Genomic DNA, 55,841 nt, shown 5'->3' with positions numbered 1-55,841 from the left:
GCAGCGACTCCTGCGGGGACAGTGCCTGTTCCTGGATCTCGCGGAATGCTCCGGAGTATTCCGCAAGGTCTTCTTTCCGTTCCAGGGAGAGGCTACTCGCCAAGTGGTCGATAACAACCACATCCAGATCGGCAATGGCCGGAAAGGAGAAGATAACGAAAGCACCGGTGAGACCCGTGTGCGCTCCCGACGCAAAGGGGAGCACCTGTAACCGGACGTGCGGCAATTCCATTGCCCGGCGCACATGCCGAATCTGCTCCTTCATGACGCGTCCGCCGCCCACCTGCCTGCGCAGCACCGCCTCGTCCAGCACCGCGCTCAGTACCAACGGGTCCTGCGAACGCAGTACTTCCTGTCGCGCCAGCCGGACCTCCACCAAGGTGTCGATCTTCTTCGCCGACAGCTTGGGCAGCATGGCCCGTGTCACCTCGCGCGCGTAGTCCGGCGTCTGGAGCAGTCCCGGCACCACCGAGGTCTCCAGCGTGCGTGCCGAGCAGGCCTGCGACTCCAGCGAGATGAAGTCCCGGTACTGACTGGGCAGCAGTCCCCGGTACGCGTGCCACCACTGCGTTCCCGACTCGCCCGCCGTGCGCGCCAACGCTTCGAGCAGCAGCCGCAGTTGGGGGTCCTGGAGGTCGTACACCTCCAGCAGTCGGGTCACGTCCTCGGGCTTGACGCCACTGCGGCCCGTCTCGATCCGGCTCACCTTCGACTGGTGCCAGCCGACCAGACGCGCGGCCTCCGGGCTGGTGAGACCCGCCCTGTCGCGCAGTCTGCGCAGTTCCTCTCCCAGCTTGCGGCGGCGTACCGCGGGACCGTGGCGCATTCCCGACTCCTTCCGGTGTTGCATCCCATCCCCGCCGGAAGTCAGTGTGCGGTCACATGCGGTCCTGCGTCGCAGAGTTCACTACTTTGAGTGGCAGATATATGTATGTCTGGGGGGAACGCCCCCCGCGCGCGCACCATGAGTGACACTCTGGCGCGGAACACGTCAGGGGCCGCCCCGCACAGATCCGCGTACGACTGAGAGTCCGGCCCCGGTGGGAAAGGGACAGCGTCGCCATGGCAGACCACCAGGAAGTATCCGTCACCCTGCCGAGCGATCCCGCCTCGGTGTCCACGGCCCGGAAATACGTCGCCGAAGTCCTCGTCGAATGGGGCCTGTCGGCGGATTCCGACACCGCCGACACCGTACGGCTGATCGTCTCGGAACTGGCGACCAACGCCGTGCAGCACACCTTCGGCCAGTCGCCCACCTTCACGGTCGACGTCTCGCTGGAGCGGGACGAGCGACTGCGCATCGGGGTCACCGACAGCCATCCGCGCTGGCCCCAACGGCTGCCCGCCGCCGTCCAGCAGGACAACGGCCGCGGCATGGTCATCATCCGCTCGCTCGTCGCCGAGTGCGGCGGGCGGCTCTCGGTCACCCCCACCGCCGAGGGCGGCAAGACCGTGTGGATCGCACTGCCGTGGACCGTGCCCGTGCAGAGGTGACGGCGCCCACGTGTGGACCGAGTGCCGGACGGACGGCGGCGCGTCGGGGATGGTGCCCCCGACGCGCCGCCGTGCGCGCTGAGTTGACGATGCGTCAGTGGCGTCGTCGGCCGGCGGTCACTTCACCCGGCCGTACCAGACGCTCTTCGACCAGATCCGCTCCAGCCGCACCACCGTGCCGCTCCGGGGCGAGTGCCAGATCTTGTTCGACCCCGCGTAGATGCCGACGTGGTAGACGCTGCGCCCCCGGTGGAAGAAGACGAGGTCGCCGCGCTGGCGTTGGGACGCGGAGATGTGCCGGGTCTTGTTGTACTGCGACTGCGCCGTGCGCGGCAGGGTCTTCCCGGCCCGCTTGAAGGAGTACAGCGTCAGCCCGGAACAGTCGAACCTGGTGGGGCCGGTGGCGCCGAACTTGTAGGGGGCGCCGCGCTTGGAGGCGGCGATGTTGAGGGCCTTCGTCGCGAGCGTCGCGGCCTCGGCCTCCGCGGCCGCCCCGGGAACCACCAGCCCGGCGCCCACCACCGCGAGGGTGAGGACGGAGGCGGTGGACGCCCGGGCGAGCAGCGACGGGCCGGACCGCGCGGGACGGGGGGCGTTCGTCGGGGGCCGGGAGGCGGGCGCGGTGTTCGCCGCCGGACGTCCCGTGGGCGGGCCGCTGAGTGCCCGGCGGTCCTCCGGCTGGCTGTTGTGTGCCGGGCCGGGTGCCCAGAGGTCCCTCTCCGGTCCGTCCTTCGCCGGACGGTGTGTCCCCGGGCCGTTCTTCGCCGGGTCGTCGTTCCCCACAGCGTGGCAGTTGACGTGCGCAGGCATGCGCAACCCTTCGTCGACCAGACGTCCCGGCCGGCACCCGTGCTCGTGCGGTGCCCGCCAGGACCGCCCCGCCACGACGGCGGGGGCTTGTCGTCCCACGGATCTTGACCCGGTCGACGTCCGGTTTCCGAGCGGAAGCAGGGGTTTGTGAGGCTCCTCACCACTCGGCCGTTCGGGTGGACAAGCGCCGCACCGATCTTGCGCGTCGGGACCCGAGGAGGCCCGCACCAGCACCGGAGTGGTTCATTCCGCCCGGGGGTCGACCACATGGCGCAACTCGATCAGTACCGCCCGGGTAGACGCGAATGGGCCGAACGGGGGAGGCGCCCTGGTCGCTGCGCGCTCCCTCCCGCACGCCCGCCGGTGATCAACTCGCGTGCTCCGGCGGCACGGTGAGCCGTTTCGCCCGCCGTTCCCCGTCCAGGACGCGCAGCGCCCGCCCCAGTGTCCCCGGGTGCAGTCCGCTCTCTCCCCTGTCATGCATGAGGGTGAGTGCCTCGCGCAGTGCGGCGGCCCGCCCGACGAGGGCCTGTGCGGCGCGCAGCGCGCCGTAAGTGTCGGTCGAGCGGGCCGGGTTGATGCGGCCGAGCAGGTCCACGACCTCCAGATAGGCGTCCACCACCTCGCACTCGGCGCGGGTCAGTGCGGGCAGCGGCGGCAGTTCGGGCGGCAGCATGCCCCGCTCACCGCTCGGTGGAGGTCATCGCAGCCCGGCGGCTCGCGATGATCCGGTCGACCAGTCCGTACTCCTGCGCCGCCGTCGCGTCGAGCACCTTCGTGCGGTCGAAGTCCGCCTCGACCTGCTCGGCGGTACGTCCCGTGTGCCGGGCCAGCATCCCGGCGGTCATCGCCCGCAGCCGTACCAGCTCCGCCGCGTGGATCTCCAGGTCGGAGGGCTGTCCCTGGGCGGGCTCGTCCAGTGCGGGCTGGCTGAGGGTGATCCGCGCCCCGGGCAGGGCGCACCGCTTGCCGGGCGTGCCCGCCGCGAGCAGCACGGCCGCGGCGTCCAGCGCCTGCCCCAGGCAGATCGTCTCGACGTCGCAGGTCACGAACTGGATCGTGTCGTAGATCGCCGACATCGCGGTGTACGAGCCGCCGGGGGAGTTGATGTAGAGCGAGATGTCCCGGTCCGGGGCGTCGTGCTCCAGGTACATGAACTGGGCGGCGATGTCGTTGGCCGCGGCGTCGTCAACGGGCGTGCCCAGGAAGACGATCCGCTCGCCGAGCATCTTCGAGTACGGGTCGAGGGTCTGCGTCCCCGTGCTGGTGCGCTCGGTGAAGGACGGCAGGACGTACCGGGCGGACGGCCGGGCCGGGTGCGCAGGGGTCAGGGCGAAACGGTTCATGGCGCGCTCTCTTTCGGCTGAAGTGCGGCGTGCGCCTGTCTCTGTAAAAAATGTACAGGACGTACGTTCAGTACGATGGGGAGCATGACCTACGAGATTCCGGTGACGCAAGCCCGGGCCGAGCTCGCCGACCTGATCAACCGCGTCGTGTACGGCGGGGAGCGGGTGGTCGTGACGCGCCACGGGAAGCCGCTCGTCGCGCTCGTATCCGCCGCTGACCTGGAGCGACTGGAGGCGGAGCCGGAGCCCGTGGTCGAGGAGCAGGTGATCAGCTCGGTCTCGGCGTTCGGCACCTCGCTGTCCGCTCCCGGCGAACGCCACCGCTTCGGCATCGCGGCCGAACACCGGGGCGAGGAGCCGCGCTGACCGGAAGGCCCCGGTTGATCATGCGCTGGCAAAGCATCAGTTAACGCGTTGGAAAAACTCGGGCTCTAACGTGCAATTCCTGGCCGGGTGGCCGGGATTGAAGCCTCAACAGAGTGTTGAAGTCGGATATGGTCCCGCTGCGCCGAGGCGGGTGCCCTGTGCAACTTTCTGGTCCCTCCGCCCCGTTCATGCGCAGGGTGTTTGACAACCAGGAGGTGGGAAGCGTGCAGCTGTCCCCGCACGAGCAGGAGCGCCTGCTCATCCATGTGGCCGCCGACGTGGCCGAGAAGCGCCGGGTGCGCGGGGTGAAGCTCAATCACCCCGAGGCCGTCGCCCTCATCACCTCGCACATCCTCGAAGGTGCCCGCGACGGCCACACCGTCGCCCAGCTGATGTCCTCCGGACGCAAGGTGCTGCACCGCGACGAGGTCATGGACGGCATCCCCGAGATGATCCACGACGTCCAGGTCGAGGCCACCTTCCCGGACGGCACCAAGCTGGTCACCGTGCACGAGCCGATCCAGTGACCCCCGCACCGAAGCCGGTCGTCCCCGGCGAGATCCTCTACGGCGACGGGCCCGTCCTCTTCAACGAGGGCCGCCCCGTCACCCGCCTCACCGTCCTCAACGCGGCCGACCGGCCCGTGCAGGTCGGCTCCCACTACCACTTCGCCGAGGCCAACCCGGGCCTCGACTTCGACCGCGCCGCCGCCCGCGGCCGGCGGCTGAACATCGCCGCCGGGACGGCCGTGCGCTTCGAGCCCGGCGTCCCCGTCGACGTGGAACTCGTACCCCTGGGCGGACGGCGCGTCGTCGCCGGGCTGCGTGGGGAGATCGGCGGTGCCCTCGATGTCTGACCGTACGCACGCAGGGTCCGACCGTACGCATTCGGGCTCGACCCACCCGGGGATCTCCCGGGCGGTCTACGCCGACCTGTTCGGCCCCACCACCGGCGACCGCATCCGCCTCGCCGACACCGACCTGCTCGTCGAGATCGAGGAGGACCGCTCCGGCGGGCCCGGACTCGCGGGCGACGAGGCGGTGTTCGGCGGCGGCAAGGTCATCCGCGAGTCGATGGGCCAGGCCCGCACCACCCGCGCCGAGGGCGCGCCCGACACCGTCATCACCGGTGTCGTCATCCTCGACCACTGGGGCATCGTCAAGGCCGACGTCGGCATCCGCGACGGCCGCATCACCGGCATCGGCAAGGCCGGAAACCCCGACACCATGGACGGCGTCCACCCCGACCTGGTCATCGGCCCCGAGACCGAGATCATCGCGGGCAACGGCCGCATCGTCACCGCGGGGGCCATCGACGCCCACGTCCACTTCATCTCGCCGACCGTCGTCGACCAGGCCCTCACCTCCGGCATCACCACCCTCGTCGGCGGCGGCACCGGACCCGCCGAGGGCTCCAAGGCGACCACGGTCACGCCCGGCAGCTGGCACCTGGCCCGGATGTTCGCCGCGCTGGAGCACTACCCCGTCAACATCGGCCTGCTCGGCAAGGGCAACACGATGTCCCGCGAGGCCATGCACGCCCAACTCCGCGGCGGCGCACTCGGCTTCAAGATCCACGAGGACTGGGGCGCGACCCCCGCCGTCATCGACGCCTGCCTCTCCGTCTGCGACGAGACCGGCGCCCAGCTCGCCATCCACACCGACACGTTGAACGAGGCCGGGTTCGTCGGCGACACCCTCGCCGCCATCGCGGGCCGCACCATCCACGCCTACCACACGGAGGGCGCGGGCGGCGGCCACGCACCCGACATCATCACCGTCGTCTCCGAACCGCACGTCCTGCCCAGCTCCACCAACCCCACCCGCCCGCACACCCTCAACACGCTCGACGAACACCTCGACATGCTGATGGTCTGCCACCACCTCAACCCGGCGGTCCCCGAGGACCTGGCCTTCGCCGAGTCCCGCATCCGCCCCTCCACCATCGCGGCGGAGGACATCCTCCACGACCTCGGCGCGATCTCGATCATCTCCTCCGACTCCCAGGCCATGGGCCGCGTCGGCGAGGTGATCCTGCGCACCTGGCAGACCGCCCACGTCATGAAGAAGCGCCGCGGCGCCCTCCCCGGCGACGGACGCGCGGACAACCACCGGGCCCGCCGCTACGTCGCCAAGTACACGATCAACCCCGCCGTCGCGCAGGGTCTCGGCCACGAGATCGGCTCCGTCGAGTCCGGCAAGCTCGCGGACCTGGTCCTGTGGGAGCCCGCCTTCTTCGGCGTGAAGCCCCTCCTGGTCATCAAGGGCGGCCAGATCGCGTACGCGCAGATGGGCGACGCCAACGCCTCCATCCCCACCCCGCAGCCGATCCTGCCCCGCCCGATGTACGGGGCGGTCGGGCTGGCCCCCGCCGCCAACTCCTTCAACTTCGTGGCCGAGGCGGCGATCGAGGACAACATCGCCGAACGGCTCGGCGAGCGCTACGGCATCCGCAAGGCCTTCGCGCCGATCACCAGCACGCGCGGTGTCACCAAGGCGGACATGCGGGAGAACGACGCGATGCCCCGGGTGGAGGTCGACGCGGACACCTTCACGGTGACCATCGACGGCGACCCGGTCGAACCCGCCCCGGCCGCCGAACTGCCCATGGCCCAGCGCTACTTCCTCTTCTGAGAGCTCGAACCATGGACTACGACTCGCTTGCCGAGGCAGGTACGTCACGGGGCCGGACCGCGGCGCCCGACCCCGTCGGGGCGGGTGCCCCGGATGCTGCCGGACCCACCTCCCCCGCGGTGTCCGGCACCCCGGATGCTGCGGGGGTCCGCGAGGCGTCGGCGGCGGGGCCTTCTCCGGTACGCCCCGGAGGCAGGCGCCCGCTGCCGAGCAAGCCGCCGTCGGGGCGGCCGGGGGGTGCCGTACGTCTGGTGCCCCTGGCGGACCGGCTGGCTGCGGTCGCACGACCGACTGCCGGGGGCGCCCGGTCCCGGGGTGCGGGTACGAACCCGACGTCGTCGACCGCTACGGGCGTCGGCCCGCACCCAGAAGCAGCGAAGCTCGGCATACCGGCCGCGCCGGTCGGCGCGACACCCGCGACAGGGTTCGACCAGGGTGCCCCCGGGGCTGCCCGGCCCGAGACCGGGGCGCGGTCGGCGGCGGCCACCACGGGCGGTGCCGCACCGTCCGCGACGGCGGGCAATGCTGCCCCGAGGTCACCCGCCGCACCCGGGACACGGCCCCCGGCCTGCCTTGCTGGACCGTCGGCCGCCCCTGCCGGTCCGCCCGGTGTGACTGCTGACCTTGCCGGGTTGTTGCCCGGGACGGCGGGCGGCGCTGTCGCGGTGCCGCCTGCCACAGGCGAGGTCGGCTCCCGGGCCGACCGTCCTGGTTCGCCCGGTGTGGCCGACGGCCCTGTTGGGCTGTCGGCCGCGACGGCCGGCGGTGCCGGCCCGGAGGCTTCTGCCGCAGGGGAGGTCCGGCCCCCGGCCGACCGTGTCGGGTCGCCCGCGGGCCACGGAGAGGTGCCCGGCGCGACCGATCACCGGGCCGGGACGCCCGGCGCCACCCTCGAACCCCCGGTGCCGCGCCGTTCCGCCGGTTCGCGTGCCGCCCTGCTCGTCCTCGCCGACGGGCGGTTCCCCGCCGGGGGGCACGCGCACTCCGGGGGAGCGGAGGCTGCCGTCAAGGCGGGGCGGATCAGGGACCACCGGGACCTCGCCGCGTTCTGCCGGGGGCGGCTGCACACCGCGGGACTGACCGCCGCCGCGCTCGCCGCAGCGGCCGCGCACGGACTCGACCCCCTGGAACTCGACGCTGCCGCCGACGCCCGCACGCCCTCGCCCGCCCTGCGGGCCACCGCCCGCAAGCTGGGGCGGCAGATGATGCGTGCCGCGCGGACCACCTGGCCGTCCCCGGAGCTCGACGCGCTCGCCGCCGCCCGGCCGCGCGGGGCCCACCAGCCCGTCGTGCTCGGGCTCGCCGCCCGGGCCGCCGGGCTCGGCCCCGAGGACGCCGCGCACTGTGCCGTGTACGAGTGCGTCAGCGGGCCCGCGACCGCGGTCGTACGGCTGCTGAGCCTCGACCCGTTCCAGGCCACCGGCGTCCTCGCCCGGCTCGCGCCCGAGATGGACCAGGTCGCCGAGCGCGCGGCCCACGCCGCCCGCCGGGGCATCGACGCCCTGCCCGCCGCCTCCGCCCCGCTCCTCGACATCACGGCGGAGGCCCACGCGGCCTGGCCCGTACGCCTCTTCGCCTCCTAGACCCACACCCGCACTCCAAGGAGCCCGCACCATGCACCTCGACCACGGTCCCCACGCCACCGCCGTCAGCGCCGACGCCCACCGCCCCGACGGCACCCGCCGCGCCCTGCGCATCGGACTCGGCGGGCCGGTCGGCTCCGGCAAGACCGCCACCGTCGCAGCCCTCTGCCGCGAACTGCGCGACACCCTCTCCCTCGCCGTCGTGACCAACGACATCTACACCCGCGAGGACGCCGAATTCCTGCTCCGCCAGGCCGTGTTGCCGCCCGAGCGCATCCAGGCCGTGGAGACCGGCGCCTGCCCGCACACCGCCATCCGCGACGACATCTCCGCGAACCTGGAAGCGGTGGAGGACCTGGAGGAAGCGGTCGGGCCGCTCGACCTGATCCTCGTCGAGTCCGGCGGCGACAACCTCACCGCCACCTTCTCCAAGGGCCTCGTCGACGCCCAGATCTTCGTCATCGACGTCGCGGGCGGCGACGACATCCCCCGCAAGGGCGGCCCCGGCGTCACCACCGCCGACCTCCTCGTCATCAACAAGACGGACCTCGCCCCTTATGTCGGCTCCGACCTGGAGCGCATGGCCCGCGACGCGAAGGAGCAGCGCGGCGAACTCCCGGTCGCCTTCACCTCGTTGACCACCGGTGACAAGGTCAAGCCGGTCGCCGACTGGGTGCGCGCCCAGCTCGCCGCCTGGACCGCGCCCGCCGCAGCAGCAGCCACCTCCGTATGAGCATCACCGCCACCGCGCGCATCGTCGCCGCCCCGGGCGGCACGCTTCCCGTCCTGGACGGCGACGGGCCGCTCGCCCTGCGTCGTACGAGATCGGCGTACGGACCCGAGCACAGCCGGGTCACCGTCGTCGGCGCGATGAGCGCACCGCTCGGCGGCGACCGGCTCGCGATCGAGGCCGAGGTGCGGGACGGCGCACGGCTGACCGTCGACGCGGCGGCCGCCACCGTCGCCCTGCCCGGCCGCATCCCCCGACAGGCGACGTACGACGTCCGCCTGACGGTGGGTCAGGACGCGGAGCTGAACTGGCTGCCCGAGCAGCTCATCTCCGCCCACGGCAGCGACCTGCGCATGACCACCACCGTCGACCTCGCCCCCACCGCCCGCCTCGTCCTGCGCGAGGAACAGGTCCTGGGCCGCCACGGCGAGGAGACCGGCACCCTCTTCACCCGCCTCACCGTGCGCCGCGCCGGACGCCCGCTCCTCGACCAGGAACTGGCGTACGGTCCGGGCGCGCCCGGCGGCTGGGACGGCGGCGCGGTGCTGGGCGGCCACCGGGCGGTGGGCCAGCTCCTGGTCGTACGAGAGGAGTCCGCACAGGGCGAACCGCGGCCCCGCCTGCTCGGCGAGACCGCGGTTCTTACCCCGCTGGGGGGCGGGGTGGTGCTGGTGACGGCGGTGGCCCGGGATGCCAGGGCGCTGCGCCTGATCCTCGACGCGGCGTTGGCCGAGGCGGTGGACGGGGGCGGGTCAGCCGCCAAGATGCCAGCTGAAGCCGCCGTTGCTGAGGGCGAGCAGGAGCACGACGTAGAGGATGATGTCGACGACGCCGAGAATGATGGCCGCCTTGGCCATGCCGCTGTTGCCGGGCCGCTTGAGCCCGATGGCGCCAAAGACGATGGCGAGCGGGCCGAGGATGTAGTTGAGCAAGAAGATGCCGACGATTCCGCAGACCAGACCGGCGACCGCCAGCCCGTTAGTTCCTGACCGTGTGCCGCTCATGCCGGTAGCCATCTGAACTCCCCTGTCGTGAAGGTGTGTTGAGGACATCCGGCTAACCCGTGATGACAGGTTCATGCATGAGACCACCCAAAGGATCTTGTGCGGAGATTTTCCCGGTACCGCTGAGCGGACTTCCGGTACCGGCTATTGGTTCGGTAAAGAAACACACGTACGGTCTGGTCCCGGTGTCCCTGCAACCGCAAGGATGCCGCCGGGGCCCAGTTCAGGGCCCCCGTAACTCTGAGGGGGAGGTCCCACGTGCGACGCACCGCCGTGCTCGGCTCAGCCGGCACCCTGCTCGCGGGCACACTCATAGCCGGGGCCATGGCGGCACCGGCCGCCAGCGCCGACGCAGGACAGCAGAACAAGGGCTCCAGCAGCCTCCAGGGCCGGGGAGGGGCCGAGGCGTACGGCGCGAAGGTGGCCGCCGACCGGGCCGCCCGACAGGGCATCGACTGGAAGGACTGCCCGGCCGACTGGGGCCTGGCCAAGCCCATCCAGTGCGGTACCGTCACCGTCCCGCTGGACTACAGCAAGCCGTACGGCAAGCAGATCACGCTGTCCGTCGACCGCATCGGCAACACCGGCTCCAAGCAGGACCGCCAGGGCTCCCTGGTGTACAACCCGGGCGGCCCCGGCGGTTCGGGCATGCGCTTCCCGACCCGGGTCACCGGCAAGAACGCGATCTGGGCGGGCGCGGCCAAGGCGTACGACTTCGTGGGCTTCGACCCGCGCGGCGTCGGCCACTCGACCCCGATCTCCTGCGTCGACCCGCAGGAGTACGTCAAGGCGCCGAAGGCCGACCCGGTGCCCGACAGCGAGGCCGACAAGCGCGCCCAGCGCAAGCTCGCCGCCGAGTACGCGGACGGCTGCGCCGAGAAGAGCGGCTGGATGCTGCCGCACATGACCACGCCGAACACCGCCCGCGACCTGGACGTCATCCGGGCCGCACTCGGTGACAAGAAGCTCAACTACGTGGGCGTCTCCTACGGCACCTACCTGGGCGCGGTCTACGGCACGCTCTTCCCGTCGCACGTGCGCCGCATGGTCGTCGACAGCGTCGTCGACCCCTCGCGCGACAACATCTGGTACGAGGCCAACCTGGGCCAGGACGTCGCCTTCCAGACCCGCTGGAACGACTGGCAGGACTGGGTCGCCAAGAACGATGCGACCTTCCACCTGGGCACCACCCGGGCGCAGATCGAGGCCCAGTGGCTGAAGCTGCGTGCGGACGCCAAGAAGAAGCCGCTCGGCGGAGTCGTCGGACCGGCCGAGCTGATCGCCTTCTTCCAGGGCGCCCCGTACTACGACTCCTCGTGGGTGCCGGTCGCCAAGGCGCTCAGCGCGTACGCCGCGGGCGACCCGAAGCCGGTCATCGAGGCGGCCTCGCCCGACCTGACCGACATCCAGGGCAACATCGCCACCGAGAACGGCAACGCGGTCTACACGGCCGTGGAGTGCGCCGACGCCAAGTGGCCCACCAGCTGGCAGAAGTGGGACCGGGACAACACCCGGCTGCACCAGAAGTACCCGTTCCTGACCTGGTCCAACGCCTGGATGAACCTGCCGTGCGCCACCTGGCACACCAAGCAGCAGACCCCGGTGCAGGTCAAGACCGGCCGCGGCCTGCCGCCGGTGCTGATCGTGCAGTCCACGCGTGACGCGGCCACCCCCTTCCAGGGCGCCGTCGAACTGCACAAGCGCTTCAAGGGCTCCAGCCTGATCATCGAGAAGGACGCCGGCTCGCACGGCGTCACCAACCTGGTCAACCCGTGCATCAACCCGCGGGTCGAGGGTTACCTCCTCACCGGCAAGGCCGGACCGAAGGAGTCGACGTGCGCCCCGCACGCGACCCCCAAGCCGTAACGACCCGTCAGGCACCCTGACCCGACGGTCCGTTACGCACAGCAGGGGCGGCCGGTGCTCTCCCACCGGCCGCCCCTGCCCCTTGCCCGGCCGCGTGCACTCAGCGCCGCAGGCGGGGGAACTTCCGTCCCTGCGCCGCCTGTTCGGCCTTCACGTCGGCCGCGTAGCGGTCCACGTACTCCTGCCCGGACAGCGCCAGGACCGCGTACATGATCTCGTCGGTGACGGCCCGCAGCGCGGTCTTCTCGTCCTCCATCCCGGCGTACCGGGAGAAGTCCAGCGGCTCCCCGAACCGGATCGTCACCCGCTTCACCTTGGGGATCTTCCGTCCCGGCGGCTGGATCTCGAAGGTCCCCACCATCGCGCACGGCACCACGGGAACCCCCGCCCGGACGGCCATCACGGCGACGCCGACCTTGCCCTTGTACAGCCGCCCGTCGTGCGAGCGCGTCCCCTCCGGATAGATGCCGAGCAGCTCGCCCTTCCCCAGCACCCCGAGGCCCTCGCGCACGGCCGCCTTCCCGGCCTCCTTGCCCGACCGGTCCACCGGGATCTGCCCCGCGCTGCGGAAGAACGCCGCGGTCAGCCGCCCCTTCACGCCGGGCCCGGTGAAGTACTCGGCCTTGGCGAGGAAGGTGATGCGCCGCTTCAGCACGGCGGGCATCAGGAAGTGGTCGGAGAACGACAGATGGTTCCCCGCGACGATCGCCGCCCCGTCCTCGGGAACGTGCTCCAGCCCTTCGATCCGCGGCCGGAAGAGGATCCTCAACAGCGGTCCGAGGACGACGTATTTGAGCACGTAGTAGAACACCGGGCGGCTCCCTGTTGGTACGGGTACGACATGTGCGGTCTGTGGCGTGGGTCACCTGGCGACCTGCGTCCATGGTGTGCGGCCGGAGCGGCCCGCGTCCATGGCGTTTGTCCAATTCGGTCAAGTAGTCGATTCCGGTTCAGGTGTTCCTTTGATGCGGGCGGCCAAGGTCCCCGGTCCTCCCTTCCGCCTCCGTCACCCGGCGACGAAGCTGCTCGCTGTGTCCCGGACGAGCCGAGAGGGGAATTGGATGACCGTCGCCAAGGAGCCGTTCCATCCGTCGCGGGCCCGGGGCGCGGCATGACCGGGGGCGGGCGGCCGACGGCCGATGCCCGGGCCCGTGCCGCCGGTTGGCGGCCGACCCCGGTCGTACCGGGCAGCACCGTGGACGAGGTGCCCGAAGCCTGGTTCAACCTCGTACCCAACCTTCCGGTCCCGTTGCCGCCCGCCCAGGACGGCACCGACGGCCAGCCGTCCCGGCTCGCGCTGCAACGGCGGATCCGGCTGGAAGCGGTGCAGCAGCAGGACGCGTCCACCGAGTCGTTCCTGCCCATTCCGCAGCGGGTCCGTGCGGAGCTCGCCGCGATCGGCCGCCCCACGCCGCTGCTGCGGGCCCGGGCCCTGGAGGAGCACCTCCGTACGCCCGCCCGGATCTACCTCAAGCGCGAGGACGTCCTGCCCACCGGCAGCTTCAAGCTCAACTCCGCGATCGCGCAGGCCTACTTCGCCGCACAGCAGGGCGTACGGACCCTGGTCACGGAGACCGGGGCCGGTCAGTGGGGTCACGCGGTGGCCTGGGCGGCCCGGCTGTTCGGACTGCACGCGGTGATCTTCTGGGCCGGGGTGTCGGCCCGGCAGAAGCCCGGCCGGAACACGGTCATCAAGCTGCTCGGCGGCGAGGTCTACCCCTCGCCCAGCGACCGGACGCAGGTCGGCAAGGCACTGCTGCGCGACGGCCGGCACCTGCTGGGCTCCCTCGGCACCGCCATCGGCGAGGCCATCAGCTACGCCCAGGACCACCCGGAGACGCGCTACATCTCGGGCAGCAACCTGCCGCACGTGCTGGCGCACCAGTCCGTCATCGGCCAGGAGGTGAAGACCCAGCTCGCCGCGCTCGGCCGGACGCCCGACGCCTTGATCGCCTGTGTCGGCGGCGGCAGCAACCTGGGCGGACTGATGGGCCCCTACCTGGCGGACAAGGCCGAGCGCGGCGACGGGCTGGCACTGATCGGGGCGGAATCCGCCGCCGCCCCACGGCTGACCCGCGGCGAGTGGCGCTACGACCACGCGGACCCCGAGTGCGTCACCCCGCTCACCAAGTCCTACACGCTGGGCCGGGACTACGAACTGCCCGAGACCCATGTCGGCGGGCTGCGCCAGCACAGCGGCTCGGCCGTGGTGGGCGTACTGCGCAGTCAGGGCCTGATCGACGCCGTCGCCTACGAGGAGGCGGAGGCGTTCGAGACGGGTGCCCTCATGCTGCGGCACGAGGGCGTGCTCATCGCCCCGGAGTCCTGCCACGCGGTGCGGGCCGCGGTCGACCGGGCGATCGAGGCCCGCAGGACCGGCCGCGCCGAGACCATCGTCGCCTGTGTGAGCGGCAGCGGCGCCCTTGACCTGGAGGGCTACATCGCGCACAGCACCGGCACCGGGGCCTGATCCGAGCAGCGGTCGGCACGGACCTCAGCCGCCTTTTGTCCACGAACCTTTTCTCCACGAAGGAGCGAAGTGGCCAGGGGAACCATCATCGAGCTGTCGAGCGGAGTGAGCCCCAGCTGTCCGTACTACCTGGGGGACTCCGTCGCCGATCAGCTGCCCGCGTATCTGCGCCGGCACACCTTCGACGAGATCTACCTCGTCACCAGTGACCGCCTGCACGCCCGGTTCGGCGGCGCCCTGGCCCGTGTCCTCGGCGACGCGAACATCGCCGTCAACGTACTGACCGTGCGGGAGGGGGAGGCCGCCAAGGGCTGGCAGCAGCTCACCGAGCTGTGCGAGCGGCTGGTCGCCGCCGGTGTCACCAAGGACTCCCTGGTGATGGCGGTCGGCGGCGGAATGATCAGCAACCTCGTGGGTCTCGCCGCGGGACTCACCTACCGGGGCGTCCGGTACGTCGAGGTCCCGACGACGATGCTCAACCTCACCGACGGCTCGCTCAGCAACAAACAGGCCGTCAACGGCTCTCTCGGCAAGAACCAGTTCGGGATGTACTACGCGCCGCTGTTCATCTGGGCGGACGTCGCCTACATCCGCCACGAGCCGGTCCGCCAGCACCGCAGCGCCATCACCGAGGCGATCAAGAACGGCCTGGTCAACGACGCGACCTGGTTCGAGCGGCTGGAGAAGCTGCTCACCCCGGACCTGGCCGCCGTCCAGGACGACCTGCTGGGCTTCTGCCACGACGTGGTGTCCAGCAAGCAGTCGATCCTCGCCCTCGACCCGGGGGAGCGGCACGCGGGCATCATGCTCGAATACGGCCACACCGTCGGACACGCGGTGGAATTCCTCAGCGCGGGACGGCTGTTGCACGGCGAGGCGGTCGGCATCGGCATGTGCGCCGCCGCCGGGGTCGCGGTCCGCCTGGGCCTGTGCGACCCCGAGGTGCTGCACCGCCAGGAACACATCCTGGCCGACCGGCTGGGCAGCGTCACGGGGCTGCCCCGGGAGCTGACGGCCGAACAGATCGTCGAGGTCATCCGCAACGACAACAAACGCCGCGCCGGCGCCACGATCCGGTTCGTCCTGGTCCCCAGGATCGGCACCGTGCGCTGCGTGGACGGGGACTACGAGACACCCGTCCCCGAACCACTGCTCAAGAGCGTCCTGACCGAGGCGTGATCCACCGACACCACAGGGGTGTGGCTGATGAACCAGCAGGGGTGTGCCTGATGACGACCGGACTGCATCGAACGCCCGAGGTGGAGGAGACCATCTACCGCCTCGACGGACCGCTGCGCTGGGCCCTCGGCGAGGTCCAGGAACTGCTCCGCCGGGCCAGGACCGCGCCCGGCGAGCACGTCCTGGACGTCGGGGCGGGCACGGGGTACGCGACGATCCCCGCCGCCCGCGCGGTCGGCCCGCGCGGGAGCGTCCACTGCCACGACGGCAGCGCACCCCTCCTCAAGGTGCTCGAAGAACGTGCCGCGAAGGAGGGCCTCGCCGCACGCGTGACCACGCACGTCGGCCCGCTGGCCCCGCTGGACGCGCCCAGCTCCAGCGCCGACCTGGTGCTGTGCACGTACGTCCTGCACGAACTGGCCGAGGACGCGGCCGAGGCGGTCAAGGAGATGCACCGGGTCCTCAAACCCGGTGGCCGCGTCGTCCTCGCGGACTACCGCAAGACCCCCGACCGCGCCCGCAACCGGGAGATCGAGGCCTGGTACGCCCGGCAGCCCGACGGGGCGGGCCCCGAGGAAGTGCACCTGCGCTTCTCCCTGGAGGAGCTGGAGGACCTGCTGCGCGGCGCGGGCTTCCAGCAGGTCGACCTGAGCACCTGGCACGACTTCCACACCCACGCCGTCGCCCACCGCTGACGACCCGATCCGTGAAGGAGCTCCCCGTGCCCCGCTTGAGCTACAACGCCAACGGTCTGCGCAACCTCACCGTGGAGGTGGCCGTCGAGGAAGTCGCCGAGGCCGGATACGACGGCATCGAACTGTCCCTGCACCCCGCGCACATCGACCCGTTCACCTTCACCGAGTCCGACGCCTCGGTCATCCGCAAGGCACTCGACCGCACCGGCATCGAGGCCTGCTGCCTGGCCGCGGGCGCGGACAACCTGCTCGGCGAGGAGAGGTTCGAGCCGTCGCTGATCCACCCCGACGCCGCGGGCCGGGCCCGCCGGATCGACCTCGTCAGGCGTTCCGTACGGATCGCCGACACCCTGGGCATCCACCTGATCAACTTCGCCACGGGCAAGCGCAAGCCCGAGGTGGACCCGGAGCAGGCCCGGCGCTGGCTCGTGGAAGGCATCACCGAGATCCTCGACACCACCGACAGCGACGTCGTCCTGTGCATGGAGCCCGAACCGGAGTTTTTCCTGGAGACCAACGCCGCCGTGGCCGGCCTCGCCCACGAGCTGAGCAGCCCCCGCTTCGCCCTCGCCCAGGACCTCGGGCACTGCCGCGTCGTGGAGGAGGACTACCTCACCTCCGTCGAACACCACCTGCCCCTCACCCCGGTCATCCAGGTCGAGGACATCAAGGGCCGCACGCACCACCACGAGATACCCGGCGACGGCGACATCGACTTCGTGGAGTTCTTCCGCATCCTGCGCCGCGGCGGCTACGAGGGACACGTCAGCGTGGAGCTGTACAACCACATCGAGGTCTACCGGCACGCCCTGCGCCGCAGCCACGAGGTGCTCACCGCGGCCGCCGAAGCCGCCGCCTCCTCCGCCTCCTCCGCCTCCGTCGACGGAAACTGACCCCCGTGCGAGAGCCCGGCGGGCCCGAGGCACCCGCAGCCCCGCTCCTGGCACCGCGTGGCGCACACGGCCCCGGCCTGGTCCCGCTCTTCGACCACCACATCCACAGCGACCTGCGCAACGCCGACGACTACGAACTGATGGCCGTCAGCGGCATCACCACCGCGCTCGTACCGTGTTCGAGCTCCCACGAACGCCGCACCTCGGGCGACGCGTTCGCCGCCCGCTTCGACCGGCTGATCGAGGTCGAGACCCGGCGCGCGGCGGCGTACGGCATCGACCTGTACGTGGGGCTGGCCGTCCACGCCGCCGACATGAGCGATCTGCGCAGCGCCCTGGAAGGCGTCGACGAGCTCCACAAACGGCTTGGCCACCCACGGGTGAAGGCACTGGGCGAGGTGTCGCTCCGTCATCGTACGACCGACGAAGTGACCGTACTGGAAAGGCAGTTGAGCCTCGCCGCGCAGACCGGCACGCCGGTGATGGTGGAGACCCCGCCACCGCTGGAGGCCTTCGGCGCGATGCTCTCGCCGCTCGCCCGCGCCATCGAGCGCTCGGGCGTCGACGTGGGGCGCGTCGCGGTGATGGACCTCGACGAGCACAAGCTCGGCCTGGTCCTCGACCACGGGGGCTTCGACGGGCTCGGCGGCTACGGCCTGGCGGTGTCGCCGGGGGCGGACGCCCTGTTCGCCGTGCGCCAGAAGGTCACCCACCGGGAGGTGATGAGCATCCTCGACAGCCGGGGGCCGGACCGTCTGATGCTCAACACCGGCTTCCACTTCGGGTCCGCCGATCCGCTCGGCCTCGGCAAGACCGTCCACCGCCTCCGGCTCGGAGGCGTTCCGGAACAGACCGTGAGGGCTCTCGCTCATGGAAACGCTGCTGAGTTCTTCGACATCCCGCACCGGCTCCGCTGACCGGGCGCAGCCCGCCGCGCCCACCCCCCTGCCCGAGCACGGCCGGGACCCCGCGGCCGTCCTCGCCGACCTGGCCGCCCTGCGCCGCGACGACCACGGCTACGAGGACGGCACGGTGTTCAACTCCATCTGCTCCGCGCCGCTGCCCGTGGCCCGGCAGGTCTTCGCCCAGGCACTCGAGACCAACATGGGCGACAACCGGATCTTCCCGTCGCTGCGGCGCGCCGAACAGGAGGTGACGGCCCTCCTCGGCGACCTCATGGGGCTCGCTGACGCCTCCGGGGTGGCCACCTCCGGCGGGACCGAGGCGAACCTCCTGGCGGTGCTCGCCGCCCTGCGCCGCGACGGCCCGCACACCCGGACGGGCCGTCCCCCGCGCGTCGTTCTGCCGGAGAGCGCCCACTTCTCCTTCGACAAGATCCTCGCGATGGTCGGGGCGGAGCCCGTGCATGTCCCCCTCACCCCCGACCTGCACGTCCGGGCCCAGGCGCTGCGCGCCCTGGTCACCGAGGACACCGCGCTCGTCGTCGCCACCGCCGGAACCTCCGAGACCGGCGCGGTGGACGACATCCCCGCCGTCGCGGAGCACACCCGCGCCCTCGGGGTGCCGCTGCACGTCGACGCGGCGACCGGCGGCTTCCTCGTTCCCTTCGCCCGCGACCTGGGGCACCGGCTGCCGCGGATCGGCTTCGACGTACCGGGCGTCACCTCCGTCACCCTCGACCCGCACAAGTACGGCGGCGCGCCGATCCCGGCAGGCCACCTGCTGGTCAGGGACCCGGCCGACCTGGACCGCCTGCGGGTCGCGTCCCACTACCGAGGCACCCACGACCACCACGGGCTGCTCGGCACCCGCCCCGGCGCCGCCGTGCTCGCCACCTGGGCCGCACTGCACACCATGGGCCGGGACGGCTACCGCTCCCTCGTCGCCTCGGTGTTCGAGCGCAGGGAACTGCTGCTCGGCCTGCTGCGGACCGGCGGATTCGACGTACCGGACCCCGACCTCACCGTCGTCACCGCACGCCACCGGGCGCCGGGAGAACTCGTCGACGCCTTGGAACGGCGGGGGTTCATCGCCTCCGTCGCCCGCCGGCACGGCCTGCTGCGCCTGGTCGTGCACCGGCACCAGAGCGAGGAGCAACTGCGCTCGCTCGTCACGGCCCTGACGGCCGCCGACGCCGAGATCGGGGGCGGCTCGGGATGAGGGTCATGTTCGTGTCCGTGAACAAGCTCAAGTCCTTCCGCCCGGTGCTGCCGATCGGCATGGTCACCGTCGCGACCCAGGTGCGGGCCGCGGGCCACGACGTACACGTGCTGGACCTGATGTGGGAGGAGGAGGACGAGAAGGCGGTGCGCGAGGCGGTCGCCGCCTTCCGGCCCGAGGTCGTGGGCATCTCCATCCGCAACGTCGACTCGCAGAACATGCTGGAGCCGGTCATCTACACCCCGCTCGCCCGCGAAGTGGCCGACTGGGCGCGGGCCGAGCTGCCCGGGGTCACCGTCGTCCTGGGCGGTCCCGGCTTCTCCACGGTCCCGGACGACCTGATGGACTTCGTCGGCGCCGAGTACGGCATCACCGGATTCGCCGAGGAGTCCATGGTGCCCTTCCTCGCCCACCTGCACCGGGGCACCGAACCGGCGGACGTGCCCGGGGTGATCTTCCCCGCGCCGGACGGCTCGTACCACCGCAAGGACCCGGTGTTCGAGATCGACTACCGCAGGGCCGCCCGGCCCGACCCCGGCCTCTACGACCCGCGCTACTTCAGCTACTCCTACGAGACCCACGACCGCAGCGAGAAGGTGCCCGCCACCATCCAGACCAAGAAGGGCTGCGTCCTGGAGTGCGTGTTCTGCAGCAACTTCCTGGTCGACGGCACCGGCGTGAAGTTCGACTCGGTCACCCGGGTGGCCGACGAGGTGGAACGCCTGCGGGACGAGGGGCTGGAGGTCCTGGAGATCGTCGACGGCGTCTTCAACCTGCCGTTGAACTACGCCATCGAGGTCCTGCGGGAATTCGCCGCACGCGGCATCGAGATGCCCTGGTCCTGCATGATCAACCCGGGCAACGTCACCCCCGAACTCGTCGACCTCATGGTCCGTACCGGCTGCTACTACGTGGAGTTCGGCACCGACTCGTGCAACGACCGGGTACTGCGCCGGCTGAAGAAGAACTTCCGCCAGCGGCAGATCGTCCGCGCCCACCGCCAGTTCGAACAGGCCGGAATCCGCGTCGAGCACTGCCTGTTCATCGGCAGCCCCGGGGACGACCGGGACTCCGTGCGCGAGACCTTCGACGTCATGAACGACCTGGTGCCGCCCGGCGCGGCCGACGCCCACGCCTACTGGACGCTGGGCCTGCGGGTCTGCCGGGGCACCGACCTGCACACCACGGCCGTCGAAGAGGGCCTGCTCACCGGGGACGAGCGGTTCATCGTGCCCAAGTACTACGTGTCCCGCGACGTCATCGGCGACGACACCCTCCTCGACGAGATCGAGACCCGGGTGCTCGCCAACGACAACTGGTACCTGTGGTGGGGGCTGCGCACCATCGGCCTGCGCGAGCGGCTGCGCATGGCCCGCCGCGAGAGCGAGCGCATCGAGGCCGAACTCGTCGCCCATCTGCCGCAGCGCCGCCGGGTGCCCCCCGCCGCCGCGGGCGGACCGGAGGGGGACCGATGAGCCGCGTCCAGGACCTGCTGCTGACCGCCCCCGGCGAACTGCGCGTCTCCCGCCGGGCGCCGGCCCTGCCCGCACTCGGCGCCGACGACGTCCTCGTGGAGGTGGACCGCATCACCTTGTGCGGCAGCGACCACCGCCTCTACGACGGCACCTACGGAGGCCCGCGCAGCTACCCGATCCGCTTCGGCCACGAGTGGGCGGGGCGGGTGGTGGACACCGGCCCGGGCGGCCGGGACCTGCTCGGGCAGTGGGTCACCGGGGACTGCTCCCGCTGGTGCGGCGCGTGCCCCGGCTGCCGCACCGACCGGAACCTCTGCCGGAACATCGAGAAGTTCGGGATCACCGTGGACGGATTCTCCACCCGGCGCAAAGTCGTCGACCGGCGCTACCTCTACCCGGACACCTGCGCGCTCGGCGCCGGTCTGCTGGCCCTCTCCGAGTTCTTCGCCGTCGCCGACCACGGGCTGCGGCGGCTGGCCCCCGCCCCGGACGACGACGTGCTGATCGTCGGCGCGGGCGCCCTGGGCCTGGCCTCCTACCTGCTGCTGACCGGGCAGCACCACGTCCGCTCCGTACGCCTCCTGGAGCAGGACCCCGACAAGGCCGCACGGGTGCGGCAGCTGTTCCCCGGCGCGCTGGTCCAGCCGCCGCCCCGCCCCGACGACCGGGCCACCGGCTACGCGGACCTCGCCGAGGGCGCGGACCACCCGGTGGTCGTCGAGTGCTCCGGCAGCGAGGCCGGACTCAACACCGCCCTCGTCCTCGCCCGGCCGCGGGGCCGGGTCCTGTGCTTCGGCCTGCGCCGCCGCACCGAGGTGCGCACGGACCTGCTCGTCGTCAAGGGCCTGACCCTCATCGGCTCCATCGGCGGCACCGGCAGCTTCGGCGCCGTCCACGCGTTCCTCGACACCCACCGGGAGCAGGCCGCCCGGCTGGTCACGCACCGCGCTCCGGCCGACGCCGCCGAGCAGGCCTTCGCCGCCCCGGCGGCGGGCGACCCGGCCGACGTCCGGATCAAGACCCAGATCACCTTCGGGGAGGAAGACCAGTGACCGAGACCGCAGTCCCGCCCCACCTCCGCCACCACGAGATCCGCTGCGCCGCCTACGCCGACCTGGACGCGTACGAGAAGCTCGACCCGGCCCGGGCCGCCGAGCTCCAGCTCACCCGGCTGCGGGAGAGCGTGACGTACGCCCTCACCTCCTCCCCGTACTACCGCCACCACTGGAGCGCACACCGCGCGACCCGCTTCGACTCCCTCGACGACATCCGCACCCTGCCCTTCACCACCAAGGCCGACCTGCGCGCCGCCTACCCCTTCGGACTGGTCGCCGCCGACCGGCAGGAGATCGTCCGCTACGGCGAGTCGACCGGCACCACCGGCAGCCCGACCTCCGCCGTCATCACCTACGAGGACTGGATACGCGGCAACGTCGCCGTGGAACGCTCCGTCGGCCACCTCTTCGGCCCCGGCGACCTCGTCTTCATCGCCATCCCCTACGAACTGGCCTTCGCCTCCTACGACGTGGACCGCGCCCTGGAACGGGTGGGCGCCGGAGTCGTGGCGGTCGGCACGCTCAGCCGGGTCTGCCCCTTCGAGCGCATGGTCGAGATGATGTGGACGGTCAAACCGACCGGCCTCGTGTGCACCCCCAGCCGGGCGCTGCGCCTCTACGACCTCCTCAAGGACAGCGGACGCGACCCCCTGGAGGTGGGCCTGCGCACCTTCATGTACGTGGGGGAGACCTGCTCGCCCGCCAAACTCTCCAAGATCGCCGACCTGTGGGGCGTGCGCCTGTCCAACGCCTACGGCTCGACCGAGACCAACTCGCTCGGGCTCACCTGCGCCGAGGGCGCCCTCCACCTCACCGAGGACCGGCACCTGTTCGAGGTGATCGACCCGGAGACCGCCGAACCCGTCGCGGACGGAACCCCCGGCGAACTCGTCCTGACCAGCCTCGTCAGCCGGGCCATGCCGCTGCTGCGCTACCGCACCGGCGACTTCGTCACCGTGCACCGCGCCACCTGCGCCTGCGGCAGCCCCCGGCGCACGCTCGACCACCACGGGCGGGTCAGCGAACAGCTCGTCGTGGACGGCAGGCGGATCAACAAGCTGGCGCTGGAGGACGTCGTGCTGTCCACCAAGGGCAGCGGCCTCTACTGGGCGGCCGGAGTCACCCACCGGGGCCTGGAGATTCGGGTCGAGGCCGAGAGCGGAGACACCGCACGGCTCTGTTCCGAGGTGGCGGAGCACGTCACGGCGGCCGTCGGCATCACCCCCGTCGTCGAGCCGATCGACCGCGACACCGTGCGGCGCGCCATGGACCGCATGCTCAAGCCCGGCAGCCTCTCCCTGGAGGACCTCGCGGCGGCGGCCACCTCATGACGGGCACCCACACCGCCACGGACGGGGGCATCACCACCGTGGGCATCGCCGGAACGGGACGGCTGGGCACCGTCCTCGCGGCCCGCCTCAAGGACCGGTTCTCCCTGTTCCTGTACGACACGGACCGCGCCGCCGCCCGCCGTGCGGCCACGGCGACGGGCCTGCCCCTCGCGGACGCCGAGACCCTGGTCACGGCGGACGCGGTACTGCTGTGCGTGCCGCCGGAGCGCACGGAGCCGGCTCTGCACGCGCTGGCCCGGCACGCCGTGCGCACCGGGCGGCGACCCCTGTTCGTCAGCCTGGCGACCAGCGTGCCCACCGCCCGCCTGCGGTCCCTCCTCGCGGACGACGCCGACCTGGCCGGCCTCGCGGTCGCCGGGCTCAAACCGGTCTGCCAGTTCGCCGCCCTCGCCCACGGCGTGCCGACCGTCCTGGTCACCGAGGACACCGGCCGGCTCGACGAACTGCGCCACCTCGCCCAGGGACTCGGCACCGTACTGGCCGGTGAGGAGAACCTGGTGGGGCCGGTCAACCGCGCCGCCACCAAGGCCGCGCTGCGGGCCTGCGCCGCGCTCACCGAGGAACTCACGGACCAGGGCGTGCCCCTACCGCTCGTGGCCGCCGCCGTCCGCAACGTCCTCGCGGGCACGGCCCTCGACCACCCGCCCGCACCCGACAACCCCTACACCCGCTCGGTGCTCACGGAACTCGCCGCGGAGCGGCCCGCCGCCCTGCCACCGCCCGCCCGCCCCACCGACCAGCAGACCGCGCCCACGGCCACCCCGGTGCCGGTCGCCGAAGCGAAGGGAGCGCGCGTATGACCGTCCGCGCAGCAGGCCGCGACAGCACGCGGGCCCCGGCCGCCCACCGGCACGGCGGTGCCCACTGCGAGACCGCCGCACTGCACAAGGTGCTCGCCCAGCACGGAACACAGGTGAGCGAACCCCTGCTGTTCGGCCTCGGCGGCGGCATCAGCTTCATGCACATGCCCGCCGGACCCGAGGGGCGGGCCTTCGTCGGCGGCCGCAACGGACCCTTCCCCGACTTCACCCGGCGCATGACGGACGGCCTCGGCCTGCCGATGGACGTGGTCGTCCCGGCCGACCCCGCAACCGCCTGGCAGGACGTACGCGGCCCACTGGACCGAGGCGAACCCGTGATCGTCTACGGCGACCTGTTCCACCTCCCGTACTACCAGGCCACCCGCCACTTCGGCGCCCACGCCTTCGTCCTGCTGGGCCACGACCCCGACGCCCGGACCGTCACCGTCTCCGACCGCTGCCGCACCGCCCGCACCCTGACCCTGGACGAACTGGCCGCCGCCCGAGGCTCCGAGCACCCGCCCTTCCCGCCCCGGTACGCCTGGCTGCGCGCCGACTGGGCGAAGGCCCGCGAACCCTCCGAGGACGCCGTACGGCGCGGAGTGCGCGCCTCCTGCGACGCCATGCTGAACCCCGTGGTGCCCACCTTCGGCCTGCGCGGACTCGCCGCCTACGGTGCGGGCCTGGACCACTTCGTACGCAAGAGCCCGGCGGCGGACGTCGTCGCCGCGCTCGGCGGAGCCTATGTCGACTTCGAACTGGCCGGAACCGGCGGCTGCGGCTTCCGGGTGATGTTCGCCGACTTCCTCACCGAAGCCGCCGCCCGCACCGCGGACCCGGCCCTCGAACGGGCCCGCCCGCTCGCGCGGAACGCGGTGGACGCCTGGCACGAGTTCCTCGCCCTCCTCCTGCCGTCCTGGACCCCCGCGTTCACCGAGCTGCGCGACACCCTCAACGCCCGCGACCAGCACCTGCTGCGCGGCAGCCCGCAGGACCAGGACGCCGCCCGGACCCTCGGCTCCCACCTGCCGGGGCTGCGCTCCCGGGCGGCCGGGGAACTCGACCCGCTGCGCGCGCAGTTGGCCGGTGAACTGCGGGCGGTCGTGCGCCGGGTCGTCGAGGCGGAGCAGCACCTGTTCGACGTACTGAAGGAGGTGTGACCGCCCGATGTCCACCGCCGGCCCGCTCGCGCTGCGGGTCCCCGCCCGTCACCCGCGCTCCACCGCGCAGGAACGACAGGCCTACGACCGCTACCTGGCCGAACGGGGCCGCTACAAGGGCGAGTTCCTGCGCGACGTCCTCGACGCCGCGGGCGCGGGACCCGTACTCGAAGCCGGACCCGGCTACGGCGGGCTCGGCGGAGAACTCCTGCGGCTGGGCCCCACCGAACTGCACGCGGTGTGCGAGTCGCACGAAGCCGCCGCCCTGTACGAGCGCCGCCTCGCCGACGCGGGCGCACGGGCCGTCGTGCACACCGCGCCCCAGGGAGTGCCCAACCCCGCTCGGGCCCCCTGGAACACCCGCCGGTTCACCGTCGTGTACAGCGCCAACACCCTCGGCGGCTGGCCCGACCCGGCCGCCGCACTGCGCCGCCTGGCCGGGCTGCTCGTGCCGGGCGGCCAGGTGTTCGTCAGCGACCTGCGCCGCGACCCCGACCCCTTCATCCTCGAATACGCGCTCAGGGAGATGGCCGACGACACCTCGCAGGAGGGCAGCTACCGGCTGCGCACCTTCCTCACCTCGCTGCACGGCGCGTACACCCTGCCCGAGACCGAGGCCCTGCTCACCGCCGCGGGCCTGCACGACTGGCGGGCCGAGGCGGACGGGCCCATGACGCTCGCCATCCGACACCGGAGGAACTCGTGACCGACACCACCATCACCAGGAACTTCCTCGACACACCGAGCTTCTGGCGCGAATACCCCGAGCGGGACATCGAGTTCGTGCGCTGGTACCCCTGCGACGTCGGACCGCTCACCGCCGCACAGATGCACGCCCAGCAGGAGAAGTTCCCCAAGACCACCTCGTTCTACGTGCACATCCCCTTCTGCAACCAGGTGTGCACCTCCTGCCCGTACAACAAGTTCAACACCCGCAACACGCTGGTCCGCCGGTACATCGAGGCCCTGAAGGCCGAGATCGACCTCTACTCCCGGCACCCGTACCTCAAGGACGTCGTCTTCACTTCCGGCTACTTCGGCGGCGGCACGCCCACGACCCTGCGGGCCGAGGAACTCGACGACCTGATCGGCTTCATGAAGCAGCGGCTCAACTTCAGCGACGACTGCTCGGTCACCATCGAGTCCACCCCCGTCGACGTCGACCAGCACAAGCTCGACGTCCTGCTCAAACACGGCGTCAACCGGATGAGCCTGGGCGTGCAGACCTTCCACGACCCGCTGCTGCGCTACCTCGGCCGGGCCCGCGCGCACACCGGCGAGTCCGCCACCAGGACGATCGAGCTGATCGACCGCAGCGGCATGGAGAACCTCTGCATCGACTACATGATCGGCATCCCCGGCCAGACCCACGACCTGTGGGACCAGGACCTCAGGACCCTGATGGACCTGCCCGTGACGTCGTTCTCGGTGTACAACTACGCGGTCCTGCCCGGCTCCGAGGTGTTCTTCGCGCTGCAGTCCGGGGCCACCCCGCCGTGCCCCAGCACGCAGGAGGCCGACGAGATGTACCGGCACATGCACACCACGCTGATGGACAACGGGTACCTCGCCCTGACGTACAACGACTTCATCGAACCCATGAAGCCCGAGTGGGAGGCCCAGGGGGTGCGCACCTACCCGATCCTGACCGACGGCTCCAAGCCGTACCGGGGCCTGGAGACGGACACCTTCTACCTCACCGACCACCTCTCCCAGGTGTGGGGCCGCTGCGGCGACATGGTCGCCATGGGCTCCGGGGCCTACGGCTACCTCAACAACCGGATGTACCTCACCCAGCCCGACATCAACGCCTACATCGACACCTGCAACGCGGGCCGGCTGCCCATCGTGATGGGCGCCTACACCGACGAGCACGAACAGCGCTGCCGCAGCCTCGTCCTCGGCCTCAAGCTGCTCCGCATGAAGCGGTCCGTCTACCGGGAGCGGCACGGCGTCGACCCCTACGAGTACTTCCGCGACAAGTGCGACGACCTCGCCGCCAAGGGCCTCATCGAGATCACCGACGAGGCCATCCAGGTCACGTACCCCAAGGGCTGGTACTACATCGACAACATCTGCAAGACGTTCTACTCGGACGCCAACTACCGCCTCCCGCAGCCCACCTCGGCCAGCACCGAGATCCTCAACTGGCAGATCGACCGCGCCGACGGCCGGAAAGGACTCCCCGTTGTCCAGCTCTGAGAACGCTCCCGCGACCCTGCGCCGCCGACCCCGCGGCCGCATCTTCGACCTGGCCGGGCGGGTCCCGCAGAAGGACGCCTTCGACGACGTCGACGAGTGCCGGGCCTACGACCGCAACATCCGCAGCTCGATGATCATCCCGATGCAGCACATGATGAAGCTCATCGGGCCGTACTGCGGCGAGGGCAAGGAGATCCTCGAAGTCGGCTGCGCCAGCGGCCTGATCTCCCTGCGGCTCGCCGCACAGCACCCGGGCGCGCAGTTCACCGGCGTCGACAGCAACGACGCCTTCCTCGAAGTCACCCGCGAGAACACCATCTTCGCGAACCTGGTCGGCTACGGCGGCGACTTCGCCTGCGAATGGGCCCGGCTGACCCGGCTGCCGTACGACGACGACTCCTTCGACGTCGTCTTCAGCTTCTGCGCGGTGGCCCGCTGGGACAAGCCCGAACGGATCGTCGCCGAGTGCGCCCGGGTGTGCAGGCCCGGCGGCATCGTGGTGCTCTACGACCTGGCCCGCGACGCGGACGAGGGCATGGTCTCGTTCGTCCTGCAGTACGCGGACGGGGACGCCGAGGCGTTCATGACGTCGCTGCGCGCCTCCTTCAGCGAACCCGAGATGCGCGAACTGCTCGACGGGCGCGGCCTGGAGACGTGGTCCGTGGCCAAGGAGAACATCAACCTGATCACCTCCTCGCAACCGCTGCACGTCGGCTACAGCGTCGGAGAGCCCGGCATCTACGACACGGCGGGCACCGGCTGAGCCCCACCGCCGGCGACCCGCCACCGGACATCCGCACCCAGGAGCGCCTTCATGACCCCTCGCAGGCGGCTGCGCGCCGGCCTGATCCAGCTGTCCGTCGCCACCAACCGCACCGCCGACAACCTCCGGCGCGCCGACGCACTGATCCGGGAGGCGGTGGACGACGGCTGCGAACTCGTCGTGCTGCCCGAGGCGTTCGCCACGGCGCTCAACCTGCCCAAGAGCCACGAGGTGGCCGAGCCCGTGCCGGGCCCGGTCACCCGATGGCTCGCCGAGCGAGCCCGGCAGCACCGGATCTGGCTCGCCGCCGGGCTCCTGGAACGCAACGGCGAACAGGTGCACAGCTCCGCCGTCCTGGTCCGCGACGACGGCAGCATCGCCGACGTCTACCGGCGCACCGTCGTCTACGACCTGGAGGCCCACTTCCTGACCGGGGAGCCGGGCGCCCGGGTCGTGGACACACCCCTGGGCCGCATCGGCCTCGTCATCGGCTACGACATCCAGTTCCCCGAAGTGCTGCGCGCCCTGTTCGCCGACGGAGTGGAGATCCTGCTCTGCCCGTCCATCCTGCTGCGGCCCTTCGCCGACCCCGTACGGCAGATGCTGCTCGCCCGCGCCGCCGAGAACTGCGCCTACGTCCTGTTCGCCGGAGCCACCGGGGAGAACACCCTGGCCGGACTCACCTACATGGGCCGCACCGCGATCGTCCGCAGCCCCATGGCGATCGGCGCCTACTCCCGTGACTTCCGCCGCCAGGAATCGGTCCTCGCCGAAGCCGACCGGGAGGAGTGCGTGGTCAGCGCCGACCTGGACCTGCACGAACTGCGCCGCATGCAGGCGGCGGCCCCCTTTCTCGCGGACTTCCGCCGCTCACCGCTCGGCCAGGCACTGGTCGCAGCCTCCGTGCGGCCCGGCAACCTACCCCTGGGAGACATACGGTGAAGCCCACCACCCGGCCCCGCGTCGCGCTCCTGCAGACCCTGTGGGACCCCGACCCCGAGACCAACCTGAACCGGACGCTCGCCCTCCTGGACACCGTCGAGGCGGCCGAACTCGTCGTCCTGCCCGAGTTCTTCCTCGGCCCGCCCTTCTACTTCCCCGGCCGCGCCCACCTCAAGGGCATCATCGACCAGACCGTCCCGGGCCCGGTCATCGACCAACTCGCCGCACACGCCCGCAGGATCGGCGCGTACATCCTGTGCGGCACCGTCGTCGAACGCGAGGGCGACCGCTACTACAACACGGCCGTGCTCCTGGACGACCGGGGCGAGATCGTCGTCAAGGCCCGCAAGACCCACCGGTTCGCCGCCGAGATGGTCTCGGTCACCGCCAGCGACGAATTCGTCCTCGTGGACACCCCGTTCGGGCGGCTCGGCGTCTGCGTCTGCTCCGACTTCTGGATACCCGAGGTGCCCCGCACCCTCGCCCTGCGCGGCGCGGAGATCATCGCCGTGCCGGGGGCCGCCCTGCGCGGCAACCTCGCGATCACCCGTCCCTGCCTCCAGGCGAACTCCTCCTTCAACGTCTGCTACACCCTCCTCGCCAGCGCCGTCGGCAGCGTCACCGGCGAACGCGTCGGCCGCCAGGTGTCCATCAACGTCGCCGGACACAGCACGGTCGCCGCCCCAGAAGAACTCCTCGCCTCCCTCGACGAGGAAGAGGCCGTCCTGACCGCCGAACTGGACATGGAGTACCTGCGCACCATGCGCGAGGTCGACCTCTCCTTCACCCGCAGCCTCTACTTCTGCCTGCACGGCCGCCGCCCCGAGCTCTACGGCGGCCTCCAGGAGCCCTACGTGGGACACGGCGACCTCGAAACCCTGCTCAGCGACTACCTCACCCGGAGGTGAGCCGTCCCATGCAGTTCCCCGTCAGCGATGCCATCCCCACCGGGGCCGACCGGGGCCCGGCGCTGCAGAAACTCCTGGACCGGGCCGACGAGGCACACCGCACCCGGGCCCCCGACGTGCTGAGCGCCTTCTTCGGGCACACCCTCGACGCACGCACCCTGCGCGTCACCGGAGTGCACCACGTGGCGTTCTACGTCGGCGACTACGGCGACGAGAAGGACTTCGAGGACCTGCTGGACCAGGTCCACCGGTCGCCGGGGGTCAGCCGGGTCCGGACCGGACCCTCCTACATCGCGCCGCGCGCCTACGGCACCCCCGGACACTGGATCAACCTGCGCAGCGCTCTCGGCAACGAGATCGAACTGTTCAGCTGCCGCGGCCGCGGCAGCTGGGCCGACCGGTCGCCCGAGCAGAGGTCCGCCCTCATGTCGCACTACGGGCTGTCCGTCGACACCCCCGAACACGTACGGCCGCTGCTCGACTTCCTCGCCACCTTCGACGGCGTCCGGCTGCTCTCCCACACGCCCGCCGACGAACTCGGCCACACCTACGGGCACGTGATCCGGGACGACACCGGCCGGGTCCTGGAGCTCGTCCACGCCGGCGCACCGCCCGGAGGACTCGTATGACCCTTCAGGACCCCGCCCGGGTGCCGGACAACGACACCGGCCGGTTCTTCGTCAACGTCGAGTGCACCGACTGCGACACCTGCCGTTGCATCGCCCCCGACTTCTTCGCCCGCAACGACGAGGCGGGCTACTCCTACGTGCTGCGTCAGCCCGAGACCGAGGACGACGAGGACGCCGTGTACGAGGCGATGGACTGCTGCCCCGCCGACGCCATCTGTGAGGACGAATGACCCCTTCGGCCCCCGCCGCGATCCTGGGCATCGGCGGCAGCATGCGACCGGGCTCCACCAGCCAGGAACTGCTGCGGCACGCCCTGCGCACCCTGGCCGCCGACGGCCATCCGGTACGCCTGCTCGACCTGCGCGAACTCCAGCTCCCCTTCTGCAACGGCGACAAGCGCGAACCCTGGCCGCACTTCCCTGACGTGACCGTACTGCGCGAAGCGTGCCGGGCCGCCGACGGGATCATCCTGAGCGGCGCGGAGTACCACGGCGCCGTCAACGGCGCGCTGAAGAACGCCATCGACCTGCTGGACTTCGAACACGCCGAGGGGAAGGTGTTCGGCGCCATCGTCGCGCTCGGCGGCCGCAGCAACAGCAACGCCCTCAACGACCTGCGGATGATGGCCCGTTGGCTGCGGGCCTGGATGGTGCCGGGGCAGGTCGCCGTACCGCAGGGCCGCTCCGCGCTGCGGGGCGGAGTTCCCGTCGACCCGGACCTCGGCGGCCGGATCGACGACCTCGCCCGCAGCGTCGCACGCGCCGCCGGAGCACTGCGGACGACCACGGGCGGCATCCCGCTGACCCGGGGCTGAGGGACCCACGCACCCCGTGCGCCCCCCCGCCCGCCCGACGTACCGGACCGACGCAACCGACGTACCGGACCGACAACCGGAGGCACCCCAGGTGAGCGAACCCCACGTGACGAGCGTCGCCGAGGACGGTGTGCACCGCACCGTCTGCCGGATGTGCCACGGCGGCTGCGGCGCCCTGGTGGAGATCGGCGGCGGGCGGCTCACCCGCATCGAGGGCGACCCCGACAACCCCAACAACCGGGGGTTCCTGTGCGCCAAGGGCCGCGCCTCCCTCGACCAGCTGTACGCCGCCGACCGGCTCACCCGGCCCCTGCTGCGCACCGGGCCGCGCGGCAGCGGCAGCTTCCGGCCCATCGGGTGGGACGAGGCCCTCGACCGGGTCGCGCGGGCCCTCGACCGCACCCGCGACCGGCACGGCCCCGAGTCCCTGGTCGTCGCCCAGGGCACCGACCGCAACTACCAGGAGTGGCTGTTCCGGTTCGCCAACAGCTACGGCACGCCCAACGTGCTCGGCCCGGCCCACGTCTGCTTCTATCCACGGGTGATGGCGAGCATCCTCACCCTGGGAGCCTTCACCTTCTGCGACTACGAGGGCGCGCCCGACGTCGTCCTGCTGTGGGGCTGCAACAAGTCCATGACCCACGGCGACGGCGTCATCGGCACCCGGCTCCTGGACGCCGTACGCCACGGCACCCGCATGATCGTCGTGGACCCCCGGCGCACCGCGCTCGCCCGCCGCGCCCAGCACCACCTGCAGATACGCCCCGCAGGGGACGCCGCGCTCGCCCTCGCCATGATCCACACGGTGATCGAGGCGGACCTCTACGACCACGCGTTCGTCAAGGACCACACCGTCGGCTTCGAGGACCTGGCGGAACACACCCGGGCCTACGCCCCCGAGAAGGTCGAGCACCTCACCGGGCTGCCCGCCGCCGACGTGCGCGCCGCCGCCCTCGCCTACGCGTCGGCGCCGGCCGCCGCGATCGAACTGGGCACCGGGGCCCAGCAGAACCGCAACTCCTTCCACGTCTGCCGCGCCCTCGCCATCCTCTCCGCGATCTGCGGAAACCTCGACCGGCGGGGCGGCGACGTCATCTTCGAGCCACCGGGCATCGTCGGCCGCCGTGCCCTGCCGCTCACCGAAGCGCTGCCCGAGGCACAGCACCCCAAGCGGCTCGGCGGCGACCGCCACCGCATCCTCTCCATGGCCGGATGGGCGCACCCCCGTGCCGTCTGGGACGCGGTCCTCGAGCACCGCCCCTACCCGGTCACGACGATGCTCGTGCACGGCAGCAACCTGCTCGTCAACTACGCGGACTCCGACCGGGTCCACACCGCGCTCCAAGCACTCGACTTCCTCGCCGTCGCGGACCTGCACCTGACACCCACGGCCGCCATGGCCGACATCGTGCTGCCGGTCGGCGGCTGGCTGGAACGCGACCAGATCGTCGAGCACGCCCACTACGTCGCCGCCCGCCGGAAGTTCGCGCAGGTCGGCGAGTGCCGTTCCGACGAGGAGATCCTCACCGCCCTCGCCTCCCGGCTCGGCCTGGGCGAGAACTTCTGGGCCACGGCCGCGGACTCCCTCGACGCCCGGCTGGCCCCGGTGGGCATGGACTTCCGCAGCCTGGCCGAACAGCACTACCGGGCCACCCCGCTGACGTACGAGAAGTACCGCACCCAGGGCTTCGCCACCCGCAGCGGTCGTTTCAACATCCGCTGCGACGCGCTGCGGGCCTTCGGGTACGAGCCGCTGCCCGTGCACCGTCCCCTCGCCGAACGGCCGCAGGACGGCCCCTATCTGCTCACCTCGGCGCACTCGCCGTTCTTCTTCAACTCCGAGTTCCGCAACCTGCCGTCGCTGCGCGCCAAGGAACCGGACCCCGTCGTCGAGCTGCATCCCGAGGCGGCGGCCCGCGAGGGAGTCGCGGACGGCAGCTGGGTGCTGGTCGGTGCCCGTGGCCGGGAGGTCCGGATGCGGGCCAAGGTCACCGACACGGTCGCGCCCGACGTCGTGGTGGCCGCCGCCACCTGGTGGTACCCCGAGCGGGGCGCCGACGGCGGCTGGCGGGAGAGCAACGTCAACCGGCTCACCGGGGACGACGACGAGAACCCCGAGATGGGCTCGTCCAACTTCCGCGGCATCCGGTGCGCGATCCGCCCGGAGCCGCTGCCGGAACAGGTGTCGGAGCAGCTGTCCCGGCCCGCAGCGGAAGCCTGAGAGCGCCCGCCGCCCCCGGCTCTTCGCCATCCGGGTCAACTGCCCGGGGCGCCCCCGGAAAGTAAGTGACCTTCGCGGACCCGTTGGCGCTTGTCGAGGTCCGGCGCCCCGGGCCGCTGGAAGACTCCGGGGGCGGACGGCGGTGGGCCGTCACCGGCACGCGGACGACAGCGGACGAGAGGGGACACGATGAAGGCAGCCGCACGCGAGGAGAACGGGCCCCCGCCACTGGACCCGGCCTGGCAGGACGAAGGGCTGCGGCTGGAGATGCTGGCGGAGATGACCGACCCGGCCACCGTCGAGATCCTGGAGGCCCGCGCACCCGCCGCCCCCCGCGAGATCGTGGAGATCGGCGCAGGCTCCGGCACCATCGCCCGCCACCTCGCCCGCCGCCACCCCGACGCCCGCGTCTGGGCCACCGACGTCGACCTGCGCCACGTGCACGACGGCGGCCTGCCCAACCTGGTCCCCCTGCGGCACGACGCGGCCGCCGACCCGGCCCCCGTGCAGGGCGTCGACCTCATCCACTGCCGATCCGTGCTGATCTTCCTCGACGAGCCCGAGGAGGTGCTCGCCCGCCTCGTCGGCTGGCTCGCCCCCGGCGGCCGCATCGTGATCGAGGAGCTCGCCGGTTTCCCGCCGTACGACCCGACCACGGTGGTCGGCGGGGCCCTGGACGGCGTCTCGCAGGTACTGAGCCGGGAGGCCGGCGCCGACCCGCAGTGGGTGCGTGACCTGATGGTCGCGTCGCCCCCGCTGCTGGAGCGGTACGGACTCACCGACTGCGGCGCCCAGGTGCGGGTCTACCCGTTCCACGCGGGCAGCGCCGCCTCGGAGTTCTCCCGGCTCACGCTGGAGCAACTGCGCCCCCGGCTGCTGGCCCGCGGGCACCTCACCGAGCCGCAGCTCGACGCCGCGGTGACCCTGCTGCGCGACCACGACCTCGTGGAACCTGCCAGCTCCGTGCTCAGCGTCTGGGGCAGCCGCCCGGGCTGAGCCTCCCGGCGGTGCACCGCTCGACCTCTGCGAACCGACGAACGAAGCGAAGGGTGGACGACTGTGCCTGCCAAGAGCCGAAGTCGAAGCCGAAGGGACGGTGACCGGTCCCACGAGCAGCAGATGCTCACCACCTACCTGCTCGGGCCCGGACGGTACGAAGCGGCCGTCGAGGTCCTCAACCGCCACTGGCCCCTGCTCAGGCGGCAGGGGCTGGTCACCGACGAGCCCTCCTGGATCGCCCACGGGCAGGGCGCCGAAGGCCCGTTCATCGTGGAACTCGTGACCTGGGGCGTGCCCGGCGCCGTCGACGCGGCCTATCTCGACCCGGAGGTCAACTCCCTGTGGCAGGAGATGTTCTCCCTCACCGAGAGCCGCGGCGCCCGACCCCCCGTCGACTGGCCCGCCGTCACCCGGCTCACCGGCGCCGCCCCCCACGACATCCCCCGGGACACACCGCTGCACACCCTGACGACCTATCAGGTGCGCGAAGGCCGCACCGGGCAGCTGACCGAACTGCTCCAGCGGTACGGGGAGGCCCTGACCGGGGCGGGACTGCTCGGCCCCGCCGCTCCCGCGCTGTACGCGGGCGAGAACGCCCACGGCCCCTTCCTGACCGAACACCTCGCCTGGAGCGACCGGGACGGCCCGGCCAAGGCCTCGGGCGAACCCGCGGCCGCCGCCTGGTACGCGCGCGCCGCGGAACTGGCCGAAGCACGCGGGGACCGGCCGGGCGTCGAGCGGTGCCCGGTGGTTCCCCTGCACTTCGGCTTCATGACGGACCCCCTCACTGGAGAACACTCGTGACCTCGACCACGGACACCAAGCCCCCGGGGACCAACCCGTGGGCAGCGCTGGGGATGCTCTGCCTCGGCGTCTTCATGACCCTGCTGGACGTCACGATCGTCAGCTCGGCCACCCCCAGCCTCATCGAGACGTTCGACGCGTCCATCGACCAGGCGGTCTGGGTCTTCAGCGCGTACATCATGGCCTTCTCCACCACCCTGATCCTGGCCGGGCGGCTCGGCGACCTGCACGGCCCGCGACGTGTGTACCTGATCGGTCTCACCGTCTTCGGCACCGCGTCCGTGCTGTGCGGCATCGCCCAGGAACCCTGGCAGCTGATCTGCTTCCGGGTGCTCCAGGGGCTCGGCGGAGCGCTCCTCGTACCGCAGCTCATGCCCATGATCACCACCCTGTTCCCGCCGCAGAAGTGGGGGGCCGCCTTCGGGTTCACCGGCGCCCTGTCGGGACTGGCCGTGCTGGCGGGCCCGCTGATCGGCGGGCTGCTGGTCACCAACGCCTCCTGGCGGTGGATCTTCTACGTCAACCTGCCCATCGGGCTGCTCACCTTCTTCCTGGTGGTGCGCTTCCTGCCCGACCCGCGGCCGGGCCTGCGCCGGCCACTGGGCGTCGGCTCCGTGCTGCTGCTCCTGTGCGGCATGGGCGCCGTGGTGTTCGGCCTCGTCGAGGGGGAGCGGCTGCGGTGGTCGGCGGCGGTCTGGGCGGTCATCGGCGCGGGCCTGGTGCTGCTGGCCGTCTTCTTCGCCGACCAGCGCCGCCGCCAGTCCGGCGTGCCGCTGGTGCCCTTCGCGCTCTTCAAGGTGCGCAGCTTCACCCTCATGAACCTGATCGCCGTCACGGTCGGCTTCGGCGTCGTCGGCGCGTTCCTGCCCCTGACGCTGTACCTGCAGAGCGTGCAGGGCCTGTCCGCGGCCAGGGCGGGGCTGGTGATCGCCGTGATGCCGCTGCTGTCGGTGGTGTCCGCCGCCGTCAGCGGCCGGATCATCGAGACCGTCGGCCCCAAACGCGTCCTGCTCTGCGGACTGGTGAGCTTCGCCGCCGGTCTCGCCCTCCTCGCGCTCCAGGCCACCGCCGACGCCTCGGTGTGGCAGCTCATCGGACCGCTGGCGCTCGCCGGAGTCGGCACCGGATTCACCTTCGCGCCCCTGTTCAGCGTCGGTATGCGGGAGGTTCCGCCCCAGCTCAGCGGCGTTGCCTCCGGAACCGTCAACACGGTCCAGGAGTTCGGCGGTCTGCTCGCCAGCGCCGTCATCGGCATGGTGCTGCAACTGCGGCTCGGCAGCGGGCAGAACATCGCGACCGGGCGGCCGGTGGAATCCGGGAGCAGTCCCGCGCCCGGGGCCCTCGACGCCTTCCACGAGGCCCTGGCCGGTGCCATCCGGGTCAGCATGCTCACCCAGGCGATCGTGGTCGCGGCGGGCGCCCTGTGCGCGTTCGCCATCCGCCCGGGCCCGCCCCAGCCGGCGCCCCCGGAGAACCAGTCCGCCCCCGAGGCCCGCACCGCGGACGTCGACTGACACGTACGTACCGCACGCGGCAGGACGCTCCGCAACCGCCGGAGCGTCCTGCCGCGCTGTCGTGACACCCCGTCCGCCGAACCGGCCCGTCACGCACCGGGCCCGCCCCCGCATGCCCGTCCACCGGCCCGCCATGGACCGGTCCCGCCCCCGTCGCCCGGCTACCGGCCCTTCACGAACCGGGCCCGCTCCGCCGGTGCCAGCCGCTCCGTCGCGTAGCGCACCGTGACGCGGGGCAGGGCGTCGGCATGCCGGTCCAGGAACGCCACCATCACCGGCTCGTCCCGCCTGCCGATCTCCCGCAGCATCCAGCCGAGCGCCTTGTGGATCAACGGCTCCGCATCCTGCCGCAGCGCGAGCACCAGGTGGAACGTCGACGCGTACTGCCCCTGACGGATCAGCGCCAGCGTGGCGAGGACCGCGATCCTGCGGTCCCACAGCCAGGAGGACGCGGCCAGTTCGTCCAGCAGCCGGGTGTCCCCGTCCACCAGGCACGGCCCCAGCACGAGGTGCGCGGAGCCGTCCACCAGGTCCCAGTTGTCCACGCAGTCGGTACGCGCCAGATAGAAGTCGAGCAGTTGCCCGCGCTCCGCGCCGCGCGCCGTGCGCATGCGCTCGGCCAGGACGAGCAGGGCGGCGAACCGCTCCTCGTGGACCCGGCTGTGCAGCAGCACGTCCACGTCGTCGAGCGGCAGACCGCGGTACGTCCGGGCCAGCCTGCGCAGCGCCGGTACCCGTACGCCGAGCATCTCGTCGTCCGCCGACCGGCTGAGCACCCGCTCCTGCTGCGCCCGTACGGACGGCTCCGCCAGGTCCCGCAAGCCGGTTCGTAATTCCTTGAGCAGATCGTTCGCCATGACCGCGAACGCTAGCGCAGGCCACTGCCGCCCACCGCCGTCGCCCGGCGGAAGGGTCGGCCGGTCAAGTCCCGCCACGGCAGGCACCTTCGCAGTTGACCCGCACGCAGAAGCTCACGACCGCGGCTTACCCCGCGCGCCGGGCGGCCGCATGTTGGGAGACCGTTCGAACCCACTCACGGTGGGGCCCGGTCACGCCGGGAGTCCTCACCGACCGAAGGAGACGCCATGCCGAGGAAGGCGCTCAAGGTTCTGGTGATCGGTGCCGGTCTGGCCGGACTGACCCTCGCCCAAGGGCTGCGCCGTCAGGGCATCGAGGTGGAGGTGTACGAACGCGACACCACGCCCGTGGACCGCGCGCAGGGCTATCGCATCCACATCAACCCGTCCGGGACCGCCGCGCTGCGCGGCTGCCTCGGCGAGGAACTGTTCGCACTCTTCCTGGACACCAGCGGCAGCGGTGGCACGGGCCTGTGCTTCACCGACCACCGGCTGCGTCCGCTGCTCAGCCTCGAAGGGCCGAGGAACCCGGACCCCTCCCGCACCCACCGGTCCGTCTGCCGGGTGACGCTGCGGCACCTGCTGTTGCGGGGCCTGGAGGACACGGTCGTCTTCGGCCGCCACTACGAGCGGTACGAGGAGCGGGCCGACGGACGGGTCGTCGCGCACTTCGCGGACGGGTCCCGGGCCGTGGGGGACGTCCTGGTCGGCGCGGACGGCAGCCGCTCACGGGTACGCGCCCAACGACTGCCCCGCATAAGGGTGGCGGACACCGGAGCGATCGGCGTGGCCGGGAAACTCCCCCTGGACGACGCTCTGCGGGCCTGGATGCACCCCCCGCTGCTGGCCTCGGCGCACATCGTGATGGGCCCGCAGGGCTCCCGGATGTTCGTCGCCGCGCACGAGTACCGCACCAAACCGAGCAAGGCCCTCGGCCTCCCGCCGGCCGGCGGCGACCTGCTCTTCGACACCGACACCGACTACCTGATGTGGGCCGTCACCGCGACCCCCGGGCGCCTCGGCCTGCCGCCGGACACCCGTCTCAGCGGGCCGCCGCAACTCGCCCCCGCCGTACGGAGCCTGGTCGGTGACTGGCACCCGACACTGCGCCGTGCCGTCGCCGACGCCGACCCGGGCACGCTCACCGCCCTGCCGGTGCGCAGCGCCGCGTCCGTACCCCACTGGGAGCCGTCCCGGGTCACGCTGGTCGGCGACGCCGCGCACTGCGCCACCCCGCTCGGGGGGATGGGCGGCAACATGGCCCTGCGCGACGCCGACCTGCTGAGCCGCCGACTGGCCGCCACCGAGGGCGCACGGCCCGAACAGGCCGTGCTCGAACGGGCCGTGGGGGAGTACGAGGCGGCGATGCGCGGCTACGCGGCGAACGCCGTGCTGTCCTCGAAGAAGAACCTGGAGCGCTCCCTGGCGGAGAACGCCCTCAGCAGGGCCATGACCCTCGCCACCTTCCGCATGATCGACCGCCTGCCCCCGGTGAAGCGCCGCATGGCCGCCGAGGCGGGCGGCTGACCCGACAGCGCGGGCGGCCGTCCTGCTCCCGCTCACCGCCCGGATGCAGGCCCCAGTGGCAGGCTCACCCACGCCTGTGTCCTGACCTCGGGCCTGCACCACGGAATCCGTTCGTACTCCACCTGGTAGGGCATCGGCGGCCGGTCGCCGTCGTAGAGGCCCAGCATCACCGCGCTCACCGCCAGATGCATGAACGTGTAGGGAACCAGATGCACCGGCCCGGTGTGCGTGATCCGCAACCGCCGTTGCGCGGGCACCACTTGAAGGCCGATGCCGTCCGCGGGCACGAACTCCCGGGGCACCACCGTGCCCACGTCGAACCGGATCGAGGAGTCCTGGTAGAAGTCGGGGTCGTCGTGGGTGATCTCCAACGGCCGCTGCGCGTCCGCCTCGTACCCGTGGGCCTCCAGCCAGTCCCGCAGCTGCCGCCACCGGCCCGCCAGCGAGGCGTGGTTGCCGAAGTGCCGCAGGAAGGCGAGCAGGCAACTGCCGCTGTCCATCTCGACCAGGTCCGTGCAACTCGGTCCCGACAGCGGCCACGGGGCGCTCGGCTCGCGTCTGCGCAGCTCCGCCGGGGTGCTCCCGAAGGCCTCGCGGACCGCCCGGGTGAACGGCGCGTGCGCCGAGTAGCCGCACCGGGCGGCCACCTCGTGCACCGGCCAGTCGGTGAAGACCAGGCGGTACGCCGCCACGTCCAGGCGATGGCGGCGCACGTACCGCTGCACCGAATCGCCGGTCGCGTCACGGAAGATCTTCCGGAAGTAATGCGGCGCCGTGTGCACCTGCCGGGCGATCGCCTCGACGTCGACGGGGCACGACGCATCCCGCAGGCCTGCCACGATGTGCGGAATGGCGACCAGCACCCGGCGGTCGTGAAGTGCCACGGTGGTCACGCGCATCGCACTGCGCCCCGCGCGTTCTCCCGGCGGATGGTCCGGCACTTGGCGCCCCCCGATGGCCGGGATGAAGGATAACGATGGTATCCAGTGCCAAGGGTGGCCAAGGGCAACTTGGGTCCGATCCTGCCACCCGAAAATATCGTGTCAAAGTCATTCCAAAGCCAATCGCAGGACATGTGTTCGGCCCCGCGGGGATACCGTTCCGTAGACCCGGAAGACCTGGTGAAGCCAGAGGGCATGCGTGGAAAGGACGGCACCGAGATGAGTGCGACGCCCCTCCGTGAAACCGTGGTGGCAGCAGGGCAACGAACCTTCACGTTCGTCCAGTTCGGCCCGCTGCCGGTGATATCACTTCGACATGTGGGAAGTTTCCGTACACTTGAGCGGACTTGGCGCGATCTGACCGGCTACACCGACGCCTGCGGGCTGACCCGGGGCGCCCAGCTGATCGGCGTCGTCTACGACGACCCCGCGCACGTCCCCGCGGACCTCCTGCGCTACGACGCCTGCGTCGCCGTGCCCGGGGCCGGGCCGGACGTGCTCCCGAGGCTGCCCGGCGGGGAACTGCCCGTCCGCTACGAGACGTTGGGGCCCGTGTGGGCCTGGCGCACCACCCACCACGGCCCCCTGGACAGCCTCTCCGATACCTACCGGCGCTCCCTGGACAGCACGGCCTTCCAGGAGCAGGGCGTCGTCGCCCCCTGCCCGCGCCCGCCCTTCTACGAGACCTACCGGTCCGGCCTCGGCACCGCGACCGCCGACGAGTCCTGGGTCGACCTCCACCTCCCCGTCCCCTGACCGGCCCCGCCCTGTCCCGGCCCGCCCCCGCCGTACGAGCGCACCCGGCATGACCACCACGGTCAACTTCCCCCGGAGCGCACGGCCGCCAGGTGACCATGCCGCAGAACCGGGTCACCGCCCCTGGGCCGCCGCCGCCCGCCGCTGCCAGACTCACGGACCGATCCGTGACGCAGCCCACCAGCGGCCGCACCAGCCAGGGGAGGACCCAGCATGGCGATGGCCCCCGCCACCGGCAGCAAGGCACACCAAGCCCTGAACGGTGGGACGTTCAGGCAGCCGCCGTTCGGCGGCATCCACTGCGAGACGTCCGTCTTCCACAAGGCACTGCACGCCCACGGCCTCGACATCGGCGAGGAGATGCTGCTCGGCCTCGGCGGCGGCATCGGCTTCATGTACGTCGCCACGGCGCCCGGCACGCCCCCGTTCCTGGCCACCCGCAACGACCCCTTCCCGGTCTTCACCCGCCGCATGGCGGCCGGCGTGGGCCTGGAACTCGACATCGCCACCACCACGGACCCGCGCGAGGCCCACGACCAGCTCCTCGCGGAACTCGCCGTGCACCGCCTGGCGATCGTCTACGCCGACATGCACTACCTGCCGTACTTCAGCGCCGAGCACCACTTCGGCGGGCACTGCCTCCTGGTCGTCGGCGCCGACGAGGAGAGCGGCTGGTGGCGGGTGTCCGACCGGCCCGCGCGGCTGTGCACCCTCGCCCCGGAGGAACTGGCCGCGGCGCGGGCCTCCCGGCACCAGCCCTTCCCGCCCCGGCACGCTCTGGTACGGGCCCCCTGGGCCGACGCCGTCCCGCCCACCGGGACCCGGCTCCGGCAGGCCCTGGCGGCCGCCGCCCGCGCGGGCCTGGAACCGGCCAATTCCTCCCTCGGCATCCAGGGCCTGCACCTGCTCGCGGAACGGCTTGTTCCAGTCGTCCACGACGGTGCCGCTCCCGACGTCGTCGTGGACACCCTGGCGAAGGCCTTCGTCGACCTGTGCCTGGCGGGCACCGGCGGCGACGGCTTCCGCGGCATGTTCCACATCTTCCTCGGCGAGGCCGCCGCCCTGCTGGACGACCCGAGGGTCACGGACGCCGTCCCGCAGGCGGCGGCCGACGCCGCCGCGTGGCAGCACCTGGTCGCGACGCTGCTGCCCGCCGGGACCGCCCTGGGCCGGCTCGCCGACGCCCTGCGGGCACGCGAGGAACACCTCCTGGCGGGCACCCCCGAACGGCAGGTGGAGGCCGCGGCGGTCGAGGCCCGCCTGCCGCTGCTGCACGGCGAGGCGGCCGCCGCCGTCCCGGGACTGCGCACGGACCTGGCCGCCGCACTGCACGACGCCGTGCACTCCGTCATCGACCACGAGACCCAGCTCCTGCGCGGGCTGGAACCCGCGGGCCGCGAGCGCTGACCGGGCCGCGCGTCGATCACGTACGAGCACACCCTCCCCCTCGCGAAGGAGCACACGGTGAGTACGAGCACCACCACCACCACGACGGACGTCGCCCGGCAACTCGACGTCCTCACCGACCTGGTGACGCCTTGGGCCATGCGGGTGGCAGCCACCCTCACGCTCGCCGACCGCATCGGTGACAGTGCCGTCACGGTCGACGACCTCGCCCGCCACAGCGGTGCGGTCCCCGACACCGTCGGGCGTCTCCTCGAACACCTGGCGGCCCGCGGCGTGTTCGCACCGGACGGCCCCCACCGCTACCGCAACACCGAACTCTCGCACCGCCTGCGCCGCGACCACCCCATGACCCTGCACCCCTGGCTCGACATCGAGGGAGGAATGGGCCAGTACGACATCGGACTCAGCGCCCTGCTGCTCGCGGTCCGCACCGGAGCGGACGCCTACACCCCCACGTTCGGCCGCTCCTTCTTCGACGACCTCAACACCGACGCCGAACGCGCCGCCGCCTACGACGACCTGATGGCGTCCCTTACCGCCTGGACGCTGCCCGAGATCCTCCAGGCCTACGACTGGCAGACCGTCGCGCACGTCACCGACGTCGCGGGCGGCAGCGGTGCGCTCCTGGCCGGTCTCCTGCGGGCCCACCCGCACCTGCACGGCACCCTCGTCGACCACGCCCGCGCGGCACGCACCGCCTCCGCCAGGTTCGCCGAGGAAGGCCTCGCGGACCGGGCCACCGCACTCGCCGGATCGATGTTCGACCCGCTGCCGCCCGGCGCCGACCTGTACCTCGTCAAGTCCACCGTGATGGGCTGGGGGGACGGGTCGGGGGCGGCGGACATCCTGCGCCGCTGCGCCCGCGCGGCAGGTCCGGGCGGGCGCGTCGTCGTCGCGGAGTTCCTGCGCGGCGCACCCCGGCTGGTGCCCTCGCTCGACCTGTACATGGCCCTGCTGGGGGGCAAGGAGAGGACGGAGGAGGAGTTCCGCGCGCTGGGGGCCGCGGCGGGTCTCACCCTGCGGGACGTGCGCCCGACACCGTCCGGATACTGCCTGCTGGAGTTCACCCCGGACGCCTAGGGTCGACAACGCCACGTCCGACCGCCCTATCGACGGGACCCCCAGTGCACGACGCGACACTCCTGCGAACGCCCGAAAGCCCCGTGGAGCAGGCAGCCCTCGGCTCCCCGAACTGGTCCGTGGTGCGGGCCCGCCCCCTGCTCGTACTCAGCCTCAGAAGCCCGGGCGGCGAGAACACCTGGATGGACACCTGGCGGGACCTGACCGCCCTGGTGTTCTCGTGCGGTCTCGCCACCCGGGAGACGCAGGCGGTCGAGGTCCGTTACGACGTGGGCACCTCGCAGCGGTTCGACGCCTGCCTGTCGATCCGGCCGCTGCACACGGCGGCCGAGGTGTCCGCGGACGACCTCGCACGGGTGCCCGGGGTGCGGATGGAAACGGTCATGGGCTCCGGGCCCTACCTGCACCGGGGCCCCGGCCACGGACACCCCGCACCCGCCGCGGCCCACGCGCCGGCACTGGTGCCCGCCTGGCCCCGCTACCACGTCTACGGATGCAGCCCGGCGCTGGCCGGGGACTCCCTCACGATCACCGACACCTACATCACCCTGGCCGCGGCCGTCCCCGCGCGTCGATGACGCACCCGGCGCACCCCGGCCGGCCGAAACCCCGCCCGACCCGGAACCGGAGGACGCGCCCACCATGACGACGCCGACCACCGCCCTCGACTGGAACCGCAGCTACCGCAACGGCGACCACCACGCCTACTGGGAACTCAGCCATCCTTCGGCCGAGTTGGTGGGCTTCCTCGCGGCCCACGGTCCCGGCACGGACCGCACCGCCCTGGACATCGGCTGCGGAACCGGCTGGGACACCGTCGCCCTGGCCACCGCCGGATACCGGGTCACCGGCATCGACCTCAGCGAGGAGGCCGTCGCCCTGGCCGCCCTGCGCGTGACGGAGGAGAACCCACCCGGGCCGCTGCCCGCCTTCGAGCAGGCGGACGTACGCGAGCTGCCCTTCCCGGAGGCCGCCTTCGACCTCCTCGTGGACCGGGGCTGCTTCCACCACCTCGGGGCGCAGGACAGGACGGCGTACGCCCGTGAGACCGCCCGCGTCCTGCGCCCCGGCGGCACCCTCTACCTCCGGGGCAGCCGGGTGAACGCCTTCCCCTTCAAGCCGCTCACCCCCGAGGGCCTGGCCGACGTCTTCACCGGTGAGGGGTTCACGGTCGGCCCCCTGCTGCCCTTCCAGCTCCAGACCGACGCGATGTCCCTGCCCGCACACGCCTGCGTACTGACCCGGACCGCCCCGGCCGCCACGCCCTGAGCGGCGCGTCCCCGGCGCCCGGGGCGTGGCCGTGCCTCACACCCCCGCGGCGCGATGCGTCGGGGTGCCGTCCAGGACGGTCAGCAGTACCGGTACGTCGGCCAGTTCGGTGGCCGGGACCGACAGCGGGTCGGCGCCGAGCACCGTCAGGTCGGCGCGGTGGCCGACGGCGAGGCGGCCCGCCTCGTCCTGCTCGCCCGCCGCGTACGCCGCGTTGACGGTCATGCCGCGCAGCGCCTCCAGCGCGGTGAGTGCCTGCTCCGGGCCGTGCGGGTCCTGGGTGAGGTCGCGGGTCGGACGGCGGTGGATCGCGCCCGCCATGACGCCCAGCGGCGGGAACGGGGCGATCGGCCAGTCGGAGCCGAGGGCCACCACCGCGCCGGAGTCGTGCAGGTCGCGGCAGCGCCAGGCGTCCGAGGCGCGCGGCTCGCCCAGGCGGCGGGACCAGTTGTCGGTGTGGTCGGCCCGGGTGAAGTCGCAGCAGTGGGTGGGCTGCATCGAGGCCACGACGCCGAGTCCGGCGAAGCGGCGCAGGGTGTCGTCCGGGACGGTCTCGATGTGCTCGACCCGGTGCCGCGGCCCGGTCCCGAACTCGGCCTGTGCCTTCTCGACGGCGTCCAGGACGTGACGTACCGCCGCGTCGCCGATCGCGTGGGTGGCCGTGGGGACGCCCGCCCGGTGCAGCTCCGCGACGATGCGGGTGTACTCCTCGGGGTCCGGCCAGAAGGCGTGCCGGGACTCGCCGTGACAGTCCGGCTGCTCCAGCCAGGCGGTGCCGTTGTCGATGGTCCCGTCCATGAAGATCTTGACGCCCGCGACCTGCCACAGCGGGCCGCCCGTGCCCTGCTGCTCGATCAGGGCGCGTACGCCGTCGGCGTCGGTGCCGGGCTGGCACCAGGGGGCGATCCGTAGCCGCAGCGGCAGTTCGCCCGCCTCGGCCAGCTCGGCGATGAGGTCGAGGCTGTCGCCGTTGGCGTCCATGGCGTGGCCGCCGGTCAGCCCGGCGGCGGCCATGGCGCGCAGGGCCGCTGCCAGCCGGTCGCGGCGCTCCTCACGGGTGGGCTGCGGGGCGACGCTCTCGACGAGTTCGCAGGCGGCCTCCTCCAGGAGCAGACCGGTGGGCCGGCCGTCGGCGTCGCACACCACTTCGGCGGTGGCCTGGTCGAAGGTGCGCGGCCCGTCGACCCCGGCCAGCTCCAGCGCACGGCGGCTGGCCAGTGCGGAGTGCGCGTCGAAGAGCAGGAGGAACGCGGGGACGTCACCCAGTACCGCGTCGAACGGGGCGGTGCCGACGGGCTGTTCGCCGAAGACGTTCGGGTCGAGACCCCAGGCGTGCAGCCAGTCGCCGGGGGCCAGGCCGCGGACCGCGCCCGCGAGGGCCTCGCGGGTCTGCTCCAGGTCGGTGCAGCCCGACAGGTCCAGGCCGCCGGTGAGTTCGGAGCCGTGCACCGGGTGGATGTGGCCGTCGACCAGCCCCGGGGTGACGACCGCGCCCTTCAGGTCGATCACCGTGGTCCCGGCGTCCGCCAGGGCGCGGATCTCCGTGTCGTCACCGAGGGCGGTGATGCGCCCGTCCGCCGCGGCGAGCGCGGTGTGCGGCAGGAAGCCGCCCGTCGCGGGGTCGAGCAGGCGGGCCGAGAGCAGGATGAGGGACGTGCGCACAAAAGCTCCTTGAGGCGGTTGGTTCCACGTGCTGAGGGGGGGGCTGCGGTCGAAGTCCTGGGCGGTGGCGGTCGGTCCGGCGCAGGGGGGGTGAAGTCCTGGCCGGTGGTGGTCAGTTCGGGTCAGGGGCGGCCGACAGGGCGCCGAAGGGCAGGCCGAGGACGCGTTCCGCCGTGGTCAGCGGCAGACGTTTGATCTCGGGCGGGTCGCTGTCGGGGGAGGTGCCGTTGACGAGCATGCCGAGGCCGTCGAGCACGACCATGATCTGGATGGTGGACACCAGCGGGTCCTCGGTGCGGAACTCGCCGAGCTCCACACCGTCGCGGACCAGCGCCAGCAGCCGGTCGCGCCAGGCGTCCTCCTGCTCGGCGACCCGCTCGCGCAACGCGGGGCGGTAGCGGCTGAGGTGGCGGGCGTTCAGCCAGAGGCGGCTGATGTCGTCGTACGCCTCACCGGCAGCGAGCTGGAGGAAGCGCGCCAGGTGCTGGGTCGGGGTCGCACCCGCCCGCTCGGCGGGCAGCAGCTCTTCGATTTCCGCATCGGCGGCACTGCCGTACGCCTCCGCCACCAGATCCTCCACAGCCGGGAAGTAATGGCTGATCAGACCCGGTCGCACGGTCAGTTCGTCGGCGATCCGCCGGAGCGTGATCCGCTCCAGTCCCTCGGTCAGAGCAACGACAGAGGCCGCCGCAACGATTTCCGCACGTCTGGACGCGGGAGATTTGCGGATTCGCTTGTTCTCGATGCTTGACGGCATGGAATCGATGCTATTGAGTGTGCGACCAACAAGCAAGCAGTGGGTGAACAGCACACTGGAGGGGCCTGATGGCGTCCACGATTCCCGACCCGAAGTCCGGCGCCCGAGCCGAGGATTCGGAGCCCCGGCCACCCTCGGAACGGGCGGGCCGCATCGAAGCGCACGGCATCGACCACATCCCGGACGGGGAGCGCCACGGCCGCCCCCGGCAGCTCTTCTCCGTCTGGGCGGCGGCCAACGTCACCTACCTGAACCTGGTGACCGGCGGCTCCATGATCCTCATGGGCCTCTCCCTCGGGCAGGCCGTCGCCGTGATCGTCGCGGGCAACCTGCTCTGGCTGCTCACCGGACTGCTCGCGATATCCGGCCCCGCGGCGGGCACCCCGAGCGAGGTCATCACCCGGGCGATCTACGGAGTCCTCGGCAACCGCGTGAACAACGCGATCGTCGGCTGGCTGATCTCCGTCTGCTACTTCGCCATCAACCTGGCCGCAGCCGCCTCGGCCGCCTTCGCCCTGGTCGAGATGGTCGGCATCAGCGCCAGCACCTTCGTGAAGATCGTCGTCGTGATCGTCATCGCCGCGCTCACCCTGACCATCGGCGTCTACGGCCACGGCATGATCATGAAGCTGTACCTGCCGATCACGCTCACCCTGGCCGCCGTCTTCGTCGTCGTCGCCATCGGCGTCTTCCAGCACACCGACTACTCCTACACCCCGGCCGAGCCGCTCTCCGGCGCCGCGCTGTGGTCCGTGCTGATCGGCGGCTTCACCCTCATCGGGTCCGCCCCGCTCTCGTACACCACCAGCGCCGACTTCTCCCGCTACCTGCCCCGCACCACCTCCGCCCGGGCGGTCGTCGGCTGGACCGCCCTGGGCGGCTTCCTGCCCGGCGCGGCCATCGGCTGTCTCGGCGCCCTCGCCGCGACCGCCGTCGACATGGAGGACCCGCAGGCGGGGCTGCGCGAGATCCTGCCCGGCTGGTTCGGCCCGATCCTGCTGCTCGCCCTGGTCCTGGGCACCATCGCCATCAACGCCCTGACCTCGTACAGCGCGGGCCTCGCCCTGCAGGCCGTCGGCATCCGCATCCGCCGCTCGCGCAGCGTGCTCATCGACGGGGTGGCCGCCGTCGCCCTGACCCTGTACGGGCTCCTCACCGCGGGCTTCCTCGACACCGTCAACCACGCCCTCGAAGTCACCGTCGTGGTCGTCGGCCCCGCCATGGCCGTCTACGCCACCGACATCGTGCTGCGCCGCAACCGCTACGACGGCACCGCCCTGATGGACGAATCCCCGCAGGGCCCCTACTGGTTCACCGGCGGGTTCAACCCGGCCGGCACGGTGGCCCTCGTCGTCGGCGTCGCCGTGTCCGCCCTGTGCGTCAACAACGTCTACACCGGCCCGATCTCCGAGGCCCTCGGCGGCATCGACCTCGCCCTGCCGGTCGGCCTCGTCGTCTCCGCGCTGCTGTACGCGATCCTCGCCCGCGACCTCAGGCGTCGGACCCCCGCCTCCTGACCCCGCCGCCGCCCGCCCCGGTGCAGAAGGCGCTCGGTGCGGGCGGCAGTCCGGTCCGTCGGCGAGCCCGCGCCGCGCCGACCGCCGGGGACCGGTGGTGCCTAGGCCAGCCCGGTCAGGGAGCCCATGAGGGCCAGCAGTGCGCACATCCCGAAGTTGACCACCTTGTGCTGCATGAAGACCGCCGCGAACTCCCGGATGATCGCGCTCGGCCAGAAGTACCGGGCCGTCCGCGAGCCCACGACCTGCCCGTTGATACCGGTCTTGCGGGCCATCAGGGCGGCACGGAACGCGTGGTAGTTGTTCGTGACGACCACGCAGCGGTAGCCCGGGTCCACGTCCCGCATCAGTGCGCCGCTGAAGGCGAGGTTCTCCTCGGTGGTCCGCGACTGGGTCTCCTGCACGATCCGGTCGGCCGGGACGCCCGCCTCGACCAGGTACTCGGCCATCGCCTGCCCCTCCGGCCGGTCCTCGTCGGGTCCCTGTCCGCCCGAGGTCAGCATCATGGGGCTGCCCCCGGCAGCCACCTGGGACTCGTACACCCTGCGGCCCTTGTCGAGGCGGCTCGCGAGCAGCGGCGGCACCTTGTTGCGGATCAGTCCGGAGCCCAGCACCACCACGAAGTCGATGCGGCCGCGCGGCTTGAACCAGCCGTACAGCAGCGCGTACAGCAGGAAGCAGGTGAAGAGGAAGGAGACGTAACCGACCACCAGCACCGCGACGACCGTCACCGTGCCCAGCGCGCGCGAGCCCGTCACCAGCGAGGCGACGAGCATCGCGCCGAGGCCGATCATGCCCAGACCCGCCAGCAGCGAGAGCAGGTTCGCCGGACTGCGGCCCTCCTTGCGGACCATCGTCAGCCCGTTCCGCACCAGGAACCAGGCCAGCACCAGCGCGGACAGCAGCGCCAGCAGCAGGAGACCCGCGGCGATGCCGGCCGCGAGCGCGGGATGCTTCTGACCGGCCTTCAGCATCACGCCCACCAGGGCGAAGAACAGGGCGAAGACCAGATAGAAGCCGTTGCGCAGCCGCCGCCGGTCGTGCAGCATGCCGACGACCAGCGCCAGGAGGAAGATTCCGGCCGGGACAAAGACGATCATGGGATTACGGTACGTCACCGACGGGCGTCCTCGGGACCGAATGAGCAGGGCCGGACGGCCCACAACGCTCCACCGGGCGGGCGACCCGCACGGCGCGGCCGTTTGCGGACGCCGGGGTGCGACGGGTGCGCTCGTGCGGACAGCCCCGCTCCCGTCCTCGGAGAGCGGACACCCCGCTCCCGTCCCTGGAGAGACGCATGCACCCCATCCGGACCACCGCCCTCGCCGCCCTCGCGCTGCTCGCCCTCGCCCCCGCGACCGCCGCCGCCGACGCCCACCCGACGCCGAAGCACGGGCTGCTGCTCACCGTGAGCGGTGCCGAGAACACCTGGATCCGGGGCGTCGGCCTGCACTGCTCGGCCCCGGTGGGCGGCGGCCACCCCACCGCACGGGCGGCGTGCGACGCTCTCACCTGGGCGCGCGGCAGCTTCGACGCGCTGCCCGGCGACCCGCACCCCTGCACCAAGCAGTACGACCCGGTGACCGCCACCGCGGACGGCACCTGGCGCGGACGCACCGTGCACTGGAAGAAGACCTTCGGCAACGCCTGCGAACTCGACGCGGCGACGGGCCCCGTCTTCCGCTTCTGACTCCGGTACGTCGCGGGGCCGTGCCCGCAGCTGCGTCGCAAACCGCGCCCGCAGCCCGATCAGCGGCCCCGTGACGTCGCGATGGTCCCCACGGTGGCCAGCAGCAGCACCACCCAGCCGAACCACAGCCAGCCGTTGCTGCCCATCGCCGCCGTGTAGGCCGTCACCACGACCAGCATCCCGACGGTCAGCGCCCCCATCGACTTCGGCGAACTGTTCATGTGCGCCCCCTCACCTACGAGTGGAGGGTCATCGTCACCCGCCGGGGCGCGCCACCGCTACAGCCGTGCCGACACTGGCGCTACGACTGGCCGCCGCGTGCCCGGAGCGAGGCCAGGTACGCGTTGTACTCCGCCAGCTCCTTGTCACCGTCCCGGTCCGCCGCCCGGTCCGAGCGCCGCGCCACGCGCTGCTCGGAGCGGTACCACTGGAAGACCAGCGCGATCAGCACCAGCACGGACGGGATCTCGCTGAACGCCCAGGCGATGCCGCCCGCCGCGTTCTGGTCGGCGAGCGCGTCGATGCCCAGCGAGGCGGGCGGGTTCTTGTACGCCTCCACCATCGGCTGCGAGGCCATCATCAGGGCGATGCCGAAGAACGCGTGGAAGGGCATCCCCGCGAACAGCTCCAGCATCCGCATCACGTAACCGGGCCGGTGCGGCCCCGGGTCGACGCCCATGATCGGCCAGAAGAAGACCAGACCCACGGCCAGGAAGTGCACCATCATCACGATGTGCCCGACCGCGTTGCCCATGAGCATGTCGAACAGCGGCGTGAAGTAGAAGCCGTACAGGCTCGCGATGAACAGCGGGATCGTGAACGCCGGGTGCGTGATGATCTTCATGTACCGGCTGTGCAGCAGCGCGAGCAGCAGCTCGCGCGGCCCCTTGCGCCCCTTGCGGCCCCGCCCCGACACCGGCAGCGCGCGCAGCGCCAGGGTGATCGGTGCGCCGAGCAGCAGGAGGATCGGCGAGAGCATGCTGACGATCATGTGCTGCACCATGTGCACGCTGAACATGACCATGCCGTAGTCGTTGAGCTTGGTGCACATGACGAGGAGCACCGTCAGTACACCGATCACGAAGAAGACCGTACGGCCGACCGGCCAGTCGTCGCCGCGCCTGCGCAGCCGCACCACGCCCCACCCGTACAGGGCCAGCGCCGCCAGGCAGCCGATCAGGAAGAAGGGATCGGGGGAGAGCTCCAGGCCCCGTCCCAGCGTGAACGGCGGCAGATCCATGTTCATGCCGTGCCCGCTGTGGTCCATCCGCTGACTCCTGATTCGTGCCGGTTGTCCGGTCCAGAGTAGAACCGCCCCCGGCCGCGTCCGCGACCGGGGGCAGGCTCAGGAGTCCATCGGGCCTACAGGACGCACTCCGCTTCCTCGTAGCGCGCCGCCGGAACCGTCTTCAGCTCCTCGACCGCGCTGGCCAGCGGCACCATCTCGATGTTCGTGCCGCGCAGCGCCGTCATCATGCCGAACTCGCCGCGGTGCGCCGCCTCCACCGCGTGCCACCCGAACCGGGTCGCCAGCACACGGTCGTACGCGGTCGGGGTGCCGCCGCGCTGGACGTGGCCCAGGATCACCGGGCGGGCCTCCTTGCCCAGGCGCTCCTCCAGCTCGATCGCGAGCTGGTTGGCGACCCCGGCGAAGCGCTCGTGCCCGTACTGGTCGGTCTTGCCGATGTCGAACTCCATCGACCCCTCGCGCGGCTTCGCGCCCTCCGCGACGACCACGATGGCGAACTTCTTGCCCGCCGAGAAGCGCTTGCCGACCAGCTCGGTCAGCTCGCCGATGTCGAAGGGCCGCTCCGGCACGACGATCGCGTGCGCACCGGCCGCCATGCCCGAGTGCAGGGCGATCCAGCCGGTGTGGCGGCCCATGACCTCGACGATCAGCACGCGCTGGTGCGACTCGGCGGTGGTCTTCAGGCGGTCCAGGGCCTCGGTGGCGACGCCGACGGCGGTGTCGAAGCCGAAGGTGACGTCCGTGGAGGCGATGTCGTTGTCGATCGTCTTCGGGACGCCGACGATGGGCAGGCCCGCCTCGGAGAGGAGGTGGGCGGCCTTGAGGGTGCCTTCGCCGCCGATCGGGATGATCGCGTCGAGGCCGAGGTCGGTGACGTGACCGCGGGCCTGCTCGACGCCGCCGCGCAGGTGCGCGGGCTGGACGCGGGAGGAGCCGAGGATGGTGCCGCCGCGGGCCAGGATGCCGTTCACGGCGTCCAGGTCGAGGGGACGGTAGTCGCAGTCGAGGAGGCCCCGCCAGCCGTCGTGGAAGCCGATGACCTCGTCGCCGTGGTCGGCGACGGCGCGGTGGACGACGGAGCGGATGACGGCGTTCAGGCCGGGGCAGTCGCCGCCGGAGGTGAGGACACCAATGCGCATGGCGCGAGAACCTTTGCAACGTGGGCCGAATGACCGGACCACGTCGTCCGGGCGGGGTCCCGTCACCCTACAAGTGCGGGGTGACGGGACCGAACCGGGCGTCCGACTGATGGACGTTTCACGTGAAACGGCGTCAGACGGGCTGTGCGGCACCGCTCAAGGGGCTGAGCGCTGCCGCACAGGGGGTGTTCGTGGTGCCGCTCAGGCGGGCTGCGTGGCGCTGGCGATGCGCTCGGCGCGCAGCGCCTCGTACCAGCGGTCGTCGGTCGGCGGCAGCGCGTTCACGTCGAGGGCCAGCTTCAGCAGCAGGTCCGCGATCTGCGGGTTGCGGGCCATCACGGGGCCGTGCATGTACGTGCCGAACACGGTGTCGTTGTACGCGCCTTCGGTGCCGTCGCCGGTGCCGTTGCCCTTGCCCAGACGGGTGCGGGCGAAGGGGCGGGCGGTGGGGCCGAGGTGGGTGATGCCCTGGTGGTTCTCGAAGCCGGTGAGCTGCGGGAGGTTCAGCGGGGCGTCGATGTCGGCGAGCACGTCGCCGACGCAGCGCTCGCCCTCACCGCGGGTGGAGATCACGTCGAGCAGACCGAGGCCCTGCTCGCGCTGGCCGAGGTCGTTGATGAACTCGTGGCCCAGGATCTGGTACCCGGCGCACACCGAGAAGACGATCGCGCCGTTGGAGACGGCCCGGCTGAGCCCGCCGTCCTTGCGCAGCCGCTCGGCCGCCAGACGCTGCGGGCGGTCCTCACCGCCGCCGATCAGGTAGATGTCGCCCGAGGTGGGCACGGGCTGGTCGCTGCGTACGTCCACGCGCTGCACGTCGAGGCCGCGCTGGCGGGCCCGGCGCTCGACGACGAGGGCGTTGCCCTGATCGCCGTACGTGCTGAGGAGGTCCGGGTAGATCCAGACCAGCCGCAGACTGCTGTCGTTCATTCGAGTCATGTCCCTGCGGTTTCTGTCAGTTGCCGACGCGGCGGCGGAGGTCCTGGAACGCGGTGTAGTTGGCGATCGTCTCGATCAGCCCGGGCGGCGCCAGCTGCACGGCCTCGTCCAGCGTCTCGCAGACCCGGAACTGGAGGTTCGCGACTTCGAGGCGGACCGCGAGGTCCAGCTTGCGGTCGCCGAGCACGAAGATCGGGTGACCGGCGAGCCGGGTGTAGTCGACGTCCCACAGCCAGGAGGTGTCCGTGCCGTCGGCGCCGCGGGCGTTGACGGACAGGATCACCGGGGTCGGCGGCTGGTTGATCAGCGAGAAGGTCTCCAGCCAGCCGGCCGGGTTCTTCGCCAGCAGCAGCCGCAGTTCACGGCCCTGGTACTGGACGACGTCGTACCGTCCGGCCACCGCCTGCACCTGGTACATGCGCTCCAGCGCCACCTGCGGGGGCACCCCGAAGGTCGCCGCGACGGCGGCCGACGTGGCCGCGTTCGCCTTGTTGGCGCGGCCCGGGAGCTGGAGGTGGATCGGCCAGGCGCTGCCGTGCGGGTCCAGGACATGGTCGCCGGAGAGCACCCAGCTCGGGGTCGGGCGGCGGAAGCCGCACTCGCCGCAGAACCAGTCGTCGCCGGGACGCTGCATCACACCGCCGCAGGAGGGGCACGACCAGGCGTCGTCCTTCCACTCCTGACCGGCCGCCACCCACACCACGTTCGGCGACGAGGACGCCGCCCACACGATCAGCGGGTCGTCGGCGTTGGCGATGACGACGGCCTTGGAACCGGCCAGACCCTCGCGCCATTTCTCGGCGAGCATGCGGGTCTCGGCGGCGCGGTCGAGCTGGTCGCGCGAGAGGTTCAGCAGCGCGATCGCCTTGGGCGTCACATCACGGGCCACTCCCGCGAGGTACTTCTCGTCGACCTCGATCACGCCGTACTTGGCGTCCGAGCCGCCCGCGAGGGCGGAGGTGATGCCCGCGGGCATGTTCGCGCCGAGCGCGTTCGACACGACCGGACCGCTGGCCCGCAGGGCCTCCGCGATCAGCCGGGTCGTCGTCGTCTTGCCGTTGGTCGCCGAGACAAGCACCACGTCCAGGTGGTTCGCGAGTCGTCCCAGCAGGTCCGGGTCGAGCTTGAGCGCGACCTTTCCGCCGATCACCGAGCCGCTGCCGCGTCCCGCGGCGCGGGACACCGCCGCCGCGGCCTTGCCTGCCGTCACGGCCAGCTTGGCCCGCGGCGACAACGGCTCCGTGTTGCCTGCCATCGTCACTGATCCTCCTTGCATCCGGCGCCGCACTTGCCCCAGGTCCACCGGTCAACAGTCCGGGCTCAGCCTATCGAGGTCCCGCTGTCTGCCCGAACCGCGGCACCCATGGGGAAGGGCGCGGACCAGCCTCGACGGTACGTGACGCGCGGCGGAACGTACGCTTGCGGCCATGCGACACCGCCCCATTCCCGGCAGTTCCGGCACCGTACGCCCCATGACGCTGCACGGCGACCCCGTCCTGCACGCCTCGTGCGAGCCCGTCACCGACTTCGGTCCTTCGCTGGCCCGGCTCGTCGAGGACATGTTCGCGACGATGTACGCGGCCGAGGGCGTCGGCCTCGCGGCCAACCAGGTGGGGGAGTCGTTGCGGGTCTTCGTCTACGACTGCCCGGACGACGAGGAGGTCCGCCACCTCGGGCATGTGGTCAACCCGCGCCTGGTGGAGGCGGACGGGCCCGTCGTGCGGGGCTCCGAGGGGTGCCTCTCCCTTCCCGGCCTGGAGGCGGGGACGCCGCGCTTCGACCACGCGGTGGTGGAGGGCTTCACGCTCACCGGCGAGCCGGTGACGGTGACGGGGACCGGGTTCTTCGCCCGGTGCCTCCAGCACGAGTGCGACCACCTGGACGGGGCGATCTACCCGGACCGGCTCACGGGGTGGCGCAGGGCGAAGGTGCTGCGGGAGGCGCGCAGGGCGAAATGGGGGCGTACGGCTTAACCAGGAGCTCCGCCCCCCTTGGCGCCCGAGCCCCCTTGTTCGACCGCCCCAGCCCCTTTGGCCGGCGCCGCTTCACTCCGGTCCCTTGGGCGGCGGGGCCTCCCTCCCCCTCTCCCTAGCCCCCTTGGGCGGCGGGGCCTCCCTCCCCCTCTCCCTAGCCCCCTTGGGCGGCGGGGCCGCCCCCCGGGGGCGGGACGGGCGGGCAAGGGGGCGGCCCCTCCCGCTCCCGGCCCAGCCCGGTGCCGCCCCT

The 55,841-nt window shown here is 71.9% G+C and carries 56 protein-coding genes and 1 pseudogene (1 of these 57 running past the window's edge); 41 read left to right on the top strand and 16 right to left on the bottom strand.

The window, feature by feature from the left end; genetic code table 11:
• Positions 1-826: the 5' portion of a helix-turn-helix domain-containing protein gene (locus ACIO3O_RS33520; protein ID WP_401752490.1), read on the bottom strand. 32 nt of this gene lie to the left of the window's left edge; only the first 826 of its 858 coding nucleotides appear in the window; its start codon is at positions 824-826; the stop codon falls past the left edge of the window.
• A 236-nt stretch (positions 827-1,062) separates the two neighbouring features.
• Here ACIO3O_RS33520 and ACIO3O_RS33515 point away from each other — a divergent pair, with 236 nt between their 5' ends.
• Positions 1,063-1,494 (top strand): ATP-binding protein, encoded by a 432-nt coding sequence (locus ACIO3O_RS33515; RefSeq protein WP_401752489.1) that lies wholly within the window; start codon positions 1,063-1,065, stop codon positions 1,492-1,494.
• Positions 1,495-1,611: 117 nt separating this feature from the next.
• Here the strand turns inward: ACIO3O_RS33515 and ACIO3O_RS33510 are convergent, their stop codons facing one another.
• From ACIO3O_RS33510 to ACIO3O_RS33500, 3 genes are all read right to left on the bottom strand, one after another.
• Entirely contained in the window at positions 1,612-2,058 is a 447-nt protein-coding gene (locus ACIO3O_RS33510; RefSeq protein WP_401752669.1) for a C40 family peptidase, read from the bottom strand.
• 613 nt (positions 2,059-2,671) lie between these two features.
• Positions 2,672-2,980: a hypothetical protein gene (locus ACIO3O_RS33505; protein WP_401752487.1), complete on the bottom strand. Its 309-nt coding sequence runs from the start codon at positions 2,978-2,980 to the stop codon at positions 2,672-2,674.
• A gap of 7 nt (positions 2,981-2,987) precedes the next feature.
• A complete protein-coding gene (locus ACIO3O_RS33500; RefSeq protein WP_401752485.1) occupies positions 2,988-3,650 on the bottom strand; it encodes an ATP-dependent Clp protease proteolytic subunit in 663 nt (220 codons plus the stop codon).
• An 84-nt stretch (positions 3,651-3,734) separates the two neighbouring features.
• Here ACIO3O_RS33500 and ACIO3O_RS33495 point away from each other — a divergent pair, with 84 nt between their 5' ends.
• From ACIO3O_RS33495 to ACIO3O_RS33465, 7 genes and pseudogenes are all read left to right on the top strand, one after another.
• Positions 3,735-4,016, top strand: a complete 282-nt coding sequence (locus ACIO3O_RS33495; RefSeq protein ID WP_401752484.1) for a type II toxin-antitoxin system Phd/YefM family antitoxin — start codon at positions 3,735-3,737, stop codon at positions 4,014-4,016.
• A 224-nt stretch (positions 4,017-4,240) separates the two neighbouring features.
• A complete protein-coding gene (locus tag ACIO3O_RS33490; protein ID WP_401752482.1) occupies positions 4,241-4,543 on the top strand; it encodes an urease subunit gamma in 303 nt (100 codons plus the stop codon).
• Complete coding sequence (locus ACIO3O_RS33485) at positions 4,540-4,872, top strand: urease subunit beta (protein WP_401752481.1); 333 nt, start codon at positions 4,540-4,542, stop codon at positions 4,870-4,872. The genes ACIO3O_RS33490 and ACIO3O_RS33485 overlap by 4 nt, the downstream gene beginning before the upstream one ends.
• Positions 4,865-6,649 carry an urease subunit alpha gene (locus ACIO3O_RS33480; protein ID WP_401752479.1) on the top strand — a complete coding sequence of 595 codons (1,785 nt, stop codon included), beginning with the start codon at positions 4,865-4,867 and terminating at the stop codon, positions 6,647-6,649. The genes ACIO3O_RS33485 and ACIO3O_RS33480 overlap by 8 nt, the downstream gene beginning before the upstream one ends.
• Positions 6,650-7,551: 902 nt before the next feature.
• Positions 7,552-8,232, top strand: coding sequence for an urease accessory protein UreF (locus ACIO3O_RS33475; RefSeq protein ID WP_401752667.1), 681 nt, complete (start codon positions 7,552-7,554; stop codon positions 8,230-8,232).
• Between the two features lie 31 nt (positions 8,233-8,263).
• Positions 8,264-8,965 carry an urease accessory protein UreG gene (gene ureG / locus ACIO3O_RS33470; RefSeq protein WP_401752477.1) on the top strand — a complete coding sequence of 234 codons (702 nt, stop codon included), beginning with the start codon at positions 8,264-8,266 and terminating at the stop codon, positions 8,963-8,965.
• Positions 8,962-9,708 (top strand): annotated as a pseudogene (locus tag ACIO3O_RS33465) (urease accessory protein UreD); the annotation flags it as partial. The gene ureG and the pseudogene ACIO3O_RS33465, both read left to right, overlap by 4 nt.
• Before the next feature lie 6 nt (positions 9,709-9,714).
• Here ACIO3O_RS33465 and ACIO3O_RS33460 read toward each other — a convergent pair.
• Positions 9,715-9,966, bottom strand: coding sequence for a DUF4190 domain-containing protein (locus ACIO3O_RS33460; RefSeq protein WP_401752666.1), 252 nt, complete (start codon positions 9,964-9,966; stop codon positions 9,715-9,717).
• A 258-nt stretch (positions 9,967-10,224) separates the two neighbouring features.
• Here ACIO3O_RS33460 and ACIO3O_RS33455 point away from each other — a divergent pair, with 258 nt between their 5' ends.
• Positions 10,225-11,832 (top strand): alpha/beta hydrolase, encoded by a 1,608-nt coding sequence (locus ACIO3O_RS33455; RefSeq protein ID WP_401752475.1) that lies wholly within the window; start codon positions 10,225-10,227, stop codon positions 11,830-11,832.
• Between the two features lie 100 nt (positions 11,833-11,932).
• Here the strand turns inward: ACIO3O_RS33455 and ACIO3O_RS33450 are convergent, their stop codons facing one another.
• Entirely contained in the window at positions 11,933-12,643 is a 711-nt protein-coding gene (locus ACIO3O_RS33450; protein WP_401752473.1) for a lysophospholipid acyltransferase family protein, read from the bottom strand.
• 300 nt (positions 12,644-12,943) lie between these two features.
• Between ACIO3O_RS33450 and ACIO3O_RS33445 the strand changes: the two genes are divergently transcribed.
• The 23 genes from ACIO3O_RS33445 (at position 12,944) to ACIO3O_RS33335 (ending at position 36,828) form a co-directional block, all read left to right on the top strand.
• On the top strand, positions 12,944-14,302 hold the full coding sequence (locus tag ACIO3O_RS33445) for a TrpB-like pyridoxal phosphate-dependent enzyme (RefSeq protein ID WP_401752471.1): 1,359 nt from the start codon (positions 12,944-12,946) through the stop codon (positions 14,300-14,302).
• A 69-nt stretch (positions 14,303-14,371) separates the two neighbouring features.
• Entirely contained in the window at positions 14,372-15,481 is a 1,110-nt protein-coding gene (locus ACIO3O_RS33440) for a 2-deoxy-scyllo-inosose synthase (protein WP_401752470.1), read from the top strand.
• Between the two features lie 50 nt (positions 15,482-15,531).
• Positions 15,532-16,176 (top strand): class I SAM-dependent methyltransferase, encoded by a 645-nt coding sequence (locus tag ACIO3O_RS33435; protein ID WP_401752468.1) that lies wholly within the window; start codon positions 15,532-15,534, stop codon positions 16,174-16,176.
• 26 nt (positions 16,177-16,202) lie between these two features.
• Positions 16,203-17,069 (top strand): sugar phosphate isomerase/epimerase family protein, encoded by an 867-nt coding sequence (locus tag ACIO3O_RS33430; RefSeq protein ID WP_401752466.1) that lies wholly within the window; start codon positions 16,203-16,205, stop codon positions 17,067-17,069.
• A gap of 5 nt (positions 17,070-17,074) precedes the next feature.
• The gene (locus ACIO3O_RS33425; RefSeq protein WP_401752464.1) at positions 17,075-17,986 is read left to right on the top strand and encodes a TatD family hydrolase; all 912 of its coding nucleotides are present in this window, start codon (positions 17,075-17,077) and stop codon (positions 17,984-17,986) included.
• Positions 17,940-19,190 (top strand): tyrosine decarboxylase MfnA, encoded by a 1,251-nt coding sequence (gene mfnA, locus ACIO3O_RS33420; RefSeq protein ID WP_401752463.1) that lies wholly within the window; start codon positions 17,940-17,942, stop codon positions 19,188-19,190. The genes ACIO3O_RS33425 and mfnA overlap by 47 nt, the downstream gene beginning before the upstream one ends.
• A 17-nt stretch (positions 19,191-19,207) precedes the next feature.
• On the top strand, positions 19,208-20,665 hold the full coding sequence (locus ACIO3O_RS33415; protein WP_401752461.1) for a B12-binding domain-containing radical SAM protein: 1,458 nt from the start codon (positions 19,208-19,210) through the stop codon (positions 20,663-20,665).
• Positions 20,662-21,717, top strand: a complete 1,056-nt coding sequence (locus ACIO3O_RS33410; RefSeq protein ID WP_401752459.1) for a zinc-binding dehydrogenase — start codon at positions 20,662-20,664, stop codon at positions 21,715-21,717. The genes ACIO3O_RS33415 and ACIO3O_RS33410 overlap by 4 nt, the downstream gene beginning before the upstream one ends.
• A complete protein-coding gene (locus ACIO3O_RS33405; protein WP_401752457.1) occupies positions 21,714-23,051 on the top strand; it encodes a phenylacetate--CoA ligase family protein in 1,338 nt (445 codons plus the stop codon). The genes ACIO3O_RS33410 and ACIO3O_RS33405 overlap by 4 nt, the downstream gene beginning before the upstream one ends.
• Complete coding sequence (locus ACIO3O_RS33400; RefSeq protein ID WP_401752456.1) at positions 23,048-23,872, top strand: hypothetical protein; 825 nt, start codon at positions 23,048-23,050, stop codon at positions 23,870-23,872. The genes ACIO3O_RS33405 and ACIO3O_RS33400 overlap by 4 nt, the downstream gene beginning before the upstream one ends.
• Complete coding sequence (locus ACIO3O_RS33395) at positions 23,869-25,032, top strand: BtrH N-terminal domain-containing protein (protein ID WP_401752455.1); 1,164 nt, start codon at positions 23,869-23,871, stop codon at positions 25,030-25,032. The genes ACIO3O_RS33400 and ACIO3O_RS33395 overlap by 4 nt, the downstream gene beginning before the upstream one ends.
• 7 nt (positions 25,033-25,039) lie before the next feature.
• Positions 25,040-25,738: a class I SAM-dependent methyltransferase gene (locus tag ACIO3O_RS33390; protein WP_401752453.1), complete on the top strand. Its 699-nt coding sequence runs from the start codon at positions 25,040-25,042 to the stop codon at positions 25,736-25,738.
• On the top strand, positions 25,735-27,234 hold the full coding sequence (locus ACIO3O_RS33385; RefSeq protein ID WP_401752451.1) for a coproporphyrinogen-III oxidase family protein: 1,500 nt from the start codon (positions 25,735-25,737) through the stop codon (positions 27,232-27,234). The genes ACIO3O_RS33390 and ACIO3O_RS33385 overlap by 4 nt, the downstream gene beginning before the upstream one ends.
• Positions 27,221-27,997 (top strand): class I SAM-dependent methyltransferase, encoded by a 777-nt coding sequence (locus tag ACIO3O_RS33380; protein ID WP_401752449.1) that lies wholly within the window; start codon positions 27,221-27,223, stop codon positions 27,995-27,997. Before ACIO3O_RS33385 ends, ACIO3O_RS33380 begins: the two co-directional genes overlap by 14 nt.
• A gap of 51 nt (positions 27,998-28,048) precedes the next feature.
• Positions 28,049-28,939 carry a carbon-nitrogen hydrolase family protein gene (locus ACIO3O_RS33375; RefSeq protein WP_401752448.1) on the top strand — a complete coding sequence of 297 codons (891 nt, stop codon included), beginning with the start codon at positions 28,049-28,051 and terminating at the stop codon, positions 28,937-28,939.
• Positions 28,936-29,847, top strand: coding sequence for a carbon-nitrogen hydrolase family protein (locus ACIO3O_RS33370; RefSeq protein ID WP_401752446.1), 912 nt, complete (start codon positions 28,936-28,938; stop codon positions 29,845-29,847). Before ACIO3O_RS33375 ends, ACIO3O_RS33370 begins: the two co-directional genes overlap by 4 nt.
• 8 nt (positions 29,848-29,855) lie before the next feature.
• Positions 29,856-30,476 (top strand): hypothetical protein, encoded by a 621-nt coding sequence (locus tag ACIO3O_RS33365; RefSeq protein ID WP_401752444.1) that lies wholly within the window; start codon positions 29,856-29,858, stop codon positions 30,474-30,476.
• The gene (locus ACIO3O_RS33360) at positions 30,473-30,706 is read left to right on the top strand and encodes a ferredoxin (protein ID WP_401752442.1); all 234 of its coding nucleotides are present in this window, start codon (positions 30,473-30,475) and stop codon (positions 30,704-30,706) included. The genes ACIO3O_RS33365 and ACIO3O_RS33360 overlap by 4 nt, the downstream gene beginning before the upstream one ends.
• Positions 30,703-31,290, top strand: coding sequence for an NADPH-dependent FMN reductase (locus ACIO3O_RS33355; RefSeq protein ID WP_401752441.1), 588 nt, complete (start codon positions 30,703-30,705; stop codon positions 31,288-31,290). Before ACIO3O_RS33360 ends, ACIO3O_RS33355 begins: the two co-directional genes overlap by 4 nt.
• Positions 31,291-31,381: 91 nt before the next feature.
• Entirely contained in the window at positions 31,382-33,511 is a 2,130-nt protein-coding gene (locus ACIO3O_RS33350) for a molybdopterin-dependent oxidoreductase (protein ID WP_401752439.1), read from the top strand.
• A 189-nt stretch (positions 33,512-33,700) separates the two neighbouring features.
• Positions 33,701-34,507, top strand: a complete 807-nt coding sequence (locus tag ACIO3O_RS33345) for a class I SAM-dependent methyltransferase (protein WP_401752437.1) — start codon at positions 33,701-33,703, stop codon at positions 34,505-34,507.
• Between the two features lie 123 nt (positions 34,508-34,630).
• Positions 34,631-35,314 carry a hypothetical protein gene (locus ACIO3O_RS33340; protein WP_401752435.1) on the top strand — a complete coding sequence of 228 codons (684 nt, stop codon included), beginning with the start codon at positions 34,631-34,633 and terminating at the stop codon, positions 35,312-35,314.
• On the top strand, positions 35,311-36,828 hold the full coding sequence (locus tag ACIO3O_RS33335) for an MFS transporter (protein ID WP_401752434.1): 1,518 nt from the start codon (positions 35,311-35,313) through the stop codon (positions 36,826-36,828). Before ACIO3O_RS33340 ends, ACIO3O_RS33335 begins: the two co-directional genes overlap by 4 nt.
• A 161-nt stretch (positions 36,829-36,989) precedes the next feature.
• Here the strand turns inward: ACIO3O_RS33335 and ACIO3O_RS33330 are convergent, their stop codons facing one another.
• Complete coding sequence (locus ACIO3O_RS33330; protein WP_401752432.1) at positions 36,990-37,685, bottom strand: DNA alkylation repair protein; 696 nt, start codon at positions 37,683-37,685, stop codon at positions 36,990-36,992.
• 228 nt (positions 37,686-37,913) lie between these two features.
• Here ACIO3O_RS33330 and ACIO3O_RS33325 point away from each other — a divergent pair, with 228 nt between their 5' ends.
• The gene (locus ACIO3O_RS33325) at positions 37,914-39,212 is read left to right on the top strand and encodes an FAD-dependent oxidoreductase (protein WP_401752430.1); all 1,299 of its coding nucleotides are present in this window, start codon (positions 37,914-37,916) and stop codon (positions 39,210-39,212) included.
• 32 nt (positions 39,213-39,244) lie between these two features.
• Here ACIO3O_RS33325 and ACIO3O_RS33320 read toward each other — a convergent pair whose 3' ends face one another.
• A complete protein-coding gene (locus ACIO3O_RS33320; protein ID WP_401752428.1) occupies positions 39,245-40,096 on the bottom strand; it encodes a GyrI-like domain-containing protein in 852 nt (283 codons plus the stop codon).
• A gap of 189 nt (positions 40,097-40,285) precedes the next feature.
• On the opposite strand from ACIO3O_RS33320, the gene ACIO3O_RS33315 reads away from it, so the two are divergent.
• The 5 genes from ACIO3O_RS33315 (at position 40,286) to ACIO3O_RS33295 (ending at position 44,665) form a co-directional block, all read left to right on the top strand.
• A complete protein-coding gene (locus ACIO3O_RS33315; RefSeq protein WP_401752426.1) occupies positions 40,286-40,909 on the top strand; it encodes a GyrI-like domain-containing protein in 624 nt (207 codons plus the stop codon).
• 213 nt (positions 40,910-41,122) lie between these two features.
• A complete protein-coding gene (locus ACIO3O_RS33310) occupies positions 41,123-42,316 on the top strand; it encodes a BtrH N-terminal domain-containing protein (protein WP_401752425.1) in 1,194 nt (397 codons plus the stop codon).
• Positions 42,317-42,373: 57 nt separating this feature from the next.
• On the top strand, positions 42,374-43,396 hold the full coding sequence (locus ACIO3O_RS33305) for a methyltransferase (RefSeq protein ID WP_401752423.1): 1,023 nt from the start codon (positions 42,374-42,376) through the stop codon (positions 43,394-43,396).
• A gap of 83 nt (positions 43,397-43,479) precedes the next feature.
• Positions 43,480-43,974, top strand: a complete 495-nt coding sequence (locus tag ACIO3O_RS33300) for a hypothetical protein (RefSeq protein ID WP_401752422.1) — start codon at positions 43,480-43,482, stop codon at positions 43,972-43,974.
• 64 nt (positions 43,975-44,038) lie between these two features.
• Positions 44,039-44,665 (top strand): class I SAM-dependent methyltransferase, encoded by a 627-nt coding sequence (locus ACIO3O_RS33295; protein ID WP_401752421.1) that lies wholly within the window; start codon positions 44,039-44,041, stop codon positions 44,663-44,665.
• A gap of 36 nt (positions 44,666-44,701) precedes the next feature.
• On the opposite strand, the gene ACIO3O_RS33290 is transcribed toward ACIO3O_RS33295, so the two are convergent.
• Positions 44,702-46,327 carry an amidohydrolase gene (locus ACIO3O_RS33290; RefSeq protein ID WP_401752420.1) on the bottom strand — a complete coding sequence of 542 codons (1,626 nt, stop codon included), beginning with the start codon at positions 46,325-46,327 and terminating at the stop codon, positions 44,702-44,704.
• 112 nt (positions 46,328-46,439) lie between these two features.
• On the bottom strand, positions 46,440-47,084 hold the full coding sequence (locus tag ACIO3O_RS33285; RefSeq protein WP_401752419.1) for a TetR/AcrR family transcriptional regulator: 645 nt from the start codon (positions 47,082-47,084) through the stop codon (positions 46,440-46,442).
• 68 nt (positions 47,085-47,152) lie between these two features.
• Here ACIO3O_RS33285 and ACIO3O_RS33280 point away from each other — a divergent pair, with 68 nt between their 5' ends.
• Entirely contained in the window at positions 47,153-48,601 is a 1,449-nt protein-coding gene (locus ACIO3O_RS33280; RefSeq protein ID WP_401752417.1) for a purine-cytosine permease family protein, read from the top strand.
• A gap of 101 nt (positions 48,602-48,702) precedes the next feature.
• Here ACIO3O_RS33280 and ACIO3O_RS33275 read toward each other — a convergent pair whose 3' ends face one another.
• Positions 48,703-49,701, bottom strand: a complete 999-nt coding sequence (locus ACIO3O_RS33275; RefSeq protein ID WP_401752416.1) for a YdcF family protein — start codon at positions 49,699-49,701, stop codon at positions 48,703-48,705.
• A gap of 197 nt (positions 49,702-49,898) precedes the next feature.
• Between ACIO3O_RS33275 and ACIO3O_RS33270 the strand changes: the two genes are divergently transcribed.
• Positions 49,899-50,291, top strand: a complete 393-nt coding sequence (locus ACIO3O_RS33270; protein WP_401752414.1) for an SSI family serine proteinase inhibitor — start codon at positions 49,899-49,901, stop codon at positions 50,289-50,291.
• Positions 50,292-50,350: 59 nt separating this feature from the next.
• On the opposite strand, the gene ACIO3O_RS33265 is transcribed toward ACIO3O_RS33270, so the two are convergent.
• The 5 genes from ACIO3O_RS33265 to ACIO3O_RS33245 all read right to left on the bottom strand — a co-directional run bounded on the left by ACIO3O_RS33265 (position 50,351) and on the right by ACIO3O_RS33245 (position 54,873).
• Positions 50,351-50,512, bottom strand: coding sequence for a hypothetical protein (locus tag ACIO3O_RS33265; protein ID WP_401752412.1), 162 nt, complete (start codon positions 50,510-50,512; stop codon positions 50,351-50,353).
• Positions 50,513-50,592: 80 nt separating this feature from the next.
• A complete protein-coding gene (locus ACIO3O_RS33260; RefSeq protein ID WP_401752410.1) occupies positions 50,593-51,558 on the bottom strand; it encodes a cytochrome c oxidase assembly protein in 966 nt (321 codons plus the stop codon).
• A gap of 95 nt (positions 51,559-51,653) precedes the next feature.
• A complete protein-coding gene (locus ACIO3O_RS33255) occupies positions 51,654-52,679 on the bottom strand; it encodes a 6-phosphofructokinase (protein ID WP_401752408.1) in 1,026 nt (341 codons plus the stop codon).
• A 201-nt stretch (positions 52,680-52,880) separates the two neighbouring features.
• Positions 52,881-53,609 (bottom strand): type 1 glutamine amidotransferase, encoded by a 729-nt coding sequence (locus tag ACIO3O_RS33250; protein WP_401752407.1) that lies wholly within the window; start codon positions 53,607-53,609, stop codon positions 52,881-52,883.
• 25 nt (positions 53,610-53,634) lie between these two features.
• Positions 53,635-54,873, bottom strand: a complete 1,239-nt coding sequence (locus ACIO3O_RS33245) for a MurT ligase domain-containing protein (protein WP_401752406.1) — start codon at positions 54,871-54,873, stop codon at positions 53,635-53,637.
• A 172-nt stretch (positions 54,874-55,045) separates the two neighbouring features.
• On the opposite strand from ACIO3O_RS33245, the gene def reads away from it, so the two are divergent.
• A complete protein-coding gene (gene def, locus ACIO3O_RS33240) occupies positions 55,046-55,591 on the top strand; it encodes a peptide deformylase (RefSeq protein WP_401752405.1) in 546 nt (181 codons plus the stop codon).
• Positions 55,592-55,841: the final 250 nt, after the last annotated feature.

Source organism: Streptomyces sp. NPDC087440 (assembly GCF_044744005.1).
In the GTDB taxonomy this organism is placed as follows: Bacteria; Actinomycetota; Actinomycetes; order Streptomycetales; family Streptomycetaceae; genus Streptomyces.
This window is presented reverse-complemented; position numbering and strand designations above follow the sequence as displayed.

Excerpts from the sequence above, each read along its gene's own strand:
- ACIO3O_RS33360 (WP_401752442.1), top strand. The coding sequence starts at position 30,473 with ATGACCCTTCAGGACCCCGCCCGGGTGCCGGACAACGACACCGGCCGG.
- ACIO3O_RS33275 (WP_401752416.1), bottom strand. The coding sequence starts at position 49,701 with ATGATCGTCTTTGTCCCGGCCGGAATCTTCCTCCTGGCGCTGGTCGTC.
- ACIO3O_RS33410 (WP_401752459.1), top strand. The coding sequence starts at position 20,662 with ATGAGCCGCGTCCAGGACCTGCTGCTGACCGCCCCCGGCGAACTGCGC.
- ACIO3O_RS33395 (WP_401752455.1), top strand. The coding sequence starts at position 23,869 with ATGACCGTCCGCGCAGCAGGCCGCGACAGCACGCGGGCCCCGGCCGCC.
- ACIO3O_RS33330 (WP_401752432.1), bottom strand. The coding sequence starts at position 37,685 with ATGGCGAACGATCTGCTCAAGGAATTACGAACCGGCTTGCGGGACCTG.
- ACIO3O_RS33505 (WP_401752487.1), bottom strand. The coding sequence starts at position 2,980 with ATGCTGCCGCCCGAACTGCCGCCGCTGCCCGCACTGACCCGCGCCGAG.
- mfnA (WP_401752463.1), top strand. The coding sequence starts at position 17,940 with ATGGAAACGCTGCTGAGTTCTTCGACATCCCGCACCGGCTCCGCTGAC.
- ACIO3O_RS33375 (WP_401752448.1), top strand. The coding sequence starts at position 28,049 with ATGACCCCTCGCAGGCGGCTGCGCGCCGGCCTGATCCAGCTGTCCGTC.
- ACIO3O_RS33445 (WP_401752471.1), top strand. The coding sequence starts at position 12,944 with ATGACCGGGGGCGGGCGGCCGACGGCCGATGCCCGGGCCCGTGCCGCC.
- ACIO3O_RS33435 (WP_401752468.1), top strand. The coding sequence starts at position 15,532 with ATGACGACCGGACTGCATCGAACGCCCGAGGTGGAGGAGACCATCTAC.
- ACIO3O_RS33515 (WP_401752489.1), top strand. The coding sequence starts at position 1,063 with ATGGCAGACCACCAGGAAGTATCCGTCACCCTGCCGAGCGATCCCGCC.
- ACIO3O_RS33355 (WP_401752441.1), top strand. The coding sequence starts at position 30,703 with ATGACCCCTTCGGCCCCCGCCGCGATCCTGGGCATCGGCGGCAGCATG.
- def (WP_401752405.1), top strand. The coding sequence starts at position 55,046 with ATGCGACACCGCCCCATTCCCGGCAGTTCCGGCACCGTACGCCCCATG.
- ACIO3O_RS33495 (WP_401752484.1), top strand. The coding sequence starts at position 3,735 with ATGACCTACGAGATTCCGGTGACGCAAGCCCGGGCCGAGCTCGCCGAC.
- ACIO3O_RS33390 (WP_401752453.1), top strand. The coding sequence starts at position 25,040 with ATGTCCACCGCCGGCCCGCTCGCGCTGCGGGTCCCCGCCCGTCACCCG.
- ACIO3O_RS33265 (WP_401752412.1), bottom strand. The coding sequence starts at position 50,512 with ATGAACAGTTCGCCGAAGTCGATGGGGGCGCTGACCGTCGGGATGCTG.
- ACIO3O_RS33400 (WP_401752456.1), top strand. The coding sequence starts at position 23,048 with ATGACGGGCACCCACACCGCCACGGACGGGGGCATCACCACCGTGGGC.
- ACIO3O_RS33365 (WP_401752444.1), top strand. The coding sequence starts at position 29,856 with ATGCAGTTCCCCGTCAGCGATGCCATCCCCACCGGGGCCGACCGGGGC.
- ACIO3O_RS33340 (WP_401752435.1), top strand. The coding sequence starts at position 34,631 with ATGCTCACCACCTACCTGCTCGGGCCCGGACGGTACGAAGCGGCCGTC.
- ACIO3O_RS33245 (WP_401752406.1), bottom strand. The coding sequence starts at position 54,873 with ATGGCAGGCAACACGGAGCCGTTGTCGCCGCGGGCCAAGCTGGCCGTG.
- ACIO3O_RS33500 (WP_401752485.1), bottom strand. The coding sequence starts at position 3,650 with ATGAACCGTTTCGCCCTGACCCCTGCGCACCCGGCCCGGCCGTCCGCC.
- ACIO3O_RS33315 (WP_401752426.1), top strand. The coding sequence starts at position 40,286 with ATGTGTTCGGCCCCGCGGGGATACCGTTCCGTAGACCCGGAAGACCTG.
- ACIO3O_RS33310 (WP_401752425.1), top strand. The coding sequence starts at position 41,123 with ATGGCGATGGCCCCCGCCACCGGCAGCAAGGCACACCAAGCCCTGAAC.
- ACIO3O_RS33325 (WP_401752430.1), top strand. The coding sequence starts at position 37,914 with ATGCCGAGGAAGGCGCTCAAGGTTCTGGTGATCGGTGCCGGTCTGGCC.
- ACIO3O_RS33480 (WP_401752479.1), top strand. The coding sequence starts at position 4,865 with ATGTCTGACCGTACGCACGCAGGGTCCGACCGTACGCATTCGGGCTCG.
- ACIO3O_RS33280 (WP_401752417.1), top strand. The coding sequence starts at position 47,153 with ATGGCGTCCACGATTCCCGACCCGAAGTCCGGCGCCCGAGCCGAGGAT.
- ACIO3O_RS33285 (WP_401752419.1), bottom strand. The coding sequence starts at position 47,084 with ATGCCGTCAAGCATCGAGAACAAGCGAATCCGCAAATCTCCCGCGTCC.
- ACIO3O_RS33270 (WP_401752414.1), top strand. The coding sequence starts at position 49,899 with ATGCACCCCATCCGGACCACCGCCCTCGCCGCCCTCGCGCTGCTCGCC.
- ACIO3O_RS33250 (WP_401752407.1), bottom strand. The coding sequence starts at position 53,609 with ATGAACGACAGCAGTCTGCGGCTGGTCTGGATCTACCCGGACCTCCTC.
- ACIO3O_RS33260 (WP_401752410.1), bottom strand. The coding sequence starts at position 51,558 with ATGGACCACAGCGGGCACGGCATGAACATGGATCTGCCGCCGTTCACG.
- ureG (WP_401752477.1), top strand. The coding sequence starts at position 8,264 with ATGCACCTCGACCACGGTCCCCACGCCACCGCCGTCAGCGCCGACGCC.
- ACIO3O_RS33295 (WP_401752421.1), top strand. The coding sequence starts at position 44,039 with ATGACGACGCCGACCACCGCCCTCGACTGGAACCGCAGCTACCGCAAC.
- ACIO3O_RS33345 (WP_401752437.1), top strand. The coding sequence starts at position 33,701 with ATGAAGGCAGCCGCACGCGAGGAGAACGGGCCCCCGCCACTGGACCCG.
- ACIO3O_RS33460 (WP_401752666.1), bottom strand. The coding sequence starts at position 9,966 with ATGAGCGGCACACGGTCAGGAACTAACGGGCTGGCGGTCGCCGGTCTG.
- ACIO3O_RS33255 (WP_401752408.1), bottom strand. The coding sequence starts at position 52,679 with ATGCGCATTGGTGTCCTCACCTCCGGCGGCGACTGCCCCGGCCTGAAC.